Raw genomic sequence first — 55140 nt, 5'->3', positions numbered from 1 at the left:
GCTGCTCACCCCCGACGGCGAGGTGCACACGCTGGGCACCGAGCGCGGCCAGCTCATGCTCGGCGTCGACCCCGGCGCCCGGCGCAGCTCGGCCGCGGTGGAGGTCCCCCGCGGCTCGACGCTGCTGCTCTACACCGACGGGCTGGTCGAGGGCCGCGACCTGCTGCTCGACGACGGGATCGGCCTGCTGGGGACCGCCCTGGCCCGCCTCGCCGACCTCCCGCTGGAGCGGCTCGGCGACGCGCTCCTCGCCCGGCTGCGCCCCGAGGGCCTCCAGGACGACGTCGCTCTGGTCGCCATGCGCCTCCACCCCCAGGACTGAAGCTCAGCGCGGAGGGAGCACCGCCCAGACGGTCTTGTGGCCGTCGTCCGCGTACCAGCCGTGCGCCGTCGACAGCTCGGCGATGAGGTACAGCCCCAGGCCGCCCTCGGAGGGGTCGCGGTCGACCGCCGGGGTGGGCGGGGTTCCGGCGGCGCCGTCGGACACGGCGACCAGGAAGGCGTCCCCGGTGTGGCGCACCACCGCCTCGACCGCGCCGCCGCCGTGGCGCAGCGCGTTGGAGGCCATCTCGTCGAGCACGAGGACCAGCCGGTCGCGCACGTCGGGCGAGTCGGGCGCGACGTGCGACCGCCGCAGCTCCTCCCGCACCCGGGGCAGCTCGGCGACGTCGGACAGCTCCCAGGACAGCCCGTCCCGGGCGGGCGGAGGCGACGCCGACGGCCAGCCAGGACCGGCCGTTCCGCGTCTCACCCCGTGTACTCCTCGTGTCGGCGTCCCGTCGTGGACGCGAAGTCGAACACCTGCGTATGGCTCGCGGATCGGTTCCGTAAACCCGGCTGCGACCGGCGTCACACGTCCGGGCCTGGATCACCCGGCCGGGAGGGCCGCGCGGTAGGCCGCGACGACGGCCGGGTCGCGCATCACCGGCCCCATGACGGCGACCCCGTGCGCCCCGGCGGCCAGGCACCCGGCCACGTCCCCCGGCCGCACGCCGCCGAGCGCGAGCACCGGCGGGGCGCCGCCGACCAGCGCGGCCAGCCCGGCCGCGCCCAGCGCCGGGCCGTGGCCGGGCTTGGACGGGGTGGGCGCGAAGGGGGACAGGGTCACCCAGTCGCAGCCCTCGGCCGCCGCCCGCGCCAGCTCCGCCGCCGAGTGGCAGGAGCGGCCCAGCAGCGGCGGGCGGACGGCGGGGACCGGGTCGGCGGCGGACAGGTGCGCCGCCGTCCCCGCCGGCGCCCCGGCCGCGCCGCCCCACACGAGCAGCCCGCCCACCGGGTCGAGCACCGCCCGCAGCTCACGGGCCAGCGCCGCCCGCCCGGGCAGCGGCAGGTCCTTGTCCCGCAGCAGCACCGCCCGGGCGCCGGCCGCGACGGCGTCCGCGACCACCTCGGGCAGCGGGCCGCGCGCCTGCGTCCGGTCGGTGACGACGAGCAGGCGGGGGACGGTCACAGCGCCGGCAGCCCCTCGAACGGCGTCGACGCCTCGGCGTGCCAGCGGCGCGGGATGCGGCCGGCCAGCTTCGCCAGCCGGCCGGCCTCCACCGCCTGTCGCATGGCCAGCGCCATGCGCTCGGGGTCGCGGGCGCGGGTGACCGCGGTGGCCAGCAGCACCGCGTCGCAACCCAGCTCCATGGCCAGCGCGGCGTCCGAGGCGGTGCCGATGCCCGCGTCGAGGACCAGCGGCACGTCGACGGCCTCCCGCAGCAGCGCGATGGCGTGCGGGTTGCGGATGCCCAGGCCGCTGCCGATCGGCGAGCCCAGCGGCATGACCGCGGCGCAGCCGGCGTCGGCCAGGCGGCGGCCGAGCACCGGGTCGTCGGTGGTGTAGGCGAGCACGGTGAAACCCTCGGCGACCAGCTGCTCGGCGGCGTCGAGCAGCTCGACGGCGTCGGGGAGCAGGGTGACGTCGTCGCCGATGACCTCGAGCTTGACCCAGTCGGTGCCGAACGCCTCGCGGCCCAGACGGGCGGTGCGCACCGCCTCGCGGGCGGTCATGCACCCGGCGGTGTTGGGCAGCAGCCGGACGCCGGCCCGGTCGAGCACCTGCATCATCGAGCCGGTCGCGGACGCCTCCACCCGGCGCAGCGCCACGGTCACCACCTCGGTGCCCGAGGCGCGCACCGCGGCCTCCAGCGCCTCCAGGCTGGGCACCCCGCCGGTGCCGAGCAGCAGCCGGGAGCCGAACGTCTCGCCGCCCAGCTCGAACGGGTCCTCCAGCACGGTCAGCCTCCTGCGGTCGGGGCGAGCACCTCGACGGCGTCGCCGGGGGCCAGCGGGGTCTGCGCCCAGCTGCTGCGGGGGACGACGTCGCCGTTGCGGGCGACGGCCACGCGGTCGTGGCCCGCGGCGCGCTGGGCGACGAGGTCGGCCACGGTGGCGCCGTCGGCCAGGTCGGCCGGGGCGCCGTTGACGGTCAGCTGCACTGCGTCCTCCTCGGAGGTCCGATCCCGAAGCGGTCGGCGGTGAACGGGGCGGCCACCGCGGGCAGGGCGCCGGTGGCCAGCAGCTCGGCGGTGGCCTCGGCGGTCACCGGGGTGAGCAGCACGCCGTTGCGGTGGTGGCCGGTGGCCAGCACCAGCCCGGGCAGCGACGAGGGCCCGAGCAGCGGCGCGTTGTCCGGCGTCCCCGGCCGCCAGCGGGCCAGCGTCTCGGTCAGCTCCAGCTCGGAGACCTCCGGGACGACGTCGATCGCGTCGTGCAGCAGGTCGTGCACGCCGCCGGCGGTGACCCGGGCGTCGAAGCCGCGGTCCTCGCTGGTGGCGCCCACGACCAGCCGGTCGCCGGCGTAGGGGACGAGGTAGACGGGCCGGCCGCGGACCAGCGCCCGCACGGTGCCCCCGAGCAGCCCGGCCGCGCCGGCCAGCCGAAGGACCTGGCCCTTGACCGGGCGCACCGGCAGCGGCGGGACGCCGGGCAGCCGCCCGCTGCGCGCGCCGAGCGCGAGCACCGTGACGCCGGCGGCGAGCACGTCCCCGGACGCCAGCCGCAGGCCGGCGGCGCGGCCGCCGTCGACGACCACCTCCGCCACCCGGTCGCGCAGCAGGGGCACCCCGGCCGACGCCGCCGCGGCCAGCAGGGCGGCGTGCACCGCCCGCCCGTCCACCGAGTGGTCGCCCTCGACCAGCAGCCCGCCGCGCACGCGGGTGGCCAGCGCCGGCTCGCGGCGGCGGGCCTCGCGCGGGGTCAGCCGCCGTGCGGCCAGGCCGAGCTCGCCCTGGAAGGCGTGCAGCGCGTCGAGCTCGCGGACGTCGTCCTCGTCGAACCCGACCACCAGCGTGCCCGCGGTGCACAGCCCGACCGGCGTCCCGGCGGCGGCCTCGAGCTCCGCGGCGAACGCCGGCCAGCGGGCGAGGGAGTCCAGGCCCAGCCGCAACAGCGGCTCCTCGCGGTAGCCGGCCTCGGTGACCGGCGCGAGCATCCCGGCCGCCGCGGCGGAGGCGCCGCTGCCCGGGGCGTCGTCGACGACGGTCACCGACAGCCCGCGGCGGGCGGCCCGCCAGGCCACCGCGAGCCCGACCAGGCCGCCTCCCGCGACGGCGACGTCGGTCACCGCCGGCGGCCGGCCAGCACGAGCGGCACGGTGAGCACGACGGCCACGGCCAGCCCCACCAGCGACGCCGACCAGCCGTTGGCCGGGTCGATGCCGAGGGCGGCCTGCCGCGCGCCCCACCACGCCGTCCAGCCCGCCCCCGGGCCCGGGAAGTACGTGGGCAGGGTCAGCTGGTAGGCGACGAACCCGGCGGCCCACGGCAGCAGGTACAGCGGCCGGGCGGGCGCGGCGTCGGAGGTGTCCCAGCGCCCGCGCGGGGTCAGCCAGTAGGCCACGATCAGCACCCCGGCCAGCGGCACGAACACCGCGCCGATGAGGAAGAGGAACGGCTCGTAGGCGGCGACGTCGAAGGTCAGCGCGAGCAGCGTCGCGACCGCACCCACGACGACGGCGAGCACCCGCCGGTCCAGCCGCGCGACGACGTTCTGCGCCGACACCGCAGTCGAGTACAGGTTGGCGAACGCCTCGTCGAGCTCGACGGCGACCAGCACGAGCACCGCCACGGCGCCCAGCGGGACGGCCAGCAGCGCGCCGATGACGTCGATGCCCGCGCTGCCGTAGGCGGCCAGCGCCAGCACGCCGAGGGTGAACATGACGACGGTGGCGGCGCCGTAGCCCACCGCCGACCCGACGCCGGCGGCGCGGGCGCTGCGGGCGTGGCGGGTGTAGTCGGCGGCCAGCGGCAGCCAGGACACCGGCAGCGCGATGACGATGTCGGCGGCGGTCCAGAACGACGCCGCCCCGCCGCCCTCCAGCGGCGGCAGCGGCTCGGCGAGGACCTGCACGAACAGGTAGGCGACGGCGGCCAGCGCGGCCCAGACGGCGTACCGGGCGAGCACCCGCACGACGCCGAGGGGCCGCAGCGCCATCGCGGTGGCCAGCACCCCGGCGGCGACGACGAACGGCCAGCGCGGCGCGTCCAGCACCCGGGCCGCGGCCTCGGCGATGACCACGATCTCGAACGTCGCCCAGCCGACGCACTGCACCAGGTTGAACGCCGTGGGCAGCCAGGAGGTGCGCCGGCCGAGCAGCCCGCGCAGCAGCACCATCCCGGGCACGCCCTCCCGCGCGCCGGCGGCGGCCACCAGCCCGAGCAGCGCCGACCCGAGCACGGCGCCGACGACGACCGCGGCGAGCGTGACCGCCAGCGACCGCCCCGGCAGGACGACGAACACCGCCGCCACCGGCAGCAGCAGGCTGACGCCGAGGTTGGCCCACAGGCCTAGGTTGGCGGCCAGGCCCAGCGTGCGCGGGGGCGCCTGGTCGAGGGTGAGGGGTGCGTCAGCCGTACGGACGGCGTCGGTACGGACAGGGTCCGCCGTGCTCATGGTCGCTCCCTACGCCGGCATTACCCGGTCAGGTTCCAGCGGTCGGCGGCGCGCTCAGCCGCCCTCTCAGCCCGGTTGCCCCGAGCTCCCGCACATGGCGGCGCCACCATAGCCACCCCGTAGGGTCGGGCGCCGTGCCGGTCGCCGACCTGCTCGCCCGCCACGCCGACGCCTGGGGCCGAGCCACCCGCCACCCGTTCCTCGACGCCGTCCGCGACGGCACGCTGCCGCCCGCCGCCTTCGACACCTGGCTGGTGCAGGACGCGTACTTCGTCGCCGACCTGCTGCGCTTCCAGGCGCGGCTGCTGGCCCGGGCGCCCCGCGCGGCGCAGGGGGTGCTCGCCGCGGGGTGCGTGGCGCTGGTCGCGGAGCTGGACTGGTTCGCGGAGCAGGCCGCCGCCCGCGGGCTGGACCTCGACGCCCCGCAGTTGCCGGCCACCATCGCCTACGGGGACCTGCTGTACCGGCTCGACGCCGCCGACCTGCCGACCGCGCTGACCGCGCTGTGGACGATCGAGCGGACCTACCTCGACGCGTGGTCGGCCGCCCGGCCCGGCGCGGAGCCGTACCGGGAGTTCGTCGAGCACTGGACGGCGCCGGGCTTCGCCGAGTACGTGGCCGGGCTGGAGGCGGTGGCCGGCGGGGCGCCCGACTCCGTCTTCCTCGAGGTGGTCGCCGCGGAGACCGCGTTCTGGCAGATGGCGCTGGACGCGTGACCCTCGCGGCGGACCTCTGGGCGGGCAGCGCCGACCTCGCCGCCGCCGCGCGGGAGCACCCGTTCGTCACCGGGATCGCCGACGGCACGCTGCCGCGCGAGCGGTTCGCCGGGTACGTCGCCCAGGACGCGTTCTTCCTCGAGGCCTTCGCCCGCGCCTACGCGCTCGGGGTGGCGCACAGCCGCGACCGGGCGACGCTGGAGTCCTTCGCCGACCTGCTGGCCGGCGTCCGCGAGGAGCTGCGGCTGCACGACGGCTACGCCGCCCGCTGGGGCATCGACCTGGCCGCCGTCACCCCCGCCCCGGCGACGCTCGCCTACACCGAGTTCCTGCTGGCCACGGCCGCGCTCGGCGACGTCGGCGAGGTGGCTGCCGCGATGACGCCGTGCATGCGGCTCTACGCGCACCTGGGCCGGGCGCTGGTTCCACGTGCAACAGGGCCGTACCGGGAGTGGGTCGACACCTACGCCGACCCGGGCTTCGAGGAGCTCGCCGCCACGCTCGAGGCGCTGCTGGACCGGCTGGCCGCCGACACCCCGGCCGCGCGCCGCGCCTACCGGCGGGCCATGGAGCTCGAGCTGGCCTTCTTCGACAGCGCCTGGCGGACCGGGGGTAGCGTCGACGGGCAGTGACTCGGGGTGTCCGCCGGCCGGCGGGCTGAGAACACACCCGTCGAACCTGTCCAGGTCATGCTGGCGAAGGGATGTCACGGCGTGGATGCCGCTGCTCTGACCGCTGCCCGTCAGGCGCTGACGGGCGCCGCACCGCTGGTGCACTGCCTGACCAACACCGTCGTGCAGACGCTGACGGCGAACGCGCTGCTCGCCGTCGGCGCCGCCCCGGCGATGGTCGACGAGCCGCTGGAGGCCGAGGGGTTCGCGGCCGTGGCCTCGGCGGTGCTGGTGAACGTCGGTACCGTCAACCAGCGCACCGCCGAGGCGATGCGGCTGGCCGCCCGCTCGGCCGCGGCCGCCGGCACGCCGTGGGTGCTCGACCCCGTCGCCGTCGGCGCGCTGCCCTACCGCACGGGGCTCGCCGCCGAGCTGCTGGAGTCGCGCCCGGCCGTCGTCCGCGGCAACGCCTCCGAGGTCATGGCGCTGGCCGGCGCCGGGACCGGCGGCCGCGGCGTCGACTCGACCGACAAGGTCGACGAGGCGCTCGACGCCGCCGTCGCGCTGGCCGGGCGCACCGGGGGAGTGGTCGCCGTCAGCGGCGAGGTCGACGTCGTCACCGACGGGACCCGCACCGTCCGGGTGGGCGGCGGCTCGGTCCTGCTGACCCGCACCACCGGCGCCGGCTGCGCGCTGGGCGCCCTCGTCGCCGCCTACGTCGCCGTCACCGACGACCCGCTGACCGGCGCCGTCGCCGCGCACGCCCACGTCGCGCTGGCCGCCGAGGCGGCAGCCGCCGCCGCGGCCGGGCCGGGCACCTTCGCGCCGCTGTGGCTCGACGCGCTCGACACGGTCCCCGACCTGTCCGTCGCGGAGGTGACCCGGTGAGACCGGCCTTCGACCCGACGCTCTACCTGGTCACCGACACCGCGCTGGCCGGGCCCCGCGGCGTGCCCGACGTCGTCCGGGCGGCGGTGGCCGGCGGGGTGACCGCGGTGCAGGTCCGGGACAAGACGGCGTCGTGCCGGCAGCTGTACGCGCTGACGCTGTCGGTCAAGGAGGTCCTGGCCGGCACGGGCGTGGCGCTGTTCGTCAACGACGACGTCGAGGTGGCCCTGATGGCCGGCGCCGACGGCGTGCACGTCGGCCAGGACGACACCCCGGCCGCCGAGGTGCGCGCGCGGATCGGCCCCGACCGGCTGCTGGGCCTGTCGGCCGGGTCCGACGACGAGCTGGCCGTCGCGCTGGCGCTGCCGCCGGGCACCGTCGACGTCGTCGGCATCGGGCCGGTCTGGTCCACCCCCACCAAGCCCGACGCCGGCACCGGCCTCGGGCCCGAGGGGGTGGCCGCGCTGGCGGCGAAGGCGGCGGCCGGCGGGCTGCGGTCGGTGGCGATCGGCGGCATCGACGTCGAGCGGGCGCCGCTGGTCACCGGCGTGGACGGGATCTGCGTGGTCTCGGCGGTGTGCGCCGTGCCCGACCCGGCCGCCGCGGCCCGGGCCCTGCGGGCGGCCCGGTGACCGGGCGCGCGGGGGTGCCCGTGGCGCTGACCGTCGCCGGCAGCGACCCCAGCGGCGGCGCCGGCATCCAGGCCGACCTCAAGACGTTCAGCGCGCTCGGCGTCTACGGCACCGCCGTCCTCACCGCGCTCACCGCGCAGAACACCCGTGGCGTCACCGGCGTGCACCCCGTGCCCGGGGCGTTCGTGGGCGAGCAGGTCCGCACCCTGCTCGACGACGTGACCGTGCACGCGGCCAAGACCGGCATGCTCGGCACCGCCGACGTCGTCCGCGAGGTCGCCGCGGGGCTGGCCGGCCGCGCCGCCGGGCCGCTCGTCGTCGACCCGGTCATGGTCGCCACCAGCGGGGACCGGCTGGTCGACGACGACGCGATCGCCGCGGTCCGCAGCGAGCTGCTGCCGGTGGCCGAGCTGGTCACCCCGAACGTGCCCGAGGCGGCCGCGCTGCTGGACACCGCGCCCGCGACGTCGGTCGACGAGCTCGCCGCGCAGGCGGAGGCACTGCTGGAGCTCGGGCCCGGCGCGGTGCTGGCCAAGGGCGGGCACCTCGGCGGGGCGGAGAGCGTCGACGTCCTGGCCACCGCCGACGGCGTCGTCGTCACCCGGCGGCCGCGGGTCGACACCACCGCCACGCACGGCACCGGCTGCACGCTGTCCTCGGCGATCGCGGCGCTGGTGGCCCGCGGCGTCGGCGGGCCGGGGCGGTGGGAGCCGGTGGTCGAGCAGGCCCGCGACTATCTGCAGCGGGCGCTGGAGGCGGGGGAGTCGCTGGGCATCGGCTCCGGCCACGGCCCGGTGCACCACTTCGCCGGCACCTGGCCCGCCTGAGCCCGGCCGCCCGCCGGAATCCCGTTGCGGCGGGCGGTACGACGGACGGGTGGAGATCGTGCGGACCGGCCCGGACGACGCCCGGTTCGCCGCCTGGTGCGCGGTGTGGGCGGCGGCCCAGCGCGCCGACCGTCCCGGCGAGGCCCCGCGCCCGGCGAGCGACCACGTCGCGCTGGCGCGGCGGCTGACCACCCCGGGCGGCGCGATGCGGGGCACCCACCGGGCCGCGGTCGCCGACGGGGCCGTCGTCGGCGCCCTGCGCCTGCTGCTGCCGGTGCGCGACAACACCTCGGTGGCGCACGTCGACGTCGCCGTGCACCCCGCCGCCCGCCGGCGCGGCGTCGGCACCGCGCTGCTGGCGGAGGGGACGCGGCTGGCCGCGGCGGCCGGGCGCTCGTCGCTGGTGGCCGAGGTCGACGAGCCCGGTCCCGGCACGGCCGGCCGCGCCTTCGCGCAGGCGCACGGGTGGTCCTGCGGTCTGCAGGAGACCCGCCGGGACCTGCTGCTGCCCGTGGACGAGGACCGGCTGGCGGCCCTGGAGGCCGGGGCGGCCGCCGCGAGCGCGGACTACGAGGTGCGCACCTGGCGGGACCGGACGCCGGACGAGCTGCTCGAGGACCGGGCGCTGCTCGGCCGCCGGATGTCGACGGACGCGCCGAGCGGGGACGTGCCGGTCGGCGAGGAGGAGTGGGACGCCGCCCGGGTCCGCGAGCAGGAGACCGTCCTCCTGGACCGCGGCCGCACCGTCCTGTCGGCCGGTGCGCTGCGGCACGGCCGGCTGGTCGCCTTCACCGACCTGCACGTCCCCCTCGCGCAGCCGGAGCGGGCCCACCAGGGCGGCACGCTGGTGCTGCGCGAGCACCGCGGGCACCGCCTCGGCGCCCGCATCAAGGTCGCGGTCCTGCGCGAGCTCGCCGCGACGCTGCCGCAGGTGCGGCGGATCAGCACCTACAACTCCGACACCAACCGGCCGATGGTCGCGGTCAACGAGGCGCTCGGCTTCCGGCCCGCGGGCGGGCTGTCCACCTGGTCGACCCGCCTGCCCGCTTGACGCCGCCCCGGCGGTGCCGGGACCGTGCCGCATGGCGACCGACCGCCCCCACCCCGTCTTCAGCCGGTTCTACGAGCGGATGAGCCGGCGGATCGAGGACGCCGGCATGGCCGACCTCCGCCGCGAGCTGCTCGGCGGGCTGGCCGGCGTGGTGGTCGAGGTCGGCTGCGGCAACGGGCTGAACTTCCGCCATTACCCGCCGACGGTCACCCGCGTCGTCGCGGTCGAGCCCGAGCCTCGCCTGCGGGCCGCGGCCGAGCGGGAGGCGGAGGCGGCCGGCGTCCCCGTCGAGGTGCACGCCGGCACGGCCGACGCGCTGCCGCTGCCCGACGGCGCCGCTGACGCCGGTGTGCTGTGCCTGGTCCTGTGCAGCATCCGGGAGCGGGCACAGGCGCTGGGTGAGCTGCGCCGGGTGCTCGGTCCCGGCGGTGAGCTGCGGTTCCTCGAGCACACCGTCGCGGAGGACCGCCGGCTGCGGCGGGTGCAGCGCCTGGTCGACGCCACCGTCTGGCCGCTGCTCGCCGCGGGCTGCCACACCGCCACCGACCAGGTCGCCGACATCGAGCGGGCCGGCTTCACCGTGCGGCGGGTGCGGCGCTTCGACTTCCCGCCGACGGCCGTCCGCCTCCCCCCGAGCCCGCACGTGCTGGGGACGGCGGTCGCCTGACCAGTCCCCGGCACGCGGGCCGGACAGCCGGTCCAGCCGGTGGCCGACGACGGTCAGCGTGTCCTCGGCCTCGCGCTGCTGCCCGAGCACGCAGGGAGCCGCCTCGTCGCCCACCCGGGGATGGGCCACGAGCTGCCCCGCGCCCCGTGGCCGGCGATCGCCGACGACGTCCGGGGCACCGCCGACCTCGCCGCCGCCCGTCGCGCGGAACGGGGAGCCGCTGGTTGACTCGGGGGATGGTCGCGCCCATCCCCGAACCGGACCCGCCCCTCGACCCGACCGAGCCCGTCCCCGACGACCCGGGCGAGCTGCTCCCCGACGCGCCGGAACCCCTGCCGCCGGCGCCGGTCGAGCCGACGCCGGACGACCCCGGCGGCGACCCCGGCGGCGTCCCCGAACCCGCCTGAGGGGCACGGCCGGTCAGAGGACCAGGCCGACCAGCAGGTGGGCGTTGAGGCCGATGATCAGCAGCGCGACCACCGAGCCCGCCACCGTGGTCACCCGCCGGTTCACCCAGCCGCCCATGAGGTCGCGCCGGCTGGTCAGCCACAGCAGCGGCACGAGCGCGAACGGGATGCCGAAGCTGAGCACGACCTGCGACCACACCAGCGCCGTCGTCGGGTCGCCGCCGAGGACGAGCACCGCGAGCGCCGGGGCCAGGGTGACCAGCCGGCGGACCAGCACCGGGACGTGCCGCTTGAGGAACCCGGCCATGACGACCTGGCCGGCGTGGGTGCCCACCGAGGAGGAGGCGAACCCGCTGGCCAGCAGCGCGACGGCGAAGGCCAGGGCCGCGCCGGTACCGAGTTGGTCGCCCAGGCCCGCGTGCACGCTCTCCAGCGACGCGATGCCGTCGTCGGCGGTGAACAGCTGCGCGGCGATGACCAGCATCGCCGCGTTGACCAGCCCGGCCAGTCCCATCGCGACCAGGACGTCGATCCGCTGGGCCCGCAGCAGCCGGCGCCGTCCCTGCTCGGTCCGCCCCGCGGTGACGACGTCGCCGTAGCGGCCCGGGGTCAGCGCGGAGTGCACGTAGATGACGTGCGGCATGACCGTGGCGCCGAGGATCCCCGCGGCCAGCACCAGGCTCTCCGGTCCGTCGAAGGAGGGCACCATGCCGCCGGCCAGCCCGCCGCCGTCGACCCCCGAGCCGACCAGCGTGTAGCCGAAGCCCAGCCCGATGACCAGCAGCAGCCCGGTGATGACCCGCTCGAACGGCCGGTGCCCCCGCGACTGGGCGCCGAGCAGGACGAAGGCGACGACGGCGGTGATGACCCCGCCGATCGGCAGCGGCACCCCGAACAGCAGGTTCAGCGCGACCGCGCCGCCGACGATCTCGGCCAGGTCGGTGGCGATGGCGACCGCCTCGGCCTGCAGCCACAGCCCCCGGGTGACCGGCCGGGGCAGCCGCTCGCGGCAGTTGGTGGCGAGGTCGCGGCCGGTGGCCAGGCCCAGCTTGGCGGTGAGGCTCTGGATGAGCATCGCCATGAGGTTGGCCGCGACGATCACCCACAGCAGCGTGTAGCCGAACGAGGCGCCGCCGGAGAAGTTGGTGGCGAAGTTGCCGGGGTCGACGTAGGCGACGGCGGCGACGAAGGCCGGGCCGAGCAGCGGCCAGACCCGCCGTCGCCCGGTGGCGGCCGGCGGGGGCGTCTTGGGGGTGCCGACGAGCGTCGTCGGCAGGACGGCGGCCTCGGTCTTCGACAGGTACACGGGGGCCTCGCAGGGGACGGGAGGGGGTTCCTGCCCCCCGCACTGCCCGCCCGGGGTGTCACGGTGGGGCCAGGACGTGGCCCCCGCGGGCCGAGGTGAGGCTGTGCTGGGTCACCCGGCGGTGAGCCGCCGCGCACGCTCGACGAGGGCGTCGATCCGGCGGGCGTGCGCCCCGCGCCAGTAGACGCGGCCGCAGCGCGGGCAGCGGGAGAAGTCGGTCGCCGTCCGCCGGGTGCCCGGCTCCAGCTCCCCGGCCACCTCGGCCGCGTCGACGGCGACCGGCACGCCGTTGCAGGCCGGGCAGCGGGTGAGCGGCGCCAGCGGCGGGCGGAAGCGGTCGAGGACGTCGGCGAGCTGCTCGTCCGGCGCCGCGCCGCGCACCCACGCGCCCGCGGGCAGTGCGCGGCGCATGAGCAGCCCGCGGTCCTGGGTGAGCAGCACCCGGTCCTCGGCGACGGCGGCCGCGACCAGCTCGGCGTCGTCGGCGTCCGGGGCGCGGGCCTCCGGCGACCACGCGGCGTCCAGGCCCAGCAGCCGCATCCGCCGGGCCAGGGCGCCCAGCCCGACGTCGAGCAGGAAGCCGCCGGGCGGCACCGGCTGCGGCCGCGGCGCGGGCCGGACGACGACGGTCGCGCCGGGCGGCGGCCGGGCGTCCCGGGGCAGGGGGACGCCGTCGACCAGCAGCTCGCCCACCTCGGTCAGCGGGACGCCGGCGGCCTGCACCAGGTGGCCCGCGGTCGCGTCCGGGTCGGCGGCGAGCACCCGCCGGCCCGACGCCCGGTCCCGCGCCGGCAGCAGCGGGCGCAGGGCATCGTCGACCGCGACCGTGACCGTCGGGCCACTCACTCGGTGCTCATCCCGCCGCTCCGCGGCCCGTTCGCTCCGCTCCTCGCTCGCCGGCGCTCGCTGCGGTGCTCACTCACTCGATGACGACGCGCAGGCTCTTCATCGTCGGGTCGGCCGCGTCCGGCACGAGCATCCCGGCCTCGACCCCGCTGGTCAGGTGGTCCAGCGCCTCCTGGCTGACCCGCTCGCCCGGCGCGAGCACCGGCACGCCCGGCGGGTAGGGGCTGACCAGCTCGGCGACGACGCGGCCGGCCGCCTCCGCGATCGGCACCTGCTCGACGCGGCCGAAGAAGGCGTCCCGCGGGGTCATCGCGTTCTCCAGCTCCAGGGCGCGCGGCTCGGGCAGCTCCACCCGCGGCGGGCGCTCCATCGACGCCGCGCCGTCGGCCAGCGCACGCAGCGCCTCGACCAGCGTCCGCTCGGTCTCGTCGTCGTCGGCGTGGGTGAGGCGGGCGCTGATCCGGCAGGCGTCGGCCGAGCCGACGTCGACGTGCCGCTCGGCGCGCAGCCAGTCGCCGGCCTGGTAGCCGGTGATCCCCAGCCCCCGGACGTCGATCGTGAGCACCAGCGGGTCGAGGTCGAAGGCCATCCCGGGGCCGACCACCTCGCGGCCCATCAACCGCATCCCGGGCAGCTCCCGGATCCGCTCGGCGACCCGGCCGGCCCGCTCGATCGCCGCGCCCAGCAGCTCGCGGCCGTGCTCGACCATCTGTCGCCGCCAGCCGTCGAGGGTCAGGTAGACCAGCGCCGAGGAGCTCGTCGTCCCCAGCAGGTCCTCGCGCTGCTTCAGCACGTCCGGGTCCACCCGGTCGCCGCGGAGGTGGAAGACCGAGGACTGCTCGACCGCCCCGCCCATCTTGTGCACGCTGACGACGACGACGTCGGCGCCGGCGTCCATGCCCCAGGCCGGCAGGTCGGGGTGGAAGGGCAGGTGGGCGCCCCAGGCCTCGTCCACGATCAGCGGCAGGTCGCGCCCGTGCAGCACCTCGGCGACGCCGGCGATGTCGGCGCAGGTGCCCCAGTCGGTCGGGGTGATCAGCAGCATGCCCCTGGCCTCGGGGTGGGCGTCGAGCGCGCGGCGGACGTCCTCCGGCTCCGGCGGGTGGGCCAGCTGCCGCTCGGCGTCGAAGTGCGGGTGCACCCAGACCGGCCGGATGCCGCTGATGATCAGCCCCGCGATCACCGACTTGTGCGCGTTGCGGCTGACCAGCATGGTCTCGCCCGGCCCGGCCACGGAGATCATCGCGCTCTTGACCGACAGCGAGCTGCCGCAGGTGGAGAAGAAGGCCCGGTCGGCGTCGACGGCGTGGGCCATGAGGTCCTCGGCCTGGGTGACCACGCCCTGCGACTCGCGCCGGTCGTCGAGCCCGTTGAGCGACAGGACGTCGCTGCGGAAGACGTCGGCGCCGACGACCTCCAGCACCCGCGGGTCCACGCCGCGGCCCTGCTTGTGCCCGGGCGGGCCGTAGACGACGTCGCCGCGGCGGCGGAACTCCTGCAGGGCCTCGAGGACGGGTGCGCGTGAGTGGTCCATGGCGGGCCCTCTACCCCGTCGTCGCGCCGGTCCACTGCTTGAACGTTCATCGACCCGCGCGCACACTGGGTGTGCACTTCCGCGGAAGTGCACACGTGCTCCCGGAACAGGAGGCCGCGATGCCGGTCCAGCGCCTCAACCACGCCGTCCTCTACGTCCGCGACGTCGAGCGCAGCACCGCCTTCTACCGCGACGTGCTCGGCTTCCGGGTGAAGGCGGAGATCCCCGGCCGGGCGGTGTTCCTGCAGGCCGAGGGGTCGACCAACGACCACGACCTCGGCCTGTTCGCCGCCGGCGCCGGCGCCGGCCCGTCGCAGGCCGGCCGTGCGACCGTCGGGCTGTACCACCTGGCCTGGGAGGTGGACACCCTCGCCGAGCTGGCCCGGGTCCGCGACGCGCTGGCCGCCGCCGGGGCGCTGGTCGGCGCCTCCGACCACGCCACCACCAAGGCCCTCTACGCCCAGGACCCCGACGGCCTGGAGTTCGAGGTCTCCTGGCTGCTCCCGGCCGACCGGATCACCGATGACGTCCGCGCGCAGGCCATGACGATCCGCCCGCTGGACCTCGACGCGGAGATCGCCCGTCACGGCGGCGACACCCGCGGCGGGATCGGGGTCTCCGTCGCGGTCTGAGCGGATGGGTCGGCCCCCGCCGGATCGGGCATGACCGGGGCGACCGCAGCCCGCGACCGACCCCGGGAGTCCCCGTGACCCTGCCCACCGACCGCCCCCTCGCCCTCGTCACCGGAGCCTCCAGCGGCATCGGCCTGGAGCTGGCCAAGCAGTTCGCCGAGAACGGCTTCGACCTGGTCGTCGCGGCCGAGGACGACGAGCTGGACGCCGCCGCCGAGACGCTGCGGGGGATGGGCGCGCACGTCTCGCCGGTCCGGGCCGACCTGTCGCGCTACGAGGGGTGTGAGCTGCTGGTGGCGGCCGTCCGCGGCTCCGGGCGGCCGCTGGACGCCGCCGCGCTGAACGCCGGCGTCGGCGTCGGCGGGGCGTTCACCGACACCGACCTGGCGCGCGAGCTGGAGATCGTCGCGCTCAACTGCGGCTCGACCGTGCACGTCGGCAAGGCCGTCGCGCAGGACATGGCCGCCCGCGGCGAGGGCCGGATCCTCATCACCTCGTCGGTGGCCTCGCAGGCGCCCCAGCCCTTCCAGGCCGTCTACGGAGCGAGCAAGGCGTTCACCCAGCACCTGGCGCTGTCGCTGCGCGAGGAGCTGTCCGACCGCGGGGTGAGCGTGACCGCCCTGCTGCCCGGGCCCACCGACACCGAGTTCTTCGACCGCGGCGACCTCACCGACACCCGGCTGGGCGCCACCGACGCCAAGGACGACCCGGCGCTGGTCGCCCGCCAGGGCTTCGAGGGCCTGATGAAGGGCGAGGCGTCGGTGTTCGCCGGGTCGCTGGCCAGCAAGGCGATGGGGCGGCTGTCGGCGATCACGCCGGGCAACGTGGCGGCCAAGCTCAACCGGAAGATGGCCGAGCCGGGCTCCGGGGAGGACTGAGCCCTCCGGCACGATCGGGGGCGTGACCGACGTCGTCCCCGCCCCCGTCGAGGTGCCCGCCGGCCCGCTGCGGCTGCGCCCGTGGCGGGCCGGCGACGCCGGGGCCGTCCACGCCGCCCTCACCGACCCGGCCACGACCGTGTGGAGCAACCCGGGCCGGGTGGCCACCCTCGAGGACGCACGGATCTGGGTGGCCCGCCGCGCCGACTGGAGCAGCGGGCGGATCGCCGCCTGGGCCGTCGTCGACGCCGCCGGCGGTGAGCTGCTCGGCTCGGTGAACCTGCACTCCATCGACCTGGACCAGGGCGACGCCGAGGTCGGCTACTGGACGGTGCCCGCCGCGCGCGGCCGCGGGGTGGCGCCGCGTGCCGTGGACGCCGCGCTGCGCTGGGGCTTCGCCGCGCTGCCGGTCGACCGGGTCGAGCTCGTGCACGCCGTGGAGAACCCCGCCTCGGGCCGCGTGGCGGAGAAGGCCGGCTTCACCTTCGAGGGCCGGCTGCGCCGCTCCTTCCGCTACGGCGACGGCGTCAAGCACGACGAGCTGCTGTGGGCCCGCCTGGCCGACGACGACGTCCCCGACCTCAGCACCCGCAGCTGACCGGCGCGGTCAGCGGGTCGACGTCCGGGCGGGTGAGGCCGTCCGCGGTCGCCACCGGCAGCCCCTCCCGCGCCCAGTACTCGAAGCCCCCGATCATCTCCCGCACCCGGAAGCCGAGCAGGGCCAGCGCCAGCGCCGCGCGGGTGGCCCCGTTGCAGCCCGGGCCCCAGCAGTAGGTCACCACCGGGACGGACCGGTCCAGCTCGGCCTGCGCGCGCGCCGTGACCTCCCGGCCGGGCAGGTGCACCGCGCCGGGCACGTGCCCCTGGTCCCACGCCTCCCGGCTGCGGCTGTCGAGCAGCACGAAGCCCGGCTCGCCGGACTCCAGCGCGGCGTGCACGTCGGACACGTCGGTCTCCACGGCCAGCCGGCGGGCGAAGTGCGCGGCGGCGTCGGCGGGGGCGGTGCTCCAGTCCATGCCGGTGATCGTGGACGGCGGTCCCCGCCCCGACGAGGCCCACGCCTGCCACGGAGCGCCGGTTTCCCGCCTGCCGCACCTGGGGGTTGACGCCGGAGCGACTGACATCTGAGATGTCAGTTATGACCGCGCCGCTCGTCCCCGTCGGCCGGGTGCTGCTCCGCGACCAGGCGCTGGCCCGCATCCGGTCGGCGATCGTCAGCGGCGACCTGGCACCCGGCGCCGTCGTCAAGGACACCGAGCTGGCCACCCGCCTCGGCCTGTCGGTGGCGCCGGTGCGCGCCGCGCTGGCCAAGCTGGTCGACGAGGGGCTGGTCGAGGCCAAGCCGCAGAGCCACACGCGGGTCACCCCGCTGCGGCGCCGGCAGGTGCGCGACGCCGCCGTCGTCGTCCGGGCGATGCACGAGCTCGCCGCCCGGGAGGTCGCCGGCCGGGTGACCGGCGACGACGTCGCCGCGATGCGTGCCGCCAACGAGCGCTTCGCCGCCGCCGTGGACGCCGGTGACCTCGACGCGGCGCTCGCCGCCGACGACGAGCTGCACGGCGTGCTGCTCGACCGGGCCGGCAACACCGCGCTGACCGCGACCGTCGAGCGGCTCACCCCGGCCATCCGCCGCCTGGAGCGGGCCCGGTTCGCCGCGGCACACGGCCGCGGGTCCGTCGCCCTGCACGACCGCCTGATCGCCGCCTGGGCGGCCGCCGACGTCGACGCCGCCGTCGCCACGACGACCGAGATCTGGACCGCGCTGCTGTCCGGACTGGAGGAGACCGATGACGAGCCTCGCTGACTTCCCCCGCACCCCGCTGCTGTTCGGCCCCTCGCCGGTGCACCGGCTGGACCGGCTCACCGCGCACCTCGGCGGCGCCGCGGTGTGGGCCAAGCGGGAGGACTGCAACTCCGGCATCGCCTACGGCGGCAACAAGACCCGCAAGCTGGAGTACCTGGTCGCCGACGCGCTCGCCCAGGGCTGCGACACCCTCGTCTCCATCGGCGGCGTGCAGAGCAACCACACCCGCCAGGTGGCCGCCGTCGCCGCCCACGTCGGGCTGTCCTGCGTGCTCGTGCAGGAGAGCTGGGTGGACTGGCCCGACGCCGTCTACGACAAGGTCGGCAACATCCTGGTCAGCCGGCTGGCCGGCGCCGACGTGCGGCTGGTCAGGGCCGGCTTCGGCATCGGGTTCAAGGAGAGCTGGGAGGCCGCGCTCGCCGAGATCGAGGCGCGCGGCGGCAAGCCCTACGCCATCCCGGCCGGGGCCAGCGACCACCCGCTCGGCGGGCACGGCTTCGCCCACTGGGCGCTGGAGGTGGCGCAGCAGGAGGCCGAGCTCGGCGTCTTCTTCGACACCGTCGTCGTCTGCTCGGTCACCGGGTCCACGCAGGCCGGGATGGTCGCCGGGTTCGCGCTGCTCGAGGAGCAGGGCGGCCGGCCGCGGCGGGTGCTCGGCGTCGACGCCTCCGCCAAGCCCGCCGAGACCCGCGACCAGGTGCTGCGCATCGCCCAGCGGACCGCGCGCGCCATCGGCGTGCGGCGGGAGCTGACCCTCGACGACGTCGAGCTCGACGAGCGCTTCCACGGCGGCGTGTACGGCATCCCCGACCAGGCGACGATCCGCGCGATGGAGACGGCCGCCCGCACGGAGGGCATGGTCACCGACCCGGTGTACGAGGGGAAGTCGATGGCCGCGGTGCTCGACCTGGTCGGCCGCCGCGAGATCGACCCGTCGTCGACGGTGCTCTACGCCCACCTCGGCGGCCAGCCCGCGCTCAACGGCTACAGCGCGCTGTTCTCCTGACGACCGGGTCCGCCGTCCGCGCGCGGGAGGCCGACCCCGGCCCCGAGCAGACCGGCGGCGGTGCCCGGCAGCCGGTCGAGGGCGGCCGCGATCCCGCGCTCCTCGAAGGAGAAGTGCGACTCGACGATCGCGGCCAGCCCCATGGAGCTCCCCGGCCGGCCGGGGGTCGTGCGCAGCGCGAGGCCGACCCGGCAGTCACGGGCGCGGAGGCCAGCGGTCCGGGCCGGGCCGTGTCACGACCGGCGGGGACAGCACCCGGCCGCCCGCCCGCAGGCCCGCGCCGATCACCCGGCGCAGCGCCACGACGGCGGCGGCGGTGCCGACCGACGACCAGGTCGGCTCGACGGCCAGGCGCAGCAGCCCGGCCGCGAGCAGGAGGTCCAGGAACACCGCCAGCGCGAGCCGGGGCCGCCGGGTGCTCGCGAGGGTCACCGCCCCGGCGACCAGGGCGAGCCCGCTGACGGCGAGGGCGAGCAGCCCGGGGACGGGGCCGAGCGAGGTCACACCCCGCGCCCGCGGTGCTCGGCCGACGCCGGGTCGGGCGCGGGCGCGCCGGTCTCCTCGGCGACCTGCCGCCGCTCCTCGGCGATCTCCTTGGACAGGAAGTAGTTCAGCGCCGTGCGGATCGCCGCGACCGCCGCCAGCTGGCCCAGCTCCCGGAAGCTCGGCGCGACCGCCGTCCGCAGCACGTCGCTGGCCAGCTGGAACTCCAGGCCCAGGGCGAGGAACCGGCCCAGGGTGAGCCGGACCGGCACGAAGGCCGACGTCCCGCCGCGGCGCAGCCCCACCCACAGGAAGCGGGCGAAGGCCCACAGCGCGCCGGCGAAGATGACCACGGCCCCGCACGCCTCGACGACGGTGACCATGACGCCGACGACGTCGGCGAGCACTTCCTCCACGCGCGCTCCCTGTCCTCGGTCACCGCCTCACAGCGGGACGGCGAGCCCCTCCCCGTCCGGGGCGCCCAGAGCGTCCCCCAGGTCGGCACGCCACGGGGCCAGCCCCGCCCCGGACAGGACGACGTCGCGGACCAGCGCGTGCCACCGGCCGACCCGGCGCACCATGCCGTGCCCGCCGGGCAGCGTGAACCGCGCGACCCGCGCGCCGGCCCGGTGCGCGCGCACGGCGAAGTCCGCCGACAGCCGCGCCGGCACCCAGCGGTCGCCGCGGCCGTGGGCGAGGACGACGGTGCGACCGTGCAGGTGGCCGACCGGCTCGCCCGGCGGCGTCCACGGCGCGAGCCCGCAGACCGCGGTGACCGACGGGTCGTCGCCCGCGCGCAGCACCGCCCGGCCGCCCATCGAGTGCCCGACCAGCACCACCGGGACGTCGCCGTGCCGCTCGCGCACGCGGTCCAGCGCCCAGCGGACGTCGGCGTGCGCGTCGGCGGCGGCCCCGTTCCAGCCCGCCACGCGGTAGCGGACCAGGTAGGTCTCGACGCCCCGGCCGCCCGCGGCGCGGGACACCGCCTCCTGGATCGCCCGCATCCGCACCAGCGACAGCGCCCGCTCCCGCGGCGGCTCGACGCTGCTCACCGTGCCGCCGTGCGCGAAGACGGCGACCGCGCGGGTGGGCGCGGTCGCCGGGGTGTGGTCGAGGGCCGGGACCCGGGCCGCGGTGGTCACCGGCGCCGTCGGCCACCGCCGCGCAGCCGCGCCCGCGCGCGGTCGCCGAGGTCACCGGCCCGCAGCAGCCCGCGGCTGAGCTGGGTCGGCCCGGTCCGCCGCTCGAGGGCGAGCCCGGCGCGCCGGAGCAGCCCGGTGCCCAGCGGGACGAGGACGGTCACGATGAACCAGACCCGCAGTCGGCGGGTGAGGAGCAGCCACATCCCCGGCCCCTTCCCGGTGCCGGGCCGCCTCAATCCGGGTCGGGCGCCAGCCGGACGACCATCTTGCCGGTGTTGGCCCCCTTGAGGAGGTCGAGGAAGGCGGGGACGGCGTTCTCCAGCCCCTCGTAGACGGTCTCGCGGACGGCCAGCTGCCCCGACCGGATCCAGCCGGACACCGTCTCGGTGAACTCGCCGTGCAGGTCGGTGTGGTCGCCGACGAGCAGCCCGGTGACCGCGAGCCGCTTGGCGATCATCAGCGAGCTGAAGTTCTTCGGCCCGGGCACCGACTCGGTGGCGTTGTAGCCCGAGATGGCGCCGCAGATCGCCACCCGGCCGTGCACGTGCAGCGCGCCCAGCGCGGCGTCGAGGTGCTCGCCGCCGACGTTGTCGAAGTAGACGTCGATGCCGTCGGGCGCGGCCTCCGCGAGCAGGTCCCTGACCCGGCCGTCGTGGTAGTCGAAGGCGGCGGTGAAGCCGATCTCGCGCAGCCAGGCGACCTTGTCCGGGCTGCCCGCGCTGCCGACCACCGCCGAGGCGCCGCGCAGCCTCGCGAACTGGCCGACCGCGCTGCCCACCGCCCCGGCCGCGCCGGAGACGAACACGGCGTCGCCCTCGCGGAAGGCGGCCACCCGGAACAGCCCGGCCCAGGCGGTCAGCCCCGGCATGCCGAGGACGCCGAGCGAGTAGGTGAGCGGCAGGTCCTCGGTGGCCGGCAGCTGCCGGACGTGGCGGGCGTCGAGGACGGCGACGTCGCGCCAGGCGGCGTCGGTGAGCACCAGCGCGCCCTCGGGCACGTCGGGGGAGCGGGACTCGACGACGCGGCCGACGGCGCCGCCCTTCATCACCTCGCCGACCTCCCACGGCGCCGCGTACGAGGGGCCCAGCCGCATCCGCCCGCGCATGTAGGGGTCGACCGACATGGCGACCATCCGCACCACCACCTGGCCCTCGGTGGGGTCCGGGTGCTCCACCTCGACCAGCCGGAAGTCGTCGGGGGTGGGCTCGCCGTGGGGGCGGGCGGCCAGGTGCCACTCGCGGGCGGTGACGGTCACGGTCGCTCCCTGCGTCGTCGATCCGGGTCCGCGGGTGATCCTGCCGCCGTCCCGACGACGCCGCCCCGCCGGGGTGGTGCGGTGCCGGACGGCTGCTGCCCGGTGCACTCGACCGGCGGAGGCTGCCCGGTCGGCCTCCCCGGCGTCCGAGGTCCGAGGCATAGGAAGCTCTACGCACGTCCTGGGCGCCGGGACGTGCGTCGAGCTTCCTTCGCCCCAGGGGGTCCCATGGACGTCGTCCGCACGCCGGAGGAGCGGTTCGCCGCGCTGCCGGACTTCCCGTACCCGCCCACGTACGTCACCTTCGACGGCGGGGACGGCACGCCGCTGCGGGTCGCGGTGGTCGACGTCGGCCCGGCCTCGGGCGAGGTCGTCGTCCTGCTGCACGGCGAGCCGTCCTGGTCCTTCCTCTGGCGGCGCGTGATCCCGGAGCTCACCGCCGCCGGCCTGCGCGTGGTCGCCCCCGACCTGGTCGGCTTCGGCCGCTCGGACAAGCCCACCGACCCCGCCGCCTACAGCTACGCGGCGCACGTCGAGTGGGTGCGGCAGACGCTGTTCGAGGGCCTCGGCCTGGTCGGGGTCACGCTCGTCGGGCAGGACTGGGGCGGGCTGATCGGCCTGCGCCTGGCGGCCGAGCACCCCGACCGGTTCGCCCGGCTCGTCGTCGCCAACACCGGCCTGCCCACCGGCGACGCCCCGATGAGCGAGGCGTTCCTCGCCTGGCAGCGGTTCGCCGCCACCGCGCGGGCCTTCGACGTCGGCCGGGTCGTCGCCAACGGCACGGTCACCGACCTGCCGCCCGAGGTGGTCGCCGCCTACGACGCGCCGTTCCCCGACGAGGCGTCCAAGGCCGGCGCCCGGGTCTTCCCGAGCCTGGTGCCGACGGCGCCCGACGACCCCGCCGCGGCCGCCAACCGGGCCGCGTGGGAGGTCCTCACCCGCTGGGAGAAGCCGCTGCTCACCGCGTTCTCCGACTCCGACCCGATCACCGGCGGCGGCGACCGGGTCTTCCAGCGGCTGGTGCCCGGCGCCCAGGGCATGCCGCACACCACCCTGCGCGGCGGCGGGCACTTCCTCCAGGAGGACGTCGGCCCGGAGCTTGGCCGGGTGGTCGCCTCCTTCGTCGCCGCCACACCGGTGTCCTGACGAGCGGCAGAAATGGCCATTTCTGCCGACGAGGTCCTGGCGCAGCTGCGGCGGGAGCCCGACGTCGAGGCGCCCGACCTGGTCGCCGTCGACGCCACCGACCGGCTGATGCTCGACACCGCGGAGGACCTGCCCGGGCAGCGGGTGGTCGTCGTCGACGACGCGTACGGCGCGCTCACCCTCGGCGCGGTCGCGGCCGGGGCGCGCGACGTGCGGGTGACCCAGGACCTGCTGGTCGGCGAGCGGGCGCTGGCCCGGAACGCCGGGCGCACCGGGCTGGCCGGCACCTACCGGACCGGGGACCTCGACGCCGGCCTGTTCGACGGCGCGACGCTCGTGCTGGCCCGCGCGCCCAAGGCCCTCGACGCGCTGCGCGAGCTGACCGAGCTGGCCGCGGCGGCCGCCGCCCCGGACGTCACCGTCCTGGTCGGCGGGCGGGTCAAGCACATGACCCTCGGCATGAACGACGTGCTGCGCACCGGGTTCGGCGAGGTCTCGGCCACCCTCGCCCGGCAGAAGTCGCGGGTGCTGGTCGCCCGCGGGCCGCGGCCCGGCGTCGCGCCGTCCTTCCCCCGCTGCCGGCACGACGCCGCCCTGGACCTCGACGTCTGCGCGCACGGCGCCGCGTTCGCCGGCGCCCGGGTCGACGAGGGCACCCGGCTGCTGCTCGCCGCGCTCGAGGGCGCCGCCCCGGACGCGCGCACCGCCCTCGACCTCGGCTGCGGCACCGGCGTGCTGGCCGCCGTCCTCGCCCGCTCCCGGCCCGGGCTGGCGGTGACCGCCACCGACCAGTCGGCCGCCGCGGTCGCCTCCGCGAAGGCCACGCTCGCCCGCGCCGGGCTGGAGCGGGTGCCCGTCCTGCGCGACGACGCCGCCGCGACCGTGCCCGACGGGAGCGTGGACCTCGTCGTCTGCAACCCGCCGTTCCACCTCGGCGCCGCCGTCGTCACCGCCGCCGCCGACCGGCTGTTCGCCGCCGCGGCGCGGGTGCTGCGGCCGGGCGGGGAGCTGTGGGCGGTCTACAACAACCGGCTGCCGCACCGGGCGGCGCTGCGGCGGCTGGTCGGCCCGACCCGGGCGGCCGCGCACGACCGCCGGTTCACCGTCACCGTCTCCACCCGCCGCTGACCGCCGGGAGCATCAGAGCGCCAGGGCCAGGACCGGCTCGTCGTCGGCCATCTCGCCGGTGCGGACGAAGCCGAGCGAGCGGTAGAAGGGCTCCGGGCCGCCCTCTCCGTCGACGACGCTCACGCGCAGCTCCGGCACGCCCTGCGCGCGGACGTGCTCGGCGACCAGGCGCACGACCTCCCGGCCGATCCCGCGCCCCTGGGCGCCGGCGTCGACCATGAGCCGCCACAGCATGTGCCCGAGCTCCTCGGGGGAGTCCCACAGCATCACGAAGCCCACGAGCTGTCCGTCCGCGCGGACCGCGCGGCACCAGGCCTGCGGGTGCACGTACGCCTCGGCGATCGAGACGGCGTTGGGCGCGACGAAGGACTCCTGGCCGGGCGCGACCCGCAGCTCGCACACCGCCCGCACGTTCCCGGGCGTGAGCGGTTCGAGCTCGACGTGCATCAGTGGGCGGGGCGGTCGCTGCGCGTGCGCACCGGCGGCAGCGACGACCACGGGAAGTCGATCCAGCGGTCGGTGCGCTTCCACACGTAGTCGCAGCTGACCACCGAGCGCGGCTTCTCGTAGACGACCGCCGTCCGCACGTCGGAGACGTAGCCCGCGCAGAAGTCGCGGACCAGCTCCAGCGTCTTGCCGGTGTCGGCGACGTCGTCGGCCACCAGCACGTCAGCCCCGGTCAGGTCGACGGCGTCCAGCGTCGGCGGGAGCACCACCGGCAGGTCCAGCCGCTCGTCGACGCCGGTGTAGAACTCCACGTTCATCACGAACAGGTTCTTGACGTCGAGCGCGTAGCCCAGCGCCCCGCCGAGGAACAGCCCGCCGCGGGCGATCGACAGGATGAGGTCGGGCTCGAAGCCGTCGTCGGCGACCAGCTGGGCCAGCTCCCGCGCCGCGGTGCCGAACAGCTCGTAGGTCAGGACCTCTCGCTCGTCGCTCACGGGCACACCTCAGCAGAAGCCCGGCGTGCCGAGCCACGCGACCTCGGCGGGCGGGACGTCGTCGCGGAGGACGGCGCCCTCGATGAGCCCGTAGGGCCGGTCGTCGGCGTGGTAGACGACGGGGTGGTCCGGGCCGGGGGTGTTGTCCAGGCCGTACGCCGAGAGGTCCTGCAGGAAGTGGTGCCGGTTCGGCATCGACATCCGGACCTCGGCGACGTCGGGGAAGCGCGCGAGCACCGCCTCGCCCATCGCGTAGAGCGTCTGCTGCAGCGCGAGGGAGTGGGTGGCGGCGAAGGTCTCGAGCAGCGTCGTCCGGACGCCGGTGAACAGCCCGTCCCAGTCGAGGTCGGCCGAGAGGTAGCGCCAGCGCGCGGTCACCGCGGTGGCGAGGATGCGGTCGCGGGTCTCGGCCAGCGTCGTGTACCGGTCGCGCGGAAAACCCCAGAACTCCGAGCCGGTGGTCTTGAGGACGACGAGGTCGGACAGGCCGGCCAGCACGTGTGCGTCGTCCCCGGCCACGGTGACCACCGCCGTCCGCACCTCCCCGCCGGGCCGGCGGAACGCGTGGTCGTGCGGCTGCCCGCCGACGGCGATCCGCTCCCAGCCGTAGGACTCCACGGCCACCCGGGCGCCGGTGATCCACTCGTAGGACCCGGCCAGGTGGCGGGCCAGCCGCAGGCCGAACGCCTCCGGCGAGCCGACGCCGTCGCGGGCGAAGGCGAACACGGTGTTCTTCTGCGCGTCGGTGGTCAGCACGTGCGCGTTGTCGCCGCGCGTGTGCGCGGCGGTGAAGTCCCCGCGCAGGCTGGTGCTCACGTTCAGGTCGACGAGCTCGTGCCGGGGGGAGCTGCGGTCGACCGCGACCACGCGGACCTCCGCCTTCCCGTACTGGTTGGGTCCGAGCACGATCGCCATGCGCGCAGCCTGCCGCACACCCGTTGCGCCGGTGTTGCACGTGGAACCTGGCGCGCTTGGCTCCCGCGGTCGGGCACGGCGTGGACGTCCCGGCGCCGGCCCCGATGGGCCGGGCCGGTCGACGGCGTCATGCCCTCTCCGCCGTCACCGTCCGTCCTGCTGCCCTACCCGCTGTGGCCGACTGGCCGGTGGGGTCCCCCCCGGGCCGCCCATCGTGCACTCGGCGGGGTTGACCCGTAACCAGCCGAGTCCCCACGCTGTCGCCCCGCGGATCGGCTCACCGTCATGGGGGGATTTCATGCGCAGGACCCTCACTCTGCTGGCAGCCCTGCTCGTCGGCCTGGCGCTCCTGGTGACGCCTGCGGGGGCGGTCACTGACGGTGTCCCCGACACCGGGAACGAGTACCCGTTCGTCGGCCTGATGGTGGCCCAGGACGCTGATGGCGAGCCGCTGTGGCGGTGCAGCGGCACGTTGATCTCCCCGACGCTGTTCCTGACGGCGGGCCACTGCACGTACGGCGCCGACCACGTCGAGATCTGGTTCGACCAGGACGTCGAGAGCGGGATCCCGGAGAACGGCTATCCCTACGAGGGCGACGTGGGCGGTACGCCCCACACCCACCCGGATTACGACGACGCCGCCTTCTACCTCCACGACCTCGGGGTCGTCGTGCTGGACGAGCCCGTCGAGGTGGAGGAGTACGGCCAGCTCCCCTCCCTCGGTCAGCTCGACACGCTGTCCCCGGGCGCGCGCACCGTCTTCACCGCCGTGGGGTACGGCCTGCAGAAGTCCTTCCCGGACGCCGCGTCCTGGAAGGAGCAGGCCGACCGCATCCGGATGATCTCCCGCCCGCACCTGGTGCAGATCAACCGCGGCATCGTGGGGAACGACTCGCTGCTGCTGTCCAACAACGCCCGCACGGGCGGCACCTGCTTCGGTGACTCGGGGGGCCCGAACTTCATCGGGGACACGAACGTCATCGGCGGCGTGACGTCCTTCGGACTGAACAGCACGTGCGGAGGGACGGGCGGCGTGTACCGCATCGACCGGGCCGACGACCTCGACTGGCTGGCTACCTTCCTCTGAGGACCGGCGTACCCGGTCGGGAGTGGTCGCCACGCCCGCGTGGTGACCTCCGGCCTGGGTGGTGACCTCCGCCCTGCCGCAGACCCGGGAGTGCGGGATCCGGCTGACGGGTGGGCCGGTCAGCTCCCGCGGTAGGTCGAGTAGGCGAACGGTGACAGCAGCAGCGGCACGTGGTGGTGGGCGGCGGGCTCGGTGACGGCGAAGGTCAGCGTGACCTCCGGCCAGAACGCCGCCGTCCCGCGTGCCTCGAACCAGGGGCCGGTGGCGAACACCAGCCGGTGCGGCCCGGCGACGGTGGCGTCCTCGGTGAGCCGGCAGCGGCCGTCGGCATCGGTGGTGCCCTCGGCGAGCAGGTCCTCGCCCGCGAACAGCCGGACGGCGATCCCGGCGGCCGGCCGCCCGGCGACGGCGTCGAGCACGTGGGTGGAGACGCTCACGAGACCAGCCCGCGCACCCGCAGCTCGCTGATCTGCGCCAGCTGCTCGACCACCTCGGCCCGCTCGGCGTCCTCGTCGTTGCCCAGCCGGCGGCGCAGCTCGGCGAGCATCTCCTCCGGGGACCGCCCGGCCGCGCGGATCAGGTAGACGTGCCCGAACCGCTCTTCGTACGCGCGGTTGCCCTCGACGATCGCGGCGCGCGTGCCGTCGTCCGCCCCGCCCATCGAGCCCTGCTCCCGGCGGGAGGCCTGCGCCTCGGCCGAGGAGCCCTCCACCCGGTCGCCGATCCGCGGGTGCGCGGCCAGCGCCAGCTGCACCTCGTCCCACGGCAGCGCCCGCGCCACCTCCCCGGCCCGGCGGACGAGGGTGTCGGCGTCGGGGAACGGGCGGCCGGCGACCAGCTCGGCGGCGAAGCGCGGCGCGGCGTTGCAGCCGCGCAGCTGCTCGACGGCGGCGTCGGCGGGCTCGCTGTTGAACTCGTCGAGGCGGGACACGGTGACAGGATGGCAGCCCATCCCGGCCGGCAGAGGGGACCAGCGGTGAGTGACGTGCGCGTGGAGGGCCCCGACGTCGAGCGGTCCGGGGAGGTGCTGACCCCCGACGCGCTGGAGTTCGTCGCCGACCTGCAGCGCCGCTTCGGCCCGCAGCGCGACGCCCTGCTCGCCGCCCGCGCCACCCGCCGCGCTGAGATCGCCGCCGCCCGCTGGCTGGACTTCCGCCCCGAGACCGCGGAGATCCGCGACGGCGACTGGCAGGTGCCCCCGCCGCCGCCCGGCCTGGTCGACCGCCGCGTGGAGATCACCGGCCCGACCGAGCCGAAGATGGCGGTCAACGCGCTCAACTGCGGCGCCGACGTGTGGCTCGCCGACCTCGAGGACGCCAACACCCCGCACTGGCGCAACGTCGTCACCGGGCAGCTGGTGCTCCGCGACGCCGTCCGCCGGCAGCTCGCGTTCACCACGCCGGAGGGCCGGGAGTACCGGCTGCGCGAGGACGGTGACCTGCCCACGATCGTGCCGCGCCCCCGCGGCTGGCACCTGCCCGAGCGGCACCTGCTGGTCGACGGGCAGCCGACCGTGGGCGCCCTGGTCGACGCCGGGCTGTACCTGTTCCACAACGCCGCCGAGCAGCTGGCCCGCGGCAGCGGGCCGTACTTCTACCTCCCGAAGATGGAGGGCCGGCTCGAGGCGGGGCTGTGGAGGCTGGTCTTCGACCACGCCGAGCAGGTGCTGGGCCTGCCCGGGGGCTCGATCCGCGCCACCATGCTCATCGAGACCATCCCGGCCGCGTTCGAGATGGAGGAGATGCTGCACGCGCTGGGCAGCCACGCCACCGGCCTCAACGCCGGGCGCTGGGACTACCTGTTCAGCGTCATCAAGGTCTTCCGCGAGGCCGGCCCCGACTTCGTGCTGCCCGACCGCGCCGCCGTCACCATGACCGCGCCGATGATGCGCGCCTACACCGACCAGCTCGTCGCCGTCTGCCACCGCCGCGGCGCCATGGCGATCGGCGGCATGGCGGCCGCCATCCCCAGCCGCAAGGACGTCGAGGCGAACGAGCGGGCGCTGGCGAAGGTCCGCGAGGACAAGACCCGCGAGGCCGGCGACGGCTTCGACGGCTCCTGGGTGGCCCACCCCGACCTGGTGCCGGTCTGCCGCGAGGCCTTCGACGCCGTCCTCGGCGACCGCCCGAACCAGCTCGACCGGCAGCGCCCCGAGGTGTCGGTGACCGCGGCGCAGCTGCTCGACGTCGCCGGGGTGCCCGGTGCCCGCACGATGGCCGGGCTGCGGGCCAACGTCGAGATCGCGATCCGCTACCTGGCCGCGTGGCTCGGCGGCAACGGCGCCGTCGGTATCCACGGCCTCATGGAGGACGCCGCCACCGCCGAGATCAGCCGCTCCCAGGTGTGGCAGTGGGTGCACGCCGGGGTGGAGCTCGACACCGGCGAGACGGTGACGGAGGAGCTGGTGCGCCGCGTCGTCGCCGAGGAGGTCGAGGGCATCGGCGAGCTGCCCCGCCTCGACGACGCCCGCCGGCTGTTCGAGCAGGTCGCGCTGGCCGACGAGTTCCCCGACTTCCTCACGCTGCCCGCCTACGAGCTCATCGATTGATGCTCGACGAAGGGATCTACGGGGAGCTCGACCGGCGGCTCGCACCCGTCGACGCCGCCCGGGCGGCGGCGTACCCGGGGGAGCGGCCGGGCCGGCAGCCGGTGCACACCTGCTACGTGCCCGCCGACGCCGTCGTCCCGGGCCTGGCCGCCGCCTGGGGCGCCGCGGCGCTGGCCGCGCTCGACGAGCACGGCCTGCCCGACCTCGGCCACGACCCCGCGCTGCTCGAGCAGGTGCTGCCCCGGGTGCGCGCCAAGCTCGCCGCCGAGCCGGTCGAGGACCTGCGGGTCGACGCCGAGGACGGCTACCGCGGCCGGCCCGACGCCGAGGACGGCGACGTCCTGCGCGCGGCCGAGGCCGTGGCCGGCGACCTCGACGCCGGGGTCGCGCCGCCGTCGGTGGGCATCCGGGCCAAGTCGCTGGAGGGGGCCACCCGCCGCCGCGGCGTCCGCTCCCTCGACCTCTTCCTCGGGGCCGTCAGCGCTCCGCGGGCCACCGTCACCCTCCCCAAGGTGACCGACGTCGAGCAGGTGCGGGCCTTCCTGCCCGTGCTCGACGCGCTGGAGGCCGCGCACGGCGTCGCCCTCGACCTCGAGCTGCAGGTGGAGACGCCGCAGGCGGTGCTCGGCGCCGACGGCGCGGTGACCCTCGCGCGGATGGTGCACGCCGCCGGCCCCCGGCTGACCGGCCTGCACCACGGCACCTACGACTACAGCGCGGCGCTGGGCATCGCGGCGGCGCACCAGTCCTCCGACCACCCGGCGCTCGACCTCGCCAAGCAGCTCATGCAGGTCGCCGTCGCCGGCACCGGCGCGCGGGCGGTCGACGGCTCGACCAACGTGCTCCCCGTCGGCTCCCGCGAGCAGGTGCACGCCGGCTGGCGGGTGCACGCCGGGCTGGTCCGCCGGGCGCTGGAGCGCGGCCTCCACCAGGGCTGGGACCTGCACCCCGCGCAGCTGGTCACCCGCTACGCGGCCACCTACGCCTTCTTCCGCGGCGCCCTGCCGGCCGCGGGCGCGCGGCTGGCGGCCTACGGCGAGCGGGTCGACGGCGGGGTCCTCGACGAGCCGGCCACCGCCCGCGCGCTGGCCGGCGTGGTGCTGCGCGGGCTGGACTGCGGCGCCGTCGACCCGGCCGAGGTCGCCGCCGCGACGGGGCTGGACCGCGCCGCTCTCGACGCCCTGGCCGGGCGGGGCGCGGCGGGTCCCGGGAGCAGCGCCTAGGCTGCCCTGCGTGGTGGCGCGGTGACCGAGGACGCGCTCACCTCGCTCTTCTCCGGCGGTGGCGAGGTGGGCCGGGAGATGGCCGCCCGAGACTGGTCGGGCACGCCCTTCGGCCCGCCCGGGCGGTGGCCCTCGGCGCTGCGCAACCTCGTCCGGATCGTCCTCACGTCCCGGTTCTCCATGTGGGCCGCCTGGGGGCCGGAGCTGTCGTTCCTCTACAACGACGCCTACCAGCACGACACCCTGCAGGGGAAGCACCCGTGGGCGCTGGGCCGGCCGGCCCGCGAGGTGTGGGCGGAGATCTGGGACGACATCGGCCCCCGGATCGAGTCGGTCCTCGCGACCGGGATCGCCACCTGGGACGAGGACCTGCTGCTGTTCCTCGAGCGCAGCGGCTACCCGGAGGAGACCTACCACACCTTCTCCTACAGCCCGGTCGCCGACGACGAGGGCCGCACGGCCGGGATGCTCTGCGTCGTCACCGAGAACACCGACCGGGTGCTGGCCGAGCGGCGGATGGCCAGCCTGCGCGACCTCGCGACGGCGGTGGCCGCGACGCGCACCGAGGCCGACGTGCTGGCCGCCGTCGGCGAGCAGCTCGCCCGCAACGACGCCGACCTGCCCTTCTCCGCCACCTACCTGGTCGACGAGGACGGCACCGCCCGGCTGGGCACCGCCACCGGGCTGACGCCGGGCTCGGCCGCGGCGCCGGGGACGCTCGCCGACGACGCGGTGTGGCCGCTGTCCCGGCTGCGCGCGGGCGAACAGGTCGTCGTCGACGGCCTCGACCGCATCCCCGGCCTGCCGACCGGCGCCTGGGGCCGCCCGCCGGAGCGGGCGCTGGCCGTGCCGATCTCCTCCCCGCTGCCCGACGCCGCCGGCATCGCGGGCTTCCTGGTCGTCGGCCTCAACCCGCACCGCGCCCTCGACGAGGCCTACACCGGCTTCCTCGAGCTGGTCGCCGGCCAGATCGCCTCGGGCCTGGCCAACGCGGGCAGCCACGCGGCCGAGCGGCGCCGCGCGGAGGCCCTCGCCGAGCTGGACCGCGCCAAGACCGACTTCTTCAGCAACGTCAGCCACGAGTTCCGCACGCCGCTGACGCTGATCATGGGGCCGGTCGCGGAGCTGCGGTCCTCCCCGGTGGTCACGGCCGACGCGCGGGTCGCCGAGGAGCTCGAGGTCGTCGAGCGCAACGCGCTGCGGCTGCAGAAGCTGGTCAACACCCTGCTCGACTTCTCCCGCATCCAGGCCGGCCGCATCGACGCCCGGTTCGAGCCGGTCGACCTCGCCACGACCACCGCGGAGCTGGCCAGCGTCTTCCGCTCCGCCGTCGACCGGGCCGGGCTGCGGCTCACCGTCGACACCCCGCCGCTGTCGCAGCCGGTGCACGTCGACCGGGACATGTGGGAGAAGGTCGTCCTCAACCTGCTCTCCAACGCCCTGAAGTTCACCTTCGCGGGCGGCATCACCGTGCGGCTGCGCGAGGAGGACGGCGCCGCCGTCCTCACCGTCGCCGACACCGGCACCGGCATCCCCGCCGCGGAGCTGCCCCGGCTGTTCGAGCGGTTCTCCCGCGTCTCCGGCGCCCGCAGCCGCTCCGGGGAGGGCAGCGGCATCGGGCTCGCGATGGTCCGCGAGCTGGTCGGCCTGCACGGCGGCTCGATCGAGGCGGAGAGCACCCCCGACGTCGGCACCGCCTTCACCGTCCGCGTGCCGCTGGGCACCGCGCACCTGCCCGCCGACCGCCTCGCCCCCGCCACGGCCGAGGCGCCGGTGATCTCGCCCGGCGCCACCCCGTTCGTCGCCGAGGCGCTGCGCTGGCTGCCGGGGGAGTCCGACGACGCCCCGGCGGCGGCCCCGGGCGCGCAGGGCGGCCGGGCCGGCCGGGTCCTGGTCGCCGACGACAACGCCGACATGCGCGACTACGTCGTGCGGCTGCTCGCGCCGCTGCACGAGGTTCGCGCGGTCGGCGACGGGCAGGCGGCGCTGGAGGCCGCCCTGGCCGACCCGCCGGACCTCGTCGTCAGCGACGTGATGATGCCGCGGCTGGACGGCATGCAGCTGCTGGCCGCGCTGCGCGCCGACGCCCGCACCTCCCGCGTACCGGTGGTCCTGCTCTCCGCCCGCGCCGGTCAGGAGGCCGCCGTCGAGGGCCTGGCCGCCGGCGCCGACGACTACCTGGTCAAGCCGTTCTCCGCGCAGGAGCTGCTCGCCCGCGTCGACGCCCACCTGCAGCTCGGCCGCGCCCGCCGGGAGGCGGAGGAGCGGTTCACGACCATGGCCGACCTCGCGCCGGCGCTGATCTGGGTCGCCGGCGACGACGGCCGGCGGCAGTTCCTCAACGCCGGGTGGACCGCCTTCACCGGCCGTGCGGTCGAGGAGGAGCTCGGCGAGGGCTGGCGGTCGGGACTGCACCCGCAGGACGCCCAGCGCTACGCCGGCACCGTGGCCGCCGCGGTCGCCGCCGGGGAGGGCTGGGAGGTCGAGTTCCGGCTCCGCCGCGCCGACGGCGCCTACCACTGGCTGCTCGAGCGCGCCGTGCCGATCGGGGGCACCGCCGGCGGCTGGGTGGGCAGCTGCACCGACATCAACGCCCGGTACCGGGAGACCGAGCGGCAGACCCTGCTCGCCGAGGTGGGCACCGCGCTGGACCGCGAGACCGAGGCCGAGCGGCAGCTGGCGGGCCTCGCGCGGCTGCTGGTCGACCGGCGGCTGGCCGACGTCTGCACCGTCCGCGTGGTCGGTGACGACGGGCGGCTGCGCTACGCCGGGCGCGCCGGCGCCGACGGCGACGTCCGCGCGGCGCTCGCCGGGCTGGAGCCGCACGGCGGGCTGGGCCGCGAGGTGCTCGAGACCGGGCGACCGGTGCTGCGGCCGCTCCTGTCCGGCGCGGGGGACGGCGGCGTCCGGCTGGACCTCCGCTCGGCGCTGGTCGTGCCGCTCACCGTCCGCGGCCGGGTGCGCGCGGTGCTGGCGATGGGCCGCCGCGACGACGCCCCGCCGTTCCACGACGACGACCGCGCGCTGGCCGAGGAGATCGCCACCCGGTCCGCGCTGGCCCTGGACAACTCGCTGCTGCTGGCCGACGAGCGGGCCACCGCCCGCCGGCTGGGACTGCTGCAGCGCGTCACCGCCGAGCTGTCGGCCGCCACCACGCCGGTGGAGGTCGCCGAGACGGCGGCCCGGCACGTCGAGGCCCTGACCGGCCGGGGCAGCGCCGTGGGCGTCTACGAGATCGACGACGCCCGGCGGGCGCTCCACCTGCTGTGGAGCAACGCCGGCGCCCAGGACGCGCAGCAGTGGTCGGAGATCCCGCTCAGCGCCTCGCTGGCGGTCACGCGGGCGGCCGCGGAGCGGCGTGCGGTCTGGATCGAGGACACCGCCGCCTCGCCCGGCGTCGAACCCGTGCCCGGCGGTCCGGGCGCGGTGGTCGCGCTGCCGCTGCTGGTCGCCGGCCGCGTCGTCGGCGTCGTCGGCGTGGGTGCGCCGGCGGCCCAGCGGTTCCGGGCCGTGGAGCGCGGCATGTTCCTGGCCGTCGCCGAGCAGTGCGCCTCGGCGCTGGAGCGGGCCCGGCTCTACCGCGCCCAGCAGGACATCTCCTCCACGATCCAGCTCAGCCTGCTGCCCGCCGCGGTGCCCCGGCTGGAGCGGCTGGCGCTGGCCGCGGAGTACCTCCCCGGCGCCGCGGGCACCTCGGCCGGCGGCGACTGGTACGACGTCGTCGAGCTCGGCCGGAGCCGGGTGGCCATCGCCGTCGGCGACGTCGTCGGGCAGGGCCCGGCCGCCGCCGCCGTCATGGGGCAGCTGCGCAGCGCGCTGTCCACGGCGCTGCTGCAGGGCAGCTCCCCGGCCGAGGCGCTGGAGCTGTTGGACCGGTTCGCCGCGCGGCTGCCCGGCGCCCTGGCCTCGACGGCGGCCTGCCTGGTCCTCGACTGGGCGGCCGGCACCGTGCGGTGGGCCCGCGCCGGTCACCCGCCGCCGTTGCTGGTGGCCGACGGCGCGGCGACCTTCCTCGAGGCGGGCGCGGGCGCGGTCCTCGGCGCGCCGGGCCGGCGGCCCTACGTCGAGGGCAGCACCCCGGTCACCCCCGGGACGACGCTGCTGCTCTACACCGACGGCCTGGTCGAGCGCCGCCGGGAGCCGCTGGACACCGGCCTGCGACGGGTCGCCGACGCCGCGGCCCGGCTCTCCGACGTCGAGCCGTACCGGCTGACCCGCGCGCTGCTGGCCGAGGTGCTCGACGACGACGCGCTCCCCGACGACGTCGCGGTCATCGCCGCCCGGCTGGTCCCGCCGCCGCTGCACGAGGTGCTGCCGGCGGACCCGGCCCGGCTGCGCGGCGTGCGGCGCACCGTGACCGCCTGGGCGCGGGCGGCCGGGGTGGCCGGGGACTCCCTCGACGACCTGCAGCTGGCCCTCGGCGAGGCGCTGGCCAACGCCGTCGAGCACGCCTACGCCACCACCGCCGGCGAGGGCCGCTGCGAGTACCGGCTCGAGCGCACCGCCGACGGCAGCGTCGACGTCTGCGTGCGGGACGAGGGCGTGTGGCGCCCGGCGCCGGCCGACCGCGGGTACCGCGGCCGGGGACTGGAGCTGATCTCGGCGCTGGCCGACGACGTCGAGGTGGGCCGCTCGGTCGACGACAGCGGCACCGAGGGCGCGGGCACCACGGTGCGCTTCCGCTTCGTCCCGGCCGGCCCCGGACGGGGGGAGCCGGTGCCCCGGCGCGCCGTCGCCCGCACCGACGCCGGGCCGGCCCGCCTGACCGTGGACCGGGTCCCTGGCACCGGGGCGTCCGGCGGCGTGCGGCTCGAGTTCGCCGGCGACGTCGACCTGGCCGCCACCCCGGTCCTGCGTGACGAGGCGCTGCGGGCGCTCGACGGCGTCGCGGCCGGGTCGCGGGTGGTGCTGGACCTGCGGCAGGTGTCCTACCTGGCCAGCGCCGGCGTCGGGCTCGTGCTCGAGCTGATCCGGCTGGCCGAGCAGCGCCGCGCGGTCCCCGCGGTGCGCACCGCGGAGGGCTCCGCGCCGGCCCGCGTGCTCGTCCTCGCCGGGGTCCCGGCCGTCCCGGCGCCCGCGCCGTAGTGCCGCCGGTCCACCCGTACGGGGCCGTACCGGGCACCCCGCGAGCGGGCTCCCCGCACCGTGCCCCACAATCGGGAGCGATGGGCCGGAGCAGTTCCGGTCCGGAGACGGTCGAGGGGCCAGTGGAACCTGGGACGGGAGCGGCCGTCACGCGGTCGGAACCGACGAGCGGCGCGGCGGCGCAGGGCTCGTCCACCACCCCGTCCCGGTCGGCCTTCGCCCACACCGCCGCCCTGGTCCGCGGGCACGACGAGGCGGTGGCCGTGGCCGCCGCCTACCTGGACGAGGGCCTGGCTGCCGGGGACCTGTCGGTCCTCGCCTGCCCGCCGGAGACCGTCGCGGCGGTCCGCCGGGCGCTCGGCATGCGGTCCGGCGAGCTCGAGGACGACCCGCGGATCTTCCTCGTCGGCGCCCGCGTGCCCGACGCCTTCGCCGCCATCCGGCAGCGCGTCGAGCACGCCGCCACCCGCGGGTCGGGCCGGCTGCGCATCCTCGCCGAGCCGCTGTACGGGTCGGTCCGGCGGCGCTGGCGGGAGATCCTCCGGTACGAGGCGGCGTCGAACGCGCTCGTGCAGGGGACGCCGCTGTCCTGCATGTGCGTCTACGACCGGGACCGGGCTCCGGCCGAGGTCCTCCGGAACGCGCGGCACACCCACCCGGAGCTGTGGATGGGCGGCATGCGGGTGAGCAACTCCGAGTACCGCGACCCGGTCGCCTGCCTGCAGGACCTCGCCGCCGTCCGGGAGCCGGTCGAGGCCGGGGATCCCGTGTACGCCGTCGACGGCGCGCCCGCGCTGGCCGGTCTGCGCGGCGAGCTGCGGCGGGTGTTCGCCGAGGTCGTCCCCGACGAGGACCAGCGCGCCGACCTCCACCTGGGCGTGAGCGAGGTGGCGGCCAACGCCTTCCGGCACGGCCGGCGGCCGATCTCCGCCCGCGTGTGGGCCGACCGCGACACCCTGGTGGTCACGATCTCCGACTCCGGCACCGGCTTCGCCGACCCGCTCGCGGGCTTCGTGCCGGCGCACGGCGACGACCTCGCCGCCGGCGGCATGGGCCTGTGGCTGGCCCGCAAGCTGTGGGACGCGGTCGACCTGGTGGCCGGCCCGGCGGGGCTCACCGTCCGGCTGGCCTCCGGCCTGGTGGAGCCCTCGGCGCGGCGCGGTGCGGCTTGACGCTGCCGTTCTCTCACTGCTGAGGTACCTGCGTGGAGGACGCGGTCGACCTCATCCTCGAGCAGTGGGCCCGGGAGCGTCCCGACCTCGACTGCTCGCCGATGGGGGTCATCGGCCGGATCACCCAGCTGCAGCGGGAGGTCCACCTCGCCCAGCGCGCGACCTTCGCCCGCCACGGCCTCGACGCGCCGTCCTTCGACGTGCTCGCCGCGCTCCGGCGCGCCGGGGAGCCCTACCAGCTCACGCCGACGGCGCTGATGCGCACCGCGCTGGTCACCTCCGGGGCGATCACCCAGCGGCTGGACCGGCTGGAGGAGAAGGGGCTGATCACCCGCACCCGCAGCGAGGCCGACGGGCGGGCCGTCGTCGTCACGCTCACCGATGCGGGGCGGTCGGCGCTGGACGCGGCGCTGCCCGACCACCTGGAGACCGAGCGCGGCCTGCTGGCCGGGCTGTCCGAGGACGAGCTCGCGCAGCTGGCCTGCCTGCTGCGCCGGTTCCTCGTCACGCTGGGCCGGGTGCCGCAGCGGCCCTAGTGCGCGGGCGGCACGTCCGCGGGGCGCAGGTCGGGGCGGACCCGGACGAAGCGCAGCGGGTGCCGGAACACCCCGGCGGTGAGCGCGGCGTCCGCGCTGACCTCGACGACGGCCGTCGGCTGCACGCGGGTGAGCGCCACCGACAGCCGCCCGCCGCCGAACCGGCCGGTGCCGATCCGCTCGGGCCAGGGGTGGTCCTCGCCGGCGGGGGTGAGGACGGCGGCGAGCTCCGCCGACTGCGCGGGGGAGAGGGGCCCGGTGCGGCCGACGACGACCAGCTCACCGTCCCGCCAGCGGCCGGCGACCAGCTGGCTCGGGCGGTCGACCGGCCCGATGACGCCGCCGGCGAGCACCTCCGTCGTCTCCCAGGACTTGACCTTGAGCCACTCGCGGCGCCCGCCCGCGTACCGGGTGGCCGCGCCCTTGGCGACCAGGCCCTCGACGCCGAGCGGGCGCAGGTCCGCGGCCCAGCCGCGGGCCTCCTCCGGGTCGGCGGTGACCGGCGAGAGCTGCATGGGCGGCGCCCACCGCCGCGCGAGCTCCTCGAGGGCGGCGCGGCGGCTGCGGAAGGGCCGGCGGCGCTGGTCGCCGCCGCCCGCGGCGAGCAGGTCGAAGGCCACGTAGGAGGCGGGGTGCGCGGCGGCCAGGGCGGCCATCCGGGAGGGGGCGGTCACCATCCGGCGCTGCAGCAGCCCGAAGTCCAGGCGCTCGCCGTTCCAGACGACGACCTCGCCGTCGAGGACCGTCCCGGCCGGGACCTGGGCGAGGGCGGCCGCGGCGAGGTCGGGGAAGCGGTCGGTGAGGTCGCGGCCCTGCTTGGACCACAGCCGGGTGCCGGCGCGGCTGCGGACCACCACCAGCCGGTAGCCGTCCCACTTGGGCTCGTAGCGGCAGCCGCCGGGCAGCGCGGACGCGACGGGGAGGTCCCGCACCGGCCGGGCCAGCTCCACCGCGACCGGCCCGGCGAGGTCCGGCGGCAGGTCCGGCAGGCCGGGAGCGGAGAGCGGCACCGGGACAGCGTGGGGGGCGTGCGCCCCCGGCGCAGGGCCCTGAGCTGCGAACTCACCCGTTCAGGGTGGGTCGCCACCCTCCGCGACGGCTCAGGACGGAGGCACGACGCGGGTGCCGCCGTCCAGGCACGATGGGGTCACGGCAGCCGCAGGCTCAGTGCGTCCCGGTGAGCTGCCCCGAGTGCCGCTCGTAGCGGGCCGCCGAGTGGGGGTCCAGCCCGGTGATCTCCACCGTCGTGCCGTGCGCGGCGTAGCGCTGGGTGAGCGCGTCGAGGGTGGCCACGGTGGAGGCGTCCCAGACCGAGGCGGCGGAGAGGTCGACGACGACGCGGTCGGGGTCGCCGGCCACGTCGAACTGGTCGAGCAGGTCGTTGCTGGAGGCGAAGAACAGCGCGCCCGAGACGCGGTACACCCGGGTGCCGTCGGGCGCGGTGTCCGGGGTGACCCGCACCAGGTGGGCCACCCGGCGGGCGAACAGCACGCACGCCACGAGCACCCCGGCGCCCACGCCGATGGCCAGGTTGGAGGTGGCGAGGACGACGGCCACGGTCGCGAGCATGACCGCGGTCTCGCTGCGCGGCATCCGCGGCAGCGTGCGCAGGCTGTGCCAGTCGAAGGTGGCCGCGGAGACGAAGACCATGACGGCGACGAGCGCGGCCATGGGGATCACCGCGACGACGTCGCCGAGGGCGACCACCAGCACGAGCAGCAGGGCCCCGGCAAGGAAGGTGGACAGCCGGGTGCGGGCGCCGGAGCGCACGTTGATCATCGTCTGGCCGATCATCGCGCAGCCGCCCATCCCGCCGAACAGGCCGGTGACGACGTTGGCCACGCCCTGGCCCCACGACTCGCGGGTCTTGTCCGAGCGGGTGTCGGTGAGGTCGTCGACCAGTCGCGCCGTCATCAGCGACTCCATGAGCCCGACGAAGGCGACGCCCAGCGCGTAGGGCGCCACGATCCGCAGCGTCTCCCAGGTCAGCGGCACGTCCGGCAGCGTGAACCCGGGCAGGCTGTCGGGCAGCGCGCCCTCGTCGCCGACGTCGGGCAGGTCCCAGCCGGCCAGCACGGTGACCGCGGTGAGCAGCACGATCGCCACCAGCGGCGCCGGGACGGCCGTGGTCAGCCGGGGCAGCAGCACGATGACCGCCAGGCCGGCGGCGACCAGCGGGTACACCAGCCACGGCACGCCGACCAGGTGCGGCACCTGCGCGGCGAAGATCAGGACAGCCAGCGCGTTGACGAAGCCGACCATCACGCTGCGCGGCACGAAGCGCATCAGCCGGGCCACGCCCGCCAGCGCGAGCAGCACCTGGAAGACCCCGCCCAGGACGACGGCGGCGAGCAGGTACTGCAGGCCGTGGTCGTGCACGAGCGGGGCGACGACGAGGGCGACCGCCCCGGTGGCCGCGCTGATCATCGCCGGCCGGCCGCCGGTGAACGCGATGACGACGGCCATGGTGAACGAGGCGAACAGGCCCACCTGCGGATCGACGCCGGCGAGCACCGAGAAGCTGATCGCCTCCGGGATGAGCGCCAGCGCGACGACGAGACCGGCCAGCACCTCGGTGCGGGCGACGCGGGCCGACGTCAGCCAGGCGGGACGGGACGGGCGCAGGGCAGGGGAGGACATCGGGTCCGTTCGGGTCGCGGGTGCTCGGGTGGGCACGCGCGCGCGTCGTCGGGCCGGTGCACTCGGCCGACCATCCTCCCCTCCCGGAGCAGCGCGGTCCGTGCGGCGCTCGTCACCCTCCGGAGGCGGAAGCGGTTGGCCGCCACAACGGTTGAGTCCTCAACGCGTCTGTCCCGTCGTCGTCCCGGAGGTCCCGGTGTCCCGTCCCGTCCTGCAGGTCATCGCCGCCAGCACCCGCCCCGGCCGCCGGGGCATCGCCGTCGCCCGCTGGGTGCAGCGCCTGGCGCAGGAGCACGGCGGTTTCGACGTCGAGCTGGTCGACCTCGCCGAGGTGGGCCTGCCGGTGTTCGACGAGCCGAACCACCCCCGGCTGCAGCAGTACGCCCACCAGCACACCAAGGACTGGAGCGCGACGGTGTCCCGCGCCGACGCGTTCGTCTTCGTGACCCCGGAGTACAACCACTCCTTCCCGGCGTCGCTCAAGAACGCGCTGGACTACCTGTCGGTCGAGTGGGCCGACAAGGCGGCCGGGCTGGTCACCTACGGCGGCGTCTCGGCCGGCCTGCGGGCGTCGTCGGCGGTCAAGCCGGTGCTCGGCGCGCTGCGGCTGCACACCGTCCCCGAGGCGATCTCCGTGCCCTTCTTCGCGCAGTTCCTCGACGACGAGGACGAGTTCGCGCCCAACCCCGAGCTCGAGGCCGGCGGCAAGGCGATGCTCGACGAGCTCGCCCGCGTCACCCCGGCCCTGCGCTCCCTCCGCGCCGCATGACGGGGCCCGCCTCTGCGCGCTGGTGGCCTCTCAGCAGGAGCAGGGCCCAGGCGGCGAGTGAGGGGCCGTCGGTGAACCGGCCGTCGCGGACCATCGCCCGCAGCTCGGCCTCGGGCACGAACGCCGCCACCATGTCGGCCTCGGTCACCTCGCGGGCGGTCGGGCCGGGCGTGAGGTCGGTGGCCAGCCAGACGTCGAACTCCTGGGTGGACAGCCCCGGCGCGAGGTCCGCGTGGCCGAGGTGCTCGAGCCGGCCGGCCCGCAGCCCGGTCTCCTCGGCCAGCTCGGCGCGGGCGAGCTCCTCGGGCGTCCCGCCCGTGCCCGCTGCCAGTGCCTCGGAGGACCAGGTCCCCTGAGGGAACTCCCAGGCCCGGCGGCCCAGCGGGTGGCGGAACTGCTCGACCAGCCAGAAGCCGTCCCGCTCGGCGGCGATGACGATGGCGAAGTCCGGCTTCTCGACGACGGAGTAGACGCCGGTGGAGCCGTCCACCCGCTCGACGGTGTCCTCGCGCACCCGGATCCACGGGTTGCGGTAGACCTCCCGGCTGCCCGTCGTCCGCATGCACGGCAGCCTGGCAGAGGCGGAGCATGGAGGCGGAGGTGGGAGGGTGACCCAGCGGAAGCCGCCCGGGGTGTCGTTCGAGACCTGGGTCGAGCGGCAGATCGGCCAGGCCCAGGACCGCGGCGACTTCACCGGGCTGCGCGGTGCCGGCAGGCCGCTGCCGGCGTTCGACCCCAACGAGACCGCCTACGACTGGGCGGTGGCCAAGGCCCGCCGGGAGGGCGTGGCACCCGCGGACATGCTGCCGCCGGGCCTGGCGCTGCGCCGGGAGCGCGACGAGCTGCCCGCGCGGGTCGCCGCGCTGCCGTCGGAGGACGCCGTCCGCGCCGTCGCCGAGGACTACAACGCCCGGGTCGAGGCCTTCTGGCGGCGGCCGGCGGAGAGCCGCTGGTCGCCGGTGCCGGGCCTGGCCGACGTCGACGCGCTCGTGGAGGGCTGGCGCCGCGACCGCCCGCCGCCCCCGCCCGAGCCGCCGGCCGCCGCGGCGCCGCCCACACCGCAGCGCCGCCGCTGGTGGCAGCGGCGGCGCTGACCCCTCCCGCGATCATGGCGCCGTGACCGTCGTCCGGGGGTCCCGGGTGGTCACGGCGCCATGATCGCGGGGTCCGTTCAGGCGGGCACCCGGTCGAGGAAGCCGAGCACGGTGCGGATGCGGCCGTCCCCGTCGGTGACGGCGACGTCGAACCCGGTGACCGGCGGCTCGGCGCCGTCCGGGCCGAGGTGCCACGTGAAACGCACCTGGCCGTGGTGGGCGTCGGCCGGGCCGGCGAGCCGGAAGACGAAGCCCGGGAACTGCGCCTGCACGGCGGCGATGGTCGCGTCCAGCCCGTCGCGGCCGGCGACGTCGGCCAGCGGGTCGGTGTAGGTGACGTCCTCGGTGAACAGCGCCTCGACCAGCGCCCGCCGGGCGGCGGGGTCGGTCTCGTTCCAGGCGGCGAGGTAGCGGTCGGCGAGGTCGGGCGTGGCGGTCATGGCGGTCTCTCCTGTTCGCAGGATCAGCGGGTGCGGAGGGCGGTGAGCTGCAGGGCGGCGAACCCGGCGACGACGGCGGCCTGGAGCAGCACCCAGACCGTCCCGGCGGCGGTGAGGTCGAAGCGGCCGGCGGCGACGGCGGCGACGCTGCCGGCGGCCCACAGCGCGTTGGCGCCGACGACGACCTCCGTGGCGCCCCGCGGGACACGGGGACGGGCGGCGACGAGCGCGACCCCGGCGGCGAAGACGGCGAGGAAGGTGCCCAGCCCGCGCAGCGCCCCGGCGGGGACGCCGAGCAGGTCGGACAGCAGCGGCGCGGCGGCCAGGTAGGCCAGACCGTTGGCGCCGGTGACGACGGCGTCCAGGCGCAGCGCCACGCGGAGCAGGTCGAGGGAGGGGCGGGGAGGAGCGGTGGCGGTGTTCGTCATGGCGCAGACGCTCCCGCCGGCGGGGAAGGGCGTCGATTACCTCGCGGGTAGGCGACTCGGGGCGCCGTCGTCGCTAGCGTCCGCGCCGTGACCACCGTGGTGCGCCCGGACGTCGGGGAGCTGCTGCGCGGCTGGCGGCAGCGCCGCCGGCTGTCCCAGCTGGACCTGGCCAACGACGCCGGGGTCTCCGCCCGGCACCTGAGCTTCCTGGAGACCGGCCGGTCGCGGCCGAGCCGGGAGATGGTGCTGCGGCTGGCCGAGCGGCTGGAGGTGCCGCTGCGCGAGCGCAACGACCTGCTGCTGGCCGCGGGCTTCGCCCCCGCCTACGGCCGCCGGGGACTGGACTCGCCCGACATGGCCGCCGTGTCCCGGGCGCTGGACCTGGTGCTCGCCGCCTACGAGCCCTTCCCGGCGCTGGTGGTCGACCGGTCGTGGGAGCTGGTCACGGCGAACGCGAGCGTGGCGCCGCTGCTCGACGGCGCCGCCGGGCACCTGCTCCAGCCGCCGGTCAACGTGCTCCGGCTGAGCCTGCACCCCGAGGGCCTGGCGCCGCGGATCGCCAACCTGCCGCAGTGGCGGGCGCACGTCCTGCACCGGCTGGGCCGCGAGGCGCACCTGACCGGCGATCCGCAGCTCGCCGCGCTGCACCGCGAGCTGGCCGCGCTCCCCGGCGGCACCGACCGCTCGACGCCGGACGGCATCGCCGTGCCGCTGCGGCTGCGGGCCGGCGACACGGTGCTGTCCTTCCTCAGCACGGTGACCACCTTCGGCACCGCCGTCGACCTCACCGCGGCCGAGCTGTCGGTCGAGGCGTTCCTGCCCGCCGACGAGGCCACCGCCGCGGCCCTGCGCGCCCCGTTCACCGGCGGCGAACCGGCGCCTGCCCGGGCGGCGGCGGGGTAGGGGACCGGCACGCGACGACGAGGGAGGACGACCATGACCGAGGTGCCGGGCACCGACCGCGAGCAGGCCGAGGAGCAGGTGCTGGAGGAGACGCCGATCCGGCCGGAGGGCGTCGAGGAGGACACCTCCACGCAGGGCGACGAGGGCCAGACCGGCGACAGCGCCAAGCCGGGGGCCGGCAGCACCGACCCCGTCACCTGAGACGGTCCCGTTCCCGCCTCCCGCGCGCGGGAGGCGGGAACGGGGCGTCAGAGGACGTCGAACTCGTTGGAGGCCGCGCCGCCGGAGAGCAGGGCGTAGCCCGGGCCGCGGTCGAAGAACGGCTCGTCGCCGGTGCGGGCGGCGCGCATCTCGTCGCGCAGCGCCTGGGTCGCGGCGTCATCGGCCGACCCGTCCCCGAGCACGACCACGCCGTAGTCCTCGCGGGCGCCGGCCACGCTCACCTTGCGCCAGGCGACGTCGCGGAGGACCTCCTCGACCGGCCGGTCCAGCGGGTCGCCCCACCCGCCGCCGCCGGTGGTGCGGATCCGCACCACCGTGCCGGCCGGCAGCGGCTCGGCGTCGGCCAGCGCGTCGACGTCGTGCTCGTCGGGGCCGCCGGGGTCGACGGTGACCTGGAACGGCCGGCCCGCGCGACCGCCGTTGACGCCCCAGCAGGACAGGATCGAGCGGTCGGCGATCGACATGAAGTGCGCGTCGCGCAGCACCCGGATGTGCTTCTCGTAGCCGCAGCCGCCGCGGTACCGGCCCGGGCCGCCGGAGTCCAGCGCCAGGCCCAGCCGCTCGACCCGCAGCGGGAACCGGGACTCGGTGAACTCGGTGGGCAGGTTCCGCGAGTCCGGGACGACGTGGATGGTGTCCTCGCCGTCGGCGTACCAGCGGCCGCCGGAGCCGCCGCCGAGCACCTCGCGCATGAGGTAGGGGTTGCCGTCGAGGTCGGTGCCGTAGACGCCGGTGTAGCGGATCGTCTCCTGGTCGGCGGGCATCCGGCCGCCGGTGGCCTTGGCCAGCACACCGGCCAGGACGCCGAGCAGCCGCAGGATGACGAACGTCCGCGCGTTGGTGGGCGCCGGGAAGACCGGCGTGAGCAGCGTGCCCTTCTCGGGGAAGCGCATCTCGATGAGCGGGACGACGCCCTCGTTGACGTCGAGCTCGGCCATCCGCTCGGGCGTCTCGGCGAGGTTGCGCAGGATCGGCGCCAGCCACTTCTTGAGGAAGTTGCCGTCGGCGTAGTCGCCGCAGTGGTTGATCGGGCCCTTGGCCTGCGGGCCGGTGCCGGCGAAGTCGATGACCAGCGGCGTCTCGCGGGTCGAGTCCATGGTCAGCGTGATCCGCTGGCGGTGGAGCTTGGGCTCCTCGACGCCGTCGTGCTCGGCGTAGTCCTCCCAGACGTAGGTGCCGTCGGGGATCTGCGAGAGGATCTCCCGCCGGTACACCTCGGTGGAGTTGGCCAGGATCGCCTCGAAGCAGGCCTCGACGGCGGCCACGCCGTAGCGGTCGAACAGCTCGCCCAGGCGCCGGGCGCCGGCCAGGCACGCGGAGCACTCGGCGTCGAGGTCGGCGGCCAGCGAGTCGGGCATCCGCGAGTTGCGGGTCATGATCTTCAGGGCCGACTCGTTCGGCACGCCGCGGTCCCACAGCTTGATCGGGGGGACCATCAGCCCCTCCTCGTACACGCTGGTCGCCGCCGACGGCATCGAGCCGGGCACCGCGCCGCCGATGTCGTCGTGGTGGCCGAACGCCTGGATGAAGGCGACCACCTCGGACTCCCCGGTCTCCGGCGACGCCGCGAACACCGGCACGGTCACGCACAGGTCGGGCAGGTGGCCGATCCCGCCCTCGGACAGGTAGACGTCGTTGTGGAAGAAGACGTCGCCGACGTTCATCGTCTCGATCGGGTAGTCGCGCACCACCGGGTGCACGAGCGCCGAGTACGAGCGGCCGGTGAGCTTGCGCAGTCGCCGGTCGTGGATGCCGGCGCGGAAGTCGTGCGCGTCGCGGATCATCGGCGACCGCGAGGTGCGACCGATGGAGGTCTCGACCTCCTTCTCGATGGCGGCCAGCGTGCCGGCGACGATCTCGACGAGGACCGGGTCGGCCTCGACCTTGCCGTTCTGGAGGGAGGTCACTGGCCGGACTCCTTGGTGAGCAGCAGGTTGCCGTGGGCGTCGACGGTCGCGGCGAAGCCGGGGTGCACCGGGACGGTGGAGCCGAACTCCTCGATGACCGCCGGGCCGCTGACCACGTCGCCGGCGCCCAGCCGGGTGCGGTCGTAGGTCGGGGTGTCCACCCAGTCGTCGAAGAAGACCCGGCGGGAGCCCGTGACGGCCCGGTCCGTCCCGCCGTCCCGCTCCGGCAGCCGGACGACGTCCGGACGGCGGATCGGGCCGATGCCGCTCACCCGCAGGTTGACCCACTCGACGGCCTGCCGCGGGTCGGTCGCGAAGTCGTAGCCGTAGAGCTGCCGGTGCGCGGCGTGGAACGCCTGCGCGACGTCCTCGGCGGCCGCCCGGTCGAGCTCGCCGTCGGCCACCGGCACCCGAACCTCGAACGCCTGGCCCACGTAGCGCAGGTCGGCGGTCCGCTGCATGCGCTGCTGGTCGCGGGCGAAGCCCTCGCCGTCCAGCGCCGTCCGTGCCTGCGCCTCCAGGTCGGCGTAGACCGACCGGACCCGCTCCAGGTCCAGGTCGAGGTGCCGGGAGACCACGGTCTGCACGTAGTCGTTGCGGACGTCGACGGTGAGCAGCCCGAAGGCGCTGACGTTGCCCGGGTTCGGCGGCACAAGCGTGCGGGGCAGGGAGAGGATGTCCATCAGCCGGCAGGCCAGCAGCGAGCCCGAGCCGCCGAACGTGGTGAGCGTGAAGTCCCGGACGTCCAGGCCCCTGGCCACGGTGACCTGGCGCAGCGCGTTCGCCTGGTTCCACGCGGAGATCTCGAGGATGCCGGTGGCGGTGCGCTCGAGGTCCATGTCGAGCTTCGCGCCGAGCTGCTGCAGCCCCTCGCGGGCGGCGTCGACCGACAGCGGGATCTCGCCGCCGAGCAGGTGCGGGGGGATCCGGCCCAGGACGACGTGCGCGTCGGTGACGGTGGGCTGGTCGCCGCCGTCGGGGTAGCAGATCGGCCCGGGGTCCGCGCCGGCCGACTTCGGCCCGACCTTGAGCGTGCCCTCGGGGGAGAGCCACGCGATCGAGCCGCCGCCCGCGCCGACCGTGACGACGTCGATCATCGGGATCTTCGACGGGTAGTCGCCGACCGAGCCCTCGGTGGTGAGCGCCGGCTCGCCGTCGATGACCACGGTGACGTCGGTCGAGGTGCCGCCGCCGTCGCAGGTGAGCACCCGGTCGAAGCCCGCGGCCCCGGCGATCAGCGCGGCGCCCAGGGCGCCGGCGGCCGGGCCGGACAGCATCGTGGTGATCGGCTGGTGCACGACCTCCTGCGCCGACAGGACGCCGCCGTTGCTCTTCATCACGTAGAACGGCACGCCCGGGGCGATCTCGTCCAGCCGGGTGCGGATGTTGGTGACGTAGGCGCCGACCTTCGGCTTCACCGCGGCGTCGACCAGCGTGGTCACCGAGCGCTCGTACTCGCGGTACTCGCGCAGCACCTGCGAGCTGATGCTGACGACGGCGTCCGGGTGCTCCTCGCGCAGCACCTCGAGCATCGCCCGCTCGTGCGCGTCGTCCGCGTAGGAGTGCAGGAAGCAGACGCCGATCGTGGTGATGCCGGCGTCGCGGAAGAAGCGGGCCGCGGCGACGGCGTCGTCGCGGTCGAACGGGCGGACCTCGGCGCCGGTGTGGTCCAGCCGCCCGCGGACGGTGCGCACCAGGTCGGCCGGCACGATCCGCGGCGGCTTGACCCAGAAGTAGCTGTTGCCGTAGCCGTCGGGCACCGACTGGCGGGCGATCTCCAGCACCGACTCGTAGCCCTCGGTGGTCACGAAGCCGATCCGGTCCAGCTTGCCCTCGAGCAGCTGGTTGGTGGCGACCGTGGTCCCGTGGCTGACCGCGGTGACCGCGGAGCCGTCCAGGTCCAGGAGGCCGAGCACCTTGCGGACGCCGGCGAGGAAGCCCTCGGCGGGGTCGGCCGGGGTGGACGGCGTCTTGGTGGTCGTCGTCCGCCCCGTCTCCTCGTCGACGGCGACGACGTCGGTGAACGTGCCCCCGGTGTCGATCCCGATCCGGACCCGGCGCGCCGCTGCCATGGGCAGATACCTTAGCGCTGAGGGATCTCGGCGGGAAGGGACGCGCCCCGAGTCGCGCCCCGAGCCCGGTGCGAGCCCGGTGCGAGCCCCGGTGGTGACGGTCCGGGGCGTGACCCGACCTCGCCTGCGCGCTGCTCCCCGGTCCGCCGGGTCGACCTGGCCACGGGGGAGGTGACCGACTCGGGCCCGCCCTGTCCCGGGGAGGCCGCCCTCGACCACCTGCGGCTCACCGCCGCCGTCGCCGTCGGCACGTGCGAGGGCCGCGCCGAGGGCCTGTGGGTGCTCCGGTGAGCCGGCGGGACCGGACGGTCCGGGACCGTACCGATCGACGGGTGTCGTCCGGGCGTGCTGTGATCGACTGCGCGGGGCGCCTCGTCCCGCCGGTGCGGGGAGGGAGGCGGCCCGGGGTGCACGGCAGCAGTGGGGACCGGCCCTCCGGGGTCCGGTAGCGCCCGGGTGGACGGCCGGCTGGCGCACGAGTTCGTGGAGGGCACCGACGCCCTCGTCTGCGTCGTGGACGGGGAGGGCCGCATCCTGCTGGCCAACCCGGCGCTGCAGCGGTTCACCGGACGCACGCTCGACGAGCTGGTGGGACGTTCCTTCGTGGACGTCTGGGTGGTCCCGGAGCACCGCGCCCTCGCGGTAGACGCCGTCGCCCGGGCCGTCGCCACCGGCCGGGCCTTCCCGCAGGAGGGCGACTGGCTGTCCGCCGACGGCACCCGCCGCCTGATCTCGATGCAGAACAACGTGCTCACCGGCGCCGACGGCCGCCCCTACGCGGTCGCGTGCGTGGGCATCGACGTGACCGACCAGCGGCGGCGGGAGGCGGTGCTGTCGGAGCGGGCGCGCACCGACCGGCTGACCGGGATCCTCAACCGGGGCGCGCTCTTCGAGGAGCTGACGCACTGCCTGGACCCGGCGGCCGGCCGCGAGTGCGGCGTCCTGTTCTGCGACCTCGACGGCTTCAAGGTGGTCAACGACGTGCACGGGCACGCCGTCGGCGACGCGGTGCTGGTCGAGGTCGCCGCCCGGCTGTCCGCGGAGGCCGGGCCCGACGGGGTCGTCGCCCGGTTCGGCGGGGACGAGTTCGTGGTCCTGTGCCCCGGCTGCGAGGAGACCGACCTCGCCGACCTCGCCGCCGGGGTGCGCGAGCGGGTCGGCGCGCCGGTGCCCACCGCGGCCGGCCCCGTGGTGGTCGGCGTCAGCGCCGGCTGGGCGGTGGGCCGGCCCGGAGCCGCGCCGGACGAGGTCATCGCCCGGGCCGACCGCGCGATGTACGGCACCAAGACCCGCCAGCGCCGCCGCTCGGAACGGTGAAGGACCCCGTCCCTCTCACCACTCGCAGGCTCGCGGCGAGCCTCCGGACGGGGCCGGACGGGCCCTACCTCCTGGGCCGGCCGATCCCGGTGGCGTAGAGGACGGCGAGGACCGCCCCGGACGGGGCGAACCAGATGAACCACGGGTAGGCCGGGTCGCCGCTGCCCAGGGAGACCAGCAGCCAGACGACGACGTTCACCGCGACCGCGGCGGCCCACACGGTGGTGAGCACCCGCATCGCCGCGCCGCCGCCGGTGTCGGAGAAGACCCGGTGCCGCGGCGCCGGGCGCGGCGGGGGTGGCGGCTCGGGCAGGTCGCGGGTGATCCGCTCCAGCTCGCCGCGGGTGCGGGCGGCCCAGGCCGCCGTGACCCGCTCGTCGAACTCGTGCAGGTCGAGCTGGCCGGCGCCGACCGCCCGGTGCAGCCGGTCCTGCACGGCCCGCCGCTCGACGTCGGAGACCCGCAGTTCCTCGGCCCGCACCGGCTCGCCCATGCGCCTGATCGTGGCACCGCCGGACGCCCCGCGGGGTCCGTCGAGCGGTGGACCGTTCAGTCCGCGACGGCGCGCAGCAAGCGGGCCAGCTCGGCCCGCTCGGCGGCGGACAGCCGGGCGAACAGCTCGCGGGTGTCGGCCCGGCGGGCGGCGTCCACCTCCGCCTGCACGCGCCGCCCCTCGGCGGTCGCCCGCAGCAGCACGGCGCGGCGGTCGGTCGGGTCCGGGGTGCGCTCCAGCAGGCCCCGCTCCTGCAGGGCGTCGGCCACCTCGGTCGCCGAGCGGGGCGCGATGTGCAGCGCCTCGGCCAGGTCGGACAGCCGCACGCCCTCCTGCAGCCCCACCACGCGCAGGGCCCGGGCCTGGTGGGGGGACAGCGCCCACGGCGCCAGGACGTCCCGCCAGCGCCGGCGCTGGGTGCGGGCGGCGCGCATCACCAGCTCGCCCAGCTCGGCGCCCTCGTCGTCCACGGGGGAATGCTACCGGCGATGGTGCGGTTACCGGAAGGTGAGGTAGCCTCAGCAACCACGGGAGGTGGTCACCATCGAGGAGATGGGGAGTGGTCGCGGGAGGGGCGGGTCCGGGCGGACCGTCGACCCCGCGGACCGGGCGCAGCTGGAGCGCGCGCCGGTCTCGCTGCGCCGGGTCGCGGCGCTGTTCCGCCCGTACCGCTGGCAGGTCGGGACCGTGGTGGCGCTCATCGTCGCCTCCTCGGTCGTCGCGCTGGCGACGCCGTTCCTCGTCCGGCTGGTCATCGACGAGGCCCTGCCCCGGCAGGACGTGCGGCTGCTGGTCTGGGCGGTCGCCGGCATGGTCGCCGTCACCGGCGTGACCGCCGTGCTCGGCGTGGTGCAGACCTGGCTGTCGACGACGGTCGGCCAGCGGGTCATGCACGGCCTGCGGACGGCGGTGTTCACGCACCTGCAGCGCCAGTCGCTCGGCTTCTTCACCCGCACCCGCGGCGGCGAGGTCCAGTCGCGGCTCACCCACGACATCGGCGGCATGCAGTCGGCGGTCACCTCGACGGCGACCTCGCTGGCCTCCAACGCGACGACCGTCGTCGGCACCGTGGTCGCGATGGTGGCGCTGTCCTGGCGGCTGTCGCTGCTGTCCCTGGTGGTCCTGCCGCCGGCCATCGCGCTGACCCGCAAGGTGGCGCGGATGCGCCGCGCGGTCACGGCGCAGCGGCAGCGGCACCTCGCCGACCTGCACGGCCAGGTCGAGGAGGGGCTGTCGGTGAGCGGCGTGCTGCTGGGCAAGACCCTCGGCGCGGGCCCGGCCGCCTCTCGCCGGTTCGCCGCGACGTCGGAGGACCTGGTCGGCCTCGAGGTCCGCTCGCAGCTGGCCGGGCGCTGGCGGATGGCCTCGATGAGCGTCGTGTTCGCCGGCATCCCCGCGCTGATCTACCTGTTCGCGGGGCTGCCGGCGACCTCGGGCGGCATGACCATCGGCACGCTGGTCGCCTTCACCGCGCTGCAGGGCACGCTGTTCCGCCCGCTCATGGGGCTGCTCGACGTCGGCGTCTCGGTCACCAGCTCGATGGCGCTGTTCAGCCGCGTCTTCGAGTACCTGGACCTGCCGGTGGAGATCGACGACCCGGCGTCCCCGGTCGAGCTGGACCCGGCGGCGGTGCGCGGCGAGGTCCGCTGGGAGGGCGTGGACTTCACCCACCCCGACGGCGCCCGCCCGGCGCTGCGCGGCGTCGACGTCGCCGTCCCCGCGGGTACCACGCTGGCGCTGGTGGGGGAGACCGGCTCCGGCAAGTCGACGATGGCCTCGCTGGTCGCCCGGCTGGCCGACCCGACCGCCGGCCGCGTGACGATCGACGGCGCCGACCTGCGCGAGCTGCGGCTGGCCACGCTCGCGCAGGTGGTCGGCGTCGTCTCGCAGGAGACCTACCTGCTGCACGCCACCGTCCGGGAGAACCTGCGGCACGCCCGCCCCGGCGCCACCGACGCCGAGATCGAGGCCGCCGCCCGCCGCGCCCAGGTGCACGACGTGATCGCCGCGCTGCCCGACGGCTACGACACCGTCGTCGGCGCCCGGGGGCACCGGTTCTCCGGCGGGGAGAAGCAGCGGCTGGCGATCGCCCGCACGCTGCTGCGCGACCCGCGGGTGCTGGTGCTCGACGAGGCCACCAGCGCGCTGGACACCGCCACCGAGCGGGCGGTGCAGGCGGCGCTGGACGAGGCCCGCCGCGGCCGGACGACGATCACCATCGCGCACCGGCTGTCCACCGTGCGGCACGCAGACCGGATCGTCGTCCTCGACGCCGGCCGGGTGGTGGAGTCCGGTACGCACGCGGAGCTCGTGGCCCGCGGCGGCCGCTACGCCGGGCTCGTGGCCGCCGGCGACGACGCGCAGGACCTGCTGGCCGCCTAGAGGAAGGGCCCTCCTGCCCCCCACCCCTCGCAGGCTCGCGGCGGGCCCCTGCAGGAGGGCCGACAGCGCGCGGAAGGCGGACTCAGACGATCTCGACCGCCTTCAGGCGGGCGCCGCGGAACGCGGCCAGCCGCTCGGCCTGCTCCCCCACGGCGGCCCGCAAGGCGGGGGAGAGCGGCGCCCACGGCTCGACGGCGACGGTCAGCGACGACCCGGCCTTGCGCGGCCGCCACAGCCCGGCGAGCGCGCCGTCGGCGAGCACCGCGCCCGGCCGGCCCAGCACCGGCCACGTCGCCTTGCGGCGGCCGGCGTCGGGCACCAGCGTCTCGCGGTCGCGGCCCTGCAGGAGGAGGTCGAACGGGCCGAGCAGGCGGACCCCCCGGGGTGCGCCGGCGCCCAGCCGGCCGGCGTCGTCGGCCAGCACCCACCGCCGCTGCCCGTCCACCTCCACCTCGACGGCGTCCTCGGGCCAGCGCGCCCTGACGTCCCTCACCGCCCCGTCGAGGTAGCCGGCGACGTGCTGCGGGGTGGCCGGGCCGAGCAGGTGGAGGTACGCGCGGACGACGTCGAGCCGGCGGGGGACGCTGCCGGCGGGCACGAACCCGGGCACCGGCTGCAGCACCGGCGGCGAGGTGCCCGGCTGCAGCTCCAGCCCGGCGCGCAGCGCGGCCAGGCGGAACGGCTGCTCGTAGAGGTGCACCGCGTCGCACGGGCGGCAGTAGCGGTTGTAGGGCTCCTCCATCGCGTCCGACAGCCGCCGCGACATCTCGCCCTTGACCGTCGGCACGGTGACGATCTCCCGCATCCGCCCGGCGATGGTGTCCAGCGCGGTGAGCACCGGGATGCCCGCGGCCCTGAGCGGCTTCGCGGCGTCGAAGACCCGCTTGGCGGCGTCGGCCTCGGAGAACGGCGCGGTGGCCGCGGCGACGGCGGGCAGGTCGGCGCGGCGGTACAGGTGCGGCGCGCCGCGCAGCGTCCACGCGGTGGCGAGCTCGCCGTCGTCCGGCACGACGCCGCGGATCGCCAGCGCCCACAGCCCGCCGTCGGGCCCGGTGTCCTGGACGCCGAGGTCGAGGACGGCGGTGTCGGCGGGCGTGCCGGCGTCGCGGTCGAGCTGCTGGGTGGTGACGCGGTACGCGAGGACGTCGTCGGCGGTCGCGGTCGGCACGCCGCGGACCCTAGGCCCGGCCGGGGACGGGCGGCCCGTCCCCGGCCGGGGGAGTCAGTCGCGCCGGCCGTGCGCGGCGACCGACAGCGGCTCCCACCGCCGCCACCCGGCCAGCCGCGACTCGGAGTGGCGGGTGGCGATCGCCAGCGGGCCGTCGCCGGGGAAGACGCGCAGCGGCGGCTCGTCAGCGCCGGCCGCGGCGGACGCTCTTCACGCCGTACATGGCCATGTCGGCGCGGTTCATGACGCTGTCCGGGTCGTCGCCGGGCCCGCCGGTCGCCGTCCCGGTGCTCACGCCCACCCGCACCTCGCCGCCGGCGACGTCGAACGGCTCCTGCACCGCGGCCTCGATCCGGCGCGCCCGGTCGGTGGCCGCGTCGGGGTCGACGCCGCGGGAGACGACGACGAACTCGTCGCCGCCGAGGCGCGCGACGACGTCGTCCGGGCCGGCCAGCGCGCGCAGCCGCCCGGCGACGGCGGCCAGCAGCCGGTCGCCGGCCGCGTGCCCGAAGCGGTCGTTGACCGCCTTGAAGCCGTCGAGGTCGCAGAAGACCAGGCTGCACCCGTCGCCGGTCTCGACGTCCAGGCGGGCGGCGAGGACGGCGAACAGGGCACTGCGGTTGGCCAGGCCGGTCAGCGGGTCGGTGACCGCCTGCCGCCGCACCTGCGCCTCCCGCTCGCGGTGCGCGGTGACGTCGATGCCGATGAAGGCGACGGCGTAGGGGGTGCCGTCGTCGCGGGTCAGCACGCTGGTCTGCAGCTCGACGCGGCGCTGCCGGCCGTCGCCGGTACGCCAGTCGACCTCGCCGGGGATCGCCGGCCGGCCGGACAGGACCATCGCCAGCGCGGCGCGGGCCAGCTCGACCTCCTCGGGGAGGGTCACCACCTGCCAGAAGGGGACGCCGACCAGCTCGGCGGCGCGGCGACCGGTGAAGCGCTCGAGGGCGGGGTTGGCGAGCAGGACCCGCCCGTCGCCGTCGCAGACGAGCACGAGGGCCGCCGTCGCCTGCACGGCCGCGCGTGCCAGGCCGTCGAGGGCGGTGGGCGTCACGGACACGGTGGCACCGGACCGGGCGCCACGGGGGCCGGCCGGCCGGTCGGGGGTCCCGGCCGCGGACGGCCGTCGGGGTGCGTGCACCGGAGCTCCTCGGGGTGGCTGCTGACCTCCTCTGCATCGGCGCGTCCGGGCCGGTCCTCGAGGGCACCTCCCCCCGTCGGGTGGGCTCGAGTGGCGCGTGCGGCCGGTCCAGGCGTAGAGGAACGGGACTGGCGTGGCCGGGTGCTCGACGGGCCGGTCACGTTCCGCCCGCTGACCCGCGCGGACCTGCCGCTGCTGGGCCGCTGGCTCGAGGAACCGCTGGTGGCCCGCTGGTGGGCGCACGAGACGACGCCCGAGGCGCTGGAGGCCGACTTCGGCCCGAGCATCGACGGCACCGACCCCGGCGAGGTGCTGCTGGCGCTGGCCGGCGGGCGGCCGTTCGGGCTCGTGCAGCGGCACCGGATCGCCGGCCTCCCCGAGTACGCCGACGAGCTCGCGCCGGTGGTCGACGGGCCGCCGCGGGCGCTGTCGATCGACCACCTGGTCGGCGAGCCCGACGTCCGCGGCGGGGGAGCGGGCACGGCGATGATCGCGTCGTCCACCTGCTGCGCCGGCCGGCGCGCGGGGGTCAGGCGGCGGGCAGCGCCACGGGCTGCGCCACGGGGGACAGCGCCTCCGGCGGGCCGGGGCGGCCGTAGTACCAGCCCTGGCCGAGGTCGACGCCCAGCTCGCGCAGCCGGGAGGCCTCCTCCGCCGTCTCGATGCCCTCGGCCACCAGCGTCACGCCGCAGCCGTGGCCGAAGGTCACCAGCGACCCGACCAGCGTCGACAGCACCGGGTCGGTGTCCAGGCCGCTGACGATGCTGCGGTCCATCTTGATGACGTCGGGGCCGGTCACCACGATGTGCCGGAGCGAGGAGAA

The 55140-nt window shown here is 76.6% G+C and carries 62 protein-coding genes, 1 pseudogene and 1 riboswitch (2 of these 64 only partly in view); of the genes and pseudogenes, 30 read left to right on the top strand and 33 right to left on the bottom strand.

All coding sequences use genetic code 11. The annotated features are described in order from the left end of the window. Positions 1-322, top strand: partial view of a SpoIIE family protein phosphatase gene (locus ACI8AR_RS15270; RefSeq protein WP_457051783.1) — the end only. 1760 nt of this gene lie to the left of the window's left edge; the window shows 322 of its 2082 coding nt (coding positions 1761-2082); its start codon lies off the left edge, out of view; it ends in the stop codon at positions 320-322. 3 nt (positions 323-325) lie between these two features. Here the strand turns inward: ACI8AR_RS15270 and ACI8AR_RS15265 are convergent, their stop codons facing one another. From ACI8AR_RS15265 to ACI8AR_RS15240, 6 genes are all read right to left on the bottom strand, one after another. Beyond that, positions 326-751 (bottom strand): ATP-binding protein, encoded by a 426-nt coding sequence (locus ACI8AR_RS15265; RefSeq protein ID WP_456927798.1) that lies wholly within the window; start codon positions 749-751, stop codon positions 326-328. A gap of 117 nt (positions 752-868) precedes the next feature. After that, positions 869-1450 (bottom strand): thiamine phosphate synthase, encoded by a 582-nt coding sequence (locus tag ACI8AR_RS15260; RefSeq protein ID WP_457051782.1) that lies wholly within the window; start codon positions 1448-1450, stop codon positions 869-871. Continuing rightward, complete coding sequence (locus ACI8AR_RS15255; protein ID WP_457051781.1) at positions 1447-2220, bottom strand: thiazole synthase; 774 nt, start codon at positions 2218-2220, stop codon at positions 1447-1449. Before ACI8AR_RS15255 ends, ACI8AR_RS15260 begins: the two co-directional genes overlap by 4 nt. A gap of 2 nt (positions 2221-2222) precedes the next feature. Next, a complete protein-coding gene (gene thiS / locus ACI8AR_RS15250; protein WP_456936215.1) occupies positions 2223-2423 on the bottom strand; it encodes a sulfur carrier protein ThiS in 201 nt (66 codons plus the stop codon). Continuing rightward, positions 2414-3550, bottom strand: a complete 1137-nt coding sequence (gene thiO, locus ACI8AR_RS15245) for a glycine oxidase ThiO (protein WP_457051780.1) — start codon at positions 3548-3550, stop codon at positions 2414-2416. The genes thiS and thiO overlap by 10 nt, the downstream gene beginning before the upstream one ends. Beyond that, positions 3547-4878, bottom strand: coding sequence for a purine-cytosine permease family protein (locus ACI8AR_RS15240; protein WP_457051779.1), 1332 nt, complete (start codon positions 4876-4878; stop codon positions 3547-3549). The genes thiO and ACI8AR_RS15240 overlap by 4 nt, the downstream gene beginning before the upstream one ends. Positions 4879-5012: 134 nt before the next feature. On the opposite strand from ACI8AR_RS15240, the gene ACI8AR_RS15235 reads away from it, so the two are divergent. From ACI8AR_RS15235 to ACI8AR_RS15195, 9 genes are all read left to right on the top strand, one after another. Further along, positions 5013-5594: a thiaminase II/PqqC family protein gene (locus ACI8AR_RS15235; RefSeq protein ID WP_456936212.1), complete on the top strand. Its 582-nt coding sequence runs from the start codon at positions 5013-5015 to the stop codon at positions 5592-5594. After that, positions 5591-6226, top strand: coding sequence for a TenA family protein (locus tag ACI8AR_RS15230; RefSeq protein ID WP_457051778.1), 636 nt, complete (start codon positions 5591-5593; stop codon positions 6224-6226). Before ACI8AR_RS15235 ends, ACI8AR_RS15230 begins: the two co-directional genes overlap by 4 nt. Next, positions 6219-6315, top strand: a riboswitch (TPP riboswitch). Its footprint overlaps the gene before it by 8 nt. After that, positions 6308-7093 carry a hydroxyethylthiazole kinase gene (gene thiM / locus ACI8AR_RS15225; protein ID WP_457051777.1) on the top strand — a complete coding sequence of 262 codons (786 nt, stop codon included), beginning with the start codon at positions 6308-6310 and terminating at the stop codon, positions 7091-7093. It overlaps the preceding riboswitch by 8 nt. After that, positions 7090-7725, top strand: a complete 636-nt coding sequence (gene thiE, locus ACI8AR_RS15220) for a thiamine phosphate synthase (protein ID WP_457051776.1) — start codon at positions 7090-7092, stop codon at positions 7723-7725. Before thiM ends, thiE begins: the two co-directional genes overlap by 4 nt. A 20-nt stretch (positions 7726-7745) precedes the next feature. Next, a complete protein-coding gene (gene thiD / locus ACI8AR_RS15215) occupies positions 7746-8552 on the top strand; it encodes a bifunctional hydroxymethylpyrimidine kinase/phosphomethylpyrimidine kinase (protein WP_457051775.1) in 807 nt (268 codons plus the stop codon). Positions 8553-8601: 49 nt separating this feature from the next. Further along, the gene (locus ACI8AR_RS15210; protein WP_457051774.1) at positions 8602-9603 is read left to right on the top strand and encodes a GNAT family N-acetyltransferase; all 1002 of its coding nucleotides are present in this window, start codon (positions 8602-8604) and stop codon (positions 9601-9603) included. Positions 9604-9634: 31 nt separating this feature from the next. Next, complete coding sequence (locus ACI8AR_RS15205) at positions 9635-10270, top strand: class I SAM-dependent methyltransferase (RefSeq protein ID WP_457051773.1); 636 nt, start codon at positions 9635-9637, stop codon at positions 10268-10270. Between the two features lie 39 nt (positions 10271-10309). Beyond that, entirely contained in the window at positions 10310-10498 is a 189-nt protein-coding gene (locus ACI8AR_RS15200) for a hypothetical protein (protein WP_457051772.1), read from the top strand. 8 nt (positions 10499-10506) lie between these two features. Then, the gene (locus ACI8AR_RS15195) at positions 10507-10677 is read left to right on the top strand and encodes a hypothetical protein (RefSeq protein WP_456936205.1); all 171 of its coding nucleotides are present in this window, start codon (positions 10507-10509) and stop codon (positions 10675-10677) included. Positions 10678-10690: 13 nt separating this feature from the next. Here ACI8AR_RS15195 and ACI8AR_RS15190 read toward each other — a convergent pair whose 3' ends face one another. The 3 genes from ACI8AR_RS15190 to ACI8AR_RS15180 all read right to left on the bottom strand — a co-directional run bounded on the left by ACI8AR_RS15190 (position 10691) and on the right by ACI8AR_RS15180 (position 14363). Next, entirely contained in the window at positions 10691-11983 is a 1293-nt protein-coding gene (locus ACI8AR_RS15190; RefSeq protein ID WP_457051771.1) for an Nramp family divalent metal transporter, read from the bottom strand. A gap of 111 nt (positions 11984-12094) precedes the next feature. Further along, positions 12095-12829, bottom strand: coding sequence for a Mut7-C RNAse domain-containing protein (locus tag ACI8AR_RS15185; protein WP_457051770.1), 735 nt, complete (start codon positions 12827-12829; stop codon positions 12095-12097). 73 nt (positions 12830-12902) lie between these two features. Next, positions 12903-14363 (bottom strand): aminotransferase class I/II-fold pyridoxal phosphate-dependent enzyme, encoded by a 1461-nt coding sequence (locus ACI8AR_RS15180; protein WP_457051769.1) that lies wholly within the window; start codon positions 14361-14363, stop codon positions 12903-12905. 119 nt (positions 14364-14482) lie between these two features. On the opposite strand from ACI8AR_RS15180, the gene ACI8AR_RS15175 reads away from it, so the two are divergent. From ACI8AR_RS15175 to ACI8AR_RS15165, 3 genes are all read left to right on the top strand, one after another. After that, a complete protein-coding gene (locus ACI8AR_RS15175; protein ID WP_457051768.1) occupies positions 14483-14995 on the top strand; it encodes a VOC family protein in 513 nt (170 codons plus the stop codon). 74 nt (positions 14996-15069) lie between these two features. Then, positions 15070-15873 carry an SDR family NAD(P)-dependent oxidoreductase gene (locus ACI8AR_RS15170; protein WP_457051767.1) on the top strand — a complete coding sequence of 268 codons (804 nt, stop codon included), beginning with the start codon at positions 15070-15072 and terminating at the stop codon, positions 15871-15873. A 22-nt stretch (positions 15874-15895) separates the two neighbouring features. Then, complete coding sequence (locus tag ACI8AR_RS15165) at positions 15896-16471, top strand: GNAT family N-acetyltransferase (protein WP_457051766.1); 576 nt, start codon at positions 15896-15898, stop codon at positions 16469-16471. Here ACI8AR_RS15165 and ACI8AR_RS15160 read toward each other — a convergent pair. Then, complete coding sequence (locus ACI8AR_RS15160) at positions 16455-16889, bottom strand: rhodanese-like domain-containing protein (protein ID WP_457051765.1); 435 nt, start codon at positions 16887-16889, stop codon at positions 16455-16457. The genes ACI8AR_RS15165 and ACI8AR_RS15160 overlap by 17 nt on opposite strands. A 122-nt stretch (positions 16890-17011) precedes the next feature. Between ACI8AR_RS15160 and ACI8AR_RS15155 the strand changes: the two genes are divergently transcribed. Next, positions 17012-17677 carry a GntR family transcriptional regulator gene (locus tag ACI8AR_RS15155; protein WP_457051764.1) on the top strand — a complete coding sequence of 222 codons (666 nt, stop codon included), beginning with the start codon at positions 17012-17014 and terminating at the stop codon, positions 17675-17677. Beyond that, positions 17661-18683 (top strand): 1-aminocyclopropane-1-carboxylate deaminase, encoded by a 1023-nt coding sequence (locus ACI8AR_RS15150; protein WP_457051763.1) that lies wholly within the window; start codon positions 17661-17663, stop codon positions 18681-18683. Before ACI8AR_RS15155 ends, ACI8AR_RS15150 begins: the two co-directional genes overlap by 17 nt. Here the strand turns inward: ACI8AR_RS15150 and ACI8AR_RS15145 are convergent. Genes ACI8AR_RS15145 through ACI8AR_RS15120 form a run of 6 tightly spaced genes read right to left on the bottom strand, consistent with a single transcriptional unit; the run spans position 18662 to position 21563 of the window. Beyond that, complete coding sequence (locus ACI8AR_RS15145) at positions 18662-18826, bottom strand: hypothetical protein (protein WP_457051762.1); 165 nt, start codon at positions 18824-18826, stop codon at positions 18662-18664. The two genes, ACI8AR_RS15150 and ACI8AR_RS15145, sit on opposite strands and share 22 nt — an antisense overlap. A 52-nt stretch (positions 18827-18878) precedes the next feature. After that, on the bottom strand, positions 18879-19187 hold the full coding sequence (locus ACI8AR_RS15140) for a DUF1622 domain-containing protein (protein ID WP_457051761.1): 309 nt from the start codon (positions 19185-19187) through the stop codon (positions 18879-18881). After that, positions 19184-19582, bottom strand: coding sequence for a DUF1622 domain-containing protein (locus ACI8AR_RS15135; protein ID WP_456930389.1), 399 nt, complete (start codon positions 19580-19582; stop codon positions 19184-19186). Before ACI8AR_RS15135 ends, ACI8AR_RS15140 begins: the two co-directional genes overlap by 4 nt. Positions 19583-19609: 27 nt before the next feature. Further along, the gene (locus tag ACI8AR_RS15130; RefSeq protein ID WP_457051760.1) at positions 19610-20308 is read right to left on the bottom strand and encodes a serine aminopeptidase domain-containing protein; all 699 of its coding nucleotides are present in this window, start codon (positions 20306-20308) and stop codon (positions 19610-19612) included. Further along, positions 20305-20511, bottom strand: a complete 207-nt coding sequence (locus ACI8AR_RS15125; protein WP_387991279.1) for a hypothetical protein — start codon at positions 20509-20511, stop codon at positions 20305-20307. The genes ACI8AR_RS15130 and ACI8AR_RS15125 overlap by 4 nt, the downstream gene beginning before the upstream one ends. 29 nt (positions 20512-20540) lie before the next feature. Beyond that, positions 20541-21563, bottom strand: a complete 1023-nt coding sequence (locus ACI8AR_RS15120; RefSeq protein WP_457051759.1) for an NADP-dependent oxidoreductase — start codon at positions 21561-21563, stop codon at positions 20541-20543. A 228-nt stretch (positions 21564-21791) separates the two neighbouring features. Between ACI8AR_RS15120 and ACI8AR_RS15115 the strand changes: the two genes are divergently transcribed. Next, entirely contained in the window at positions 21792-22709 is a 918-nt protein-coding gene (locus ACI8AR_RS15115; RefSeq protein WP_457051758.1) for a haloalkane dehalogenase, read from the top strand. Between the two features lie 12 nt (positions 22710-22721). Next, a complete protein-coding gene (locus ACI8AR_RS15110) occupies positions 22722-23837 on the top strand; it encodes a class I SAM-dependent methyltransferase (RefSeq protein ID WP_457051757.1) in 1116 nt (371 codons plus the stop codon). A gap of 12 nt (positions 23838-23849) precedes the next feature. Here ACI8AR_RS15110 and ACI8AR_RS15105 read toward each other — a convergent pair whose 3' ends face one another. The 3 genes from ACI8AR_RS15105 to pucL are packed head-to-tail and all read right to left on the bottom strand — an operon-like array spanning position 23850 to position 25693. Then, on the bottom strand, positions 23850-24239 hold the full coding sequence (locus tag ACI8AR_RS15105; RefSeq protein ID WP_457051756.1) for a GNAT family N-acetyltransferase: 390 nt from the start codon (positions 24237-24239) through the stop codon (positions 23850-23852). A 44-nt stretch (positions 24240-24283) separates the two neighbouring features. Next, a complete protein-coding gene (locus ACI8AR_RS15100; protein ID WP_457051755.1) occupies positions 24284-24778 on the bottom strand; it encodes a phosphoribosyltransferase in 495 nt (164 codons plus the stop codon). A 9-nt stretch (positions 24779-24787) separates the two neighbouring features. Beyond that, entirely contained in the window at positions 24788-25693 is a 906-nt protein-coding gene (pucL, locus tag ACI8AR_RS15095) for a factor-independent urate hydroxylase (protein WP_457051754.1), read from the bottom strand. A gap of 298 nt (positions 25694-25991) precedes the next feature. Between pucL and ACI8AR_RS15090 the strand changes: the two genes are divergently transcribed. Continuing rightward, a complete protein-coding gene (locus ACI8AR_RS15090) occupies positions 25992-26780 on the top strand; it encodes a S1 family peptidase (protein WP_457051753.1) in 789 nt (262 codons plus the stop codon). Between the two features lie 119 nt (positions 26781-26899). On the opposite strand, the gene uraH is transcribed toward ACI8AR_RS15090, so the two are convergent. Beyond that, the gene (gene uraH, locus ACI8AR_RS15085) at positions 26900-27217 is read right to left on the bottom strand and encodes a hydroxyisourate hydrolase (protein WP_457051752.1); all 318 of its coding nucleotides are present in this window, start codon (positions 27215-27217) and stop codon (positions 26900-26902) included. After that, entirely contained in the window at positions 27214-27711 is a 498-nt protein-coding gene (uraD, locus tag ACI8AR_RS15080; RefSeq protein ID WP_457051751.1) for a 2-oxo-4-hydroxy-4-carboxy-5-ureidoimidazoline decarboxylase, read from the bottom strand. The genes uraH and uraD overlap by 4 nt, the downstream gene beginning before the upstream one ends. A gap of 45 nt (positions 27712-27756) precedes the next feature. Between uraD and aceB the strand changes: the two genes are divergently transcribed. The 5 genes from aceB to ACI8AR_RS15055 all read left to right on the top strand — a co-directional run bounded on the left by aceB (position 27757) and on the right by ACI8AR_RS15055 (position 37344). Then, entirely contained in the window at positions 27757-29328 is a 1572-nt protein-coding gene (gene aceB, locus ACI8AR_RS15075) for a malate synthase A (RefSeq protein WP_457051750.1), read from the top strand. After that, on the top strand, positions 29328-30551 hold the full coding sequence (locus tag ACI8AR_RS15070) for a DUF6986 family protein (RefSeq protein ID WP_457051749.1): 1224 nt from the start codon (positions 29328-29330) through the stop codon (positions 30549-30551). Before aceB ends, ACI8AR_RS15070 begins: the two co-directional genes overlap by 1 nt. A 21-nt stretch (positions 30552-30572) precedes the next feature. After that, positions 30573-35636 carry a SpoIIE family protein phosphatase gene (locus tag ACI8AR_RS15065; RefSeq protein ID WP_457051748.1) on the top strand — a complete coding sequence of 1688 codons (5064 nt, stop codon included), beginning with the start codon at positions 30573-30575 and terminating at the stop codon, positions 35634-35636. 122 nt (positions 35637-35758) lie between these two features. Continuing rightward, the gene (locus ACI8AR_RS15060) at positions 35759-36808 is read left to right on the top strand and encodes an anti-sigma factor RsbA family regulatory protein (RefSeq protein ID WP_457051747.1); all 1050 of its coding nucleotides are present in this window, start codon (positions 35759-35761) and stop codon (positions 36806-36808) included. 32 nt (positions 36809-36840) lie between these two features. After that, the gene (locus ACI8AR_RS15055; RefSeq protein WP_457051746.1) at positions 36841-37344 is read left to right on the top strand and encodes a MarR family winged helix-turn-helix transcriptional regulator; all 504 of its coding nucleotides are present in this window, start codon (positions 36841-36843) and stop codon (positions 37342-37344) included. Here the strand turns inward: ACI8AR_RS15055 and ACI8AR_RS15050 are convergent. After that, a complete protein-coding gene (locus ACI8AR_RS15050) occupies positions 37341-38354 on the bottom strand; it encodes an ATP-dependent DNA ligase (protein WP_457051745.1) in 1014 nt (337 codons plus the stop codon). The two genes, ACI8AR_RS15055 and ACI8AR_RS15050, sit on opposite strands and share 4 nt — an antisense overlap. Positions 38355-38508: 154 nt before the next feature. Beyond that, positions 38509-39984 carry a SulP family inorganic anion transporter gene (locus ACI8AR_RS15045; RefSeq protein WP_457051744.1) on the bottom strand — a complete coding sequence of 492 codons (1476 nt, stop codon included), beginning with the start codon at positions 39982-39984 and terminating at the stop codon, positions 38509-38511. Between the two features lie 196 nt (positions 39985-40180). Between ACI8AR_RS15045 and ACI8AR_RS15040 the strand changes: the two genes are divergently transcribed. After that, positions 40181-40753: an NADPH-dependent FMN reductase gene (locus ACI8AR_RS15040; RefSeq protein ID WP_457051743.1), complete on the top strand. Its 573-nt coding sequence runs from the start codon at positions 40181-40183 to the stop codon at positions 40751-40753. On the opposite strand, the gene ACI8AR_RS15035 is transcribed toward ACI8AR_RS15040, so the two are convergent. Then, positions 40719-41315: an NUDIX domain-containing protein gene (locus tag ACI8AR_RS15035; protein WP_457051742.1), complete on the bottom strand. Its 597-nt coding sequence runs from the start codon at positions 41313-41315 to the stop codon at positions 40719-40721. The genes ACI8AR_RS15040 and ACI8AR_RS15035 overlap by 35 nt on opposite strands. Positions 41316-41361: 46 nt before the next feature. Here ACI8AR_RS15035 and ACI8AR_RS15030 point away from each other — a divergent pair, with 46 nt between their 5' ends. Further along, entirely contained in the window at positions 41362-41847 is a 486-nt protein-coding gene (locus tag ACI8AR_RS15030; RefSeq protein WP_457051741.1) for a DnaJ family domain-containing protein, read from the top strand. A gap of 77 nt (positions 41848-41924) precedes the next feature. Here ACI8AR_RS15030 and ACI8AR_RS15025 read toward each other — a convergent pair whose 3' ends face one another. Together ACI8AR_RS15025 and ACI8AR_RS15020 are read right to left on the bottom strand one after the other, a co-directional pair. Next, positions 41925-42287: a nuclear transport factor 2 family protein gene (locus ACI8AR_RS15025; RefSeq protein WP_456929752.1), complete on the bottom strand. Its 363-nt coding sequence runs from the start codon at positions 42285-42287 to the stop codon at positions 41925-41927. Positions 42288-42310: 23 nt separating this feature from the next. Continuing rightward, on the bottom strand, positions 42311-42715 hold the full coding sequence (locus ACI8AR_RS15020) for a hypothetical protein (RefSeq protein WP_457051740.1): 405 nt from the start codon (positions 42713-42715) through the stop codon (positions 42311-42313). An 87-nt stretch (positions 42716-42802) separates the two neighbouring features. Here ACI8AR_RS15020 and ACI8AR_RS15015 point away from each other — a divergent pair, with 87 nt between their 5' ends. Beyond that, positions 42803-43618: a helix-turn-helix domain-containing protein gene (locus ACI8AR_RS15015; RefSeq protein WP_457051739.1), complete on the top strand. Its 816-nt coding sequence runs from the start codon at positions 42803-42805 to the stop codon at positions 43616-43618. 33 nt (positions 43619-43651) lie between these two features. Continuing rightward, positions 43652-43819: a hypothetical protein gene (locus tag ACI8AR_RS15010; protein ID WP_387991213.1), complete on the top strand. Its 168-nt coding sequence runs from the start codon at positions 43652-43654 to the stop codon at positions 43817-43819. A 47-nt stretch (positions 43820-43866) separates the two neighbouring features. Here the strand turns inward: ACI8AR_RS15010 and ACI8AR_RS15005 are convergent, their stop codons facing one another. Both ACI8AR_RS15005 and ACI8AR_RS15000 read right to left on the bottom strand, forming a co-directional pair. Beyond that, positions 43867-45747 (bottom strand): hydantoinase B/oxoprolinase family protein, encoded by a 1881-nt coding sequence (locus ACI8AR_RS15005; protein ID WP_457051738.1) that lies wholly within the window; start codon positions 45745-45747, stop codon positions 43867-43869. Next, positions 45744-47819 (bottom strand): hydantoinase/oxoprolinase family protein, encoded by a 2076-nt coding sequence (locus ACI8AR_RS15000; RefSeq protein WP_457051737.1) that lies wholly within the window; start codon positions 47817-47819, stop codon positions 45744-45746. Before ACI8AR_RS15000 ends, ACI8AR_RS15005 begins: the two co-directional genes overlap by 4 nt. 456 nt (positions 47820-48275) lie before the next feature. Between ACI8AR_RS15000 and ACI8AR_RS14995 the strand changes: the two genes are divergently transcribed. After that, entirely contained in the window at positions 48276-49136 is an 861-nt protein-coding gene (locus ACI8AR_RS14995; protein WP_457051736.1) for a GGDEF domain-containing protein, read from the top strand. Between the two features lie 64 nt (positions 49137-49200). Here ACI8AR_RS14995 and ACI8AR_RS14990 read toward each other — a convergent pair whose 3' ends face one another. Further along, positions 49201-49629, bottom strand: a complete 429-nt coding sequence (locus ACI8AR_RS14990; protein ID WP_457051735.1) for a DUF1707 SHOCT-like domain-containing protein — start codon at positions 49627-49629, stop codon at positions 49201-49203. A 56-nt stretch (positions 49630-49685) separates the two neighbouring features. Beyond that, entirely contained in the window at positions 49686-50099 is a 414-nt protein-coding gene (locus tag ACI8AR_RS14985) for a MarR family winged helix-turn-helix transcriptional regulator (RefSeq protein ID WP_457051734.1), read from the bottom strand. A gap of 64 nt (positions 50100-50163) precedes the next feature. Between ACI8AR_RS14985 and ACI8AR_RS14980 the strand changes: the two genes are divergently transcribed. Continuing rightward, positions 50164-52011, top strand: coding sequence for an ABC transporter ATP-binding protein (locus ACI8AR_RS14980; protein ID WP_457051733.1), 1848 nt, complete (start codon positions 50164-50166; stop codon positions 52009-52011). Between the two features lie 82 nt (positions 52012-52093). Here ACI8AR_RS14980 and ACI8AR_RS14975 read toward each other — a convergent pair whose 3' ends face one another. Both ACI8AR_RS14975 and ACI8AR_RS14970 read right to left on the bottom strand, forming a co-directional pair. Continuing rightward, entirely contained in the window at positions 52094-53179 is a 1086-nt protein-coding gene (locus ACI8AR_RS14975; protein WP_457051732.1) for a winged helix DNA-binding domain-containing protein, read from the bottom strand. A 184-nt stretch (positions 53180-53363) separates the two neighbouring features. After that, a complete protein-coding gene (locus tag ACI8AR_RS14970; RefSeq protein WP_457051731.1) occupies positions 53364-54230 on the bottom strand; it encodes a diguanylate cyclase domain-containing protein in 867 nt (288 codons plus the stop codon). Positions 54231-54311: 81 nt separating this feature from the next. Between ACI8AR_RS14970 and ACI8AR_RS14965 the strand changes: the two are divergent. Further along, positions 54312-54809: pseudogene (locus tag ACI8AR_RS14965) on the top strand (GNAT family N-acetyltransferase); the annotation flags it as partial. A gap of 37 nt (positions 54810-54846) precedes the next feature. Here the strand turns inward: ACI8AR_RS14965 and ACI8AR_RS14960 are convergent. After that, a protein-coding gene (locus tag ACI8AR_RS14960; protein WP_457051730.1) for an EAL domain-containing protein crosses the window boundary here: on the bottom strand, positions 54847-55140 show its 3' portion. 906 nt of this gene lie beyond the right edge of the window; only the last 294 of its 1200 coding nucleotides appear in the window; the start codon falls outside the window, past its right edge; its stop codon occupies positions 54847-54849.

It is taken from the genome of Geodermatophilus sp. SYSU D01036, assembly GCF_054050435.1.
Note: the sequence above shows the minus strand (reverse complement) of the source record. Positions and strands in the feature narration are given on the sequence as shown.

Bases quoted from the DNA above. Each gene is read 5' to 3' on its own strand.
- ACI8AR_RS15240 (WP_457051779.1), bottom strand. From the start codon at position 4,878: ATGAGCACGGCGGACCCTGTCCGTACCGACGCCGTCCGTACGGCTGAC.
- ACI8AR_RS15205 (WP_457051773.1), top strand. From the start codon at position 9,635: ATGGCGACCGACCGCCCCCACCCCGTCTTCAGCCGGTTCTACGAGCGG.
- ACI8AR_RS15195 (WP_456936205.1), top strand. From the start codon at position 10,507: ATGGTCGCGCCCATCCCCGAACCGGACCCGCCCCTCGACCCGACCGAG.
- ACI8AR_RS15180 (WP_457051769.1), bottom strand. From the start codon at position 14,363: ATGGACCACTCACGCGCACCCGTCCTCGAGGCCCTGCAGGAGTTCCGC.
- ACI8AR_RS15175 (WP_457051768.1), top strand. From the start codon at position 14,483: ATGCCGGTCCAGCGCCTCAACCACGCCGTCCTCTACGTCCGCGACGTC.
- ACI8AR_RS15160 (WP_457051765.1), bottom strand. From the start codon at position 16,889: ATGGACTGGAGCACCGCCCCCGCCGACGCCGCCGCGCACTTCGCCCGC.
- ACI8AR_RS15155 (WP_457051764.1), top strand. From the start codon at position 17,012: ATGACCGCGCCGCTCGTCCCCGTCGGCCGGGTGCTGCTCCGCGACCAG.
- ACI8AR_RS15150 (WP_457051763.1), top strand. From the start codon at position 17,661: ATGACGAGCCTCGCTGACTTCCCCCGCACCCCGCTGCTGTTCGGCCCC.
- ACI8AR_RS15145 (WP_457051762.1), bottom strand. From the start codon at position 18,826: ATGGGGCTGGCCGCGATCGTCGAGTCGCACTTCTCCTTCGAGGAGCGC.
- ACI8AR_RS15125 (WP_387991279.1), bottom strand. From the start codon at position 20,511: ATGTGGCTGCTCCTCACCCGCCGACTGCGGGTCTGGTTCATCGTGACC.
- ACI8AR_RS15115 (WP_457051758.1), top strand. From the start codon at position 21,792: ATGGACGTCGTCCGCACGCCGGAGGAGCGGTTCGCCGCGCTGCCGGAC.
- ACI8AR_RS15110 (WP_457051757.1), top strand. From the start codon at position 22,722: ATGGCCATTTCTGCCGACGAGGTCCTGGCGCAGCTGCGGCGGGAGCCC.
- pucL (WP_457051754.1), bottom strand. From the start codon at position 25,693: ATGGCGATCGTGCTCGGACCCAACCAGTACGGGAAGGCGGAGGTCCGC.
- ACI8AR_RS15090 (WP_457051753.1), top strand. From the start codon at position 25,992: ATGCGCAGGACCCTCACTCTGCTGGCAGCCCTGCTCGTCGGCCTGGCG.
- ACI8AR_RS15070 (WP_457051749.1), top strand. From the start codon at position 29,328: ATGCTCGACGAAGGGATCTACGGGGAGCTCGACCGGCGGCTCGCACCC.
- ACI8AR_RS15045 (WP_457051744.1), bottom strand. From the start codon at position 39,984: ATGTCCTCCCCTGCCCTGCGCCCGTCCCGTCCCGCCTGGCTGACGTCG.
- ACI8AR_RS15035 (WP_457051742.1), bottom strand. From the start codon at position 41,315: ATGCGGACGACGGGCAGCCGGGAGGTCTACCGCAACCCGTGGATCCGG.
- ACI8AR_RS15025 (WP_456929752.1), bottom strand. From the start codon at position 42,287: ATGACCGCCACGCCCGACCTCGCCGACCGCTACCTCGCCGCCTGGAAC.
- ACI8AR_RS15020 (WP_457051740.1), bottom strand. From the start codon at position 42,715: ATGACGAACACCGCCACCGCTCCTCCCCGCCCCTCCCTCGACCTGCTC.
- ACI8AR_RS15010 (WP_387991213.1), top strand. From the start codon at position 43,652: ATGACCGAGGTGCCGGGCACCGACCGCGAGCAGGCCGAGGAGCAGGTG.
- ACI8AR_RS15000 (WP_457051737.1), bottom strand. From the start codon at position 47,819: ATGGCAGCGGCGCGCCGGGTCCGGATCGGGATCGACACCGGGGGCACG.
- ACI8AR_RS14990 (WP_457051735.1), bottom strand. From the start codon at position 49,629: ATGGGCGAGCCGGTGCGGGCCGAGGAACTGCGGGTCTCCGACGTCGAG.